Origin of the sequence: Paenibacillus sp. FSL R5-0473 (genome assembly GCF_038004565.1) — a bacterium.
Lineage (GTDB): Bacteria > Bacillota > Bacilli > Paenibacillales > Paenibacillaceae > Paenibacillus > Paenibacillus amylolyticus.
Window position 1 is genome coordinate 2,768,230 of record NZ_JBBORL010000001.1, and the last position, 57,671, is coordinate 2,825,900.

Annotated in this window: 47 protein-coding genes (2 of these 47 only partly in view); 4 read left to right on the forward strand and 43 right to left on the reverse strand. The window is 45.8% G+C overall.

Going from position 1 to position 57,671, the window contains the following annotated elements; genetic code table 11:
* A protein-coding gene (locus MKY28_RS12030; protein ID WP_076249946.1) for a DHA2 family efflux MFS transporter permease subunit crosses the window boundary here: on the forward strand, positions 1–1,057 show its 3' portion. The gene continues 383 nt to the left of window position 1, outside the view; only the last 1,057 of its 1,440 coding nucleotides appear in the window; its start codon lies off the left edge, out of view; the stop codon is at positions 1,055–1,057.
* Between the two features lie 98 nt (positions 1,058–1,155).
* Here MKY28_RS12030 and MKY28_RS12035 read toward each other — a convergent pair whose 3' ends face one another.
* The 3 genes from MKY28_RS12035 to MKY28_RS12045 all read right to left on the reverse strand — a co-directional run bounded on the left by MKY28_RS12035 (position 1,156) and on the right by MKY28_RS12045 (position 4,032).
* Entirely contained in the window at positions 1,156–2,391 is a 1,236-nt protein-coding gene (locus tag MKY28_RS12035; RefSeq protein ID WP_076249415.1) for a cytochrome P450, read from the reverse strand.
* 214 nt (positions 2,392–2,605) lie between these two features.
* Positions 2,606–2,893 carry a hypothetical protein gene (locus MKY28_RS12040; RefSeq protein WP_076249416.1) on the reverse strand — a complete coding sequence of 96 codons (288 nt, stop codon included), beginning with the start codon at positions 2,891–2,893 and terminating at the stop codon, positions 2,606–2,608.
* The gene (locus MKY28_RS12045; RefSeq protein ID WP_076249417.1) at positions 2,890–4,032 is read right to left on the reverse strand and encodes an NAD(P)/FAD-dependent oxidoreductase; all 1,143 of its coding nucleotides are present in this window, start codon (positions 4,030–4,032) and stop codon (positions 2,890–2,892) included. The genes MKY28_RS12040 and MKY28_RS12045 overlap by 4 nt, the downstream gene beginning before the upstream one ends.
* Positions 4,033–4,327: 295 nt before the next feature.
* Here MKY28_RS12045 and MKY28_RS12050 point away from each other — a divergent pair, with 295 nt between their 5' ends.
* A complete protein-coding gene (locus MKY28_RS12050; protein ID WP_076249418.1) occupies positions 4,328–5,143 on the forward strand; it encodes an AraC family transcriptional regulator in 816 nt (271 codons plus the stop codon).
* On the opposite strand, the gene MKY28_RS12055 is transcribed toward MKY28_RS12050, so the two are convergent.
* The 33 genes from MKY28_RS12055 to MKY28_RS12215 all read right to left on the reverse strand — a co-directional run bounded on the left by MKY28_RS12055 (position 5,140) and on the right by MKY28_RS12215 (position 48,091).
* Complete coding sequence (locus tag MKY28_RS12055) at positions 5,140–5,781, reverse strand: HAD family hydrolase (RefSeq protein ID WP_076249419.1); 642 nt, start codon at positions 5,779–5,781, stop codon at positions 5,140–5,142. The two genes, MKY28_RS12050 and MKY28_RS12055, sit on opposite strands and share 4 nt — an antisense overlap.
* Before the next feature lie 39 nt (positions 5,782–5,820).
* A complete protein-coding gene (locus MKY28_RS12060) occupies positions 5,821–6,414 on the reverse strand; it encodes a DUF1349 domain-containing protein (protein WP_340936057.1) in 594 nt (197 codons plus the stop codon).
* Between the two features lie 94 nt (positions 6,415–6,508).
* Positions 6,509–7,753 carry an MFS transporter gene (locus MKY28_RS12065; protein ID WP_051449724.1) on the reverse strand — a complete coding sequence of 415 codons (1,245 nt, stop codon included), beginning with the start codon at positions 7,751–7,753 and terminating at the stop codon, positions 6,509–6,511.
* A gap of 92 nt (positions 7,754–7,845) precedes the next feature.
* On the reverse strand, positions 7,846–8,877 hold the full coding sequence (locus tag MKY28_RS12070) for a zinc-dependent alcohol dehydrogenase (protein ID WP_036608226.1): 1,032 nt from the start codon (positions 8,875–8,877) through the stop codon (positions 7,846–7,848).
* 42 nt (positions 8,878–8,919) lie between these two features.
* On the reverse strand, positions 8,920–10,227 hold the full coding sequence (locus MKY28_RS12075) for an aminotransferase class III-fold pyridoxal phosphate-dependent enzyme (RefSeq protein WP_076249420.1): 1,308 nt from the start codon (positions 10,225–10,227) through the stop codon (positions 8,920–8,922).
* Between the two features lie 37 nt (positions 10,228–10,264).
* Complete coding sequence (locus MKY28_RS12080) at positions 10,265–11,419, reverse strand: glycosyltransferase family 2 protein (protein ID WP_076249421.1); 1,155 nt, start codon at positions 11,417–11,419, stop codon at positions 10,265–10,267.
* Positions 11,420–11,772: 353 nt separating this feature from the next.
* The gene (locus tag MKY28_RS12085) at positions 11,773–12,339 is read right to left on the reverse strand and encodes a TetR/AcrR family transcriptional regulator (protein ID WP_036608234.1); all 567 of its coding nucleotides are present in this window, start codon (positions 12,337–12,339) and stop codon (positions 11,773–11,775) included.
* Between the two features lie 151 nt (positions 12,340–12,490).
* Positions 12,491–13,969 (reverse strand): Lsa family ABC-F type ribosomal protection protein, encoded by a 1,479-nt coding sequence (locus tag MKY28_RS12090; protein ID WP_340936058.1) that lies wholly within the window; start codon positions 13,967–13,969, stop codon positions 12,491–12,493.
* Positions 13,970–14,344: 375 nt separating this feature from the next.
* The gene (locus tag MKY28_RS12095) at positions 14,345–14,656 is read right to left on the reverse strand and encodes a GNAT family N-acetyltransferase (RefSeq protein WP_256719955.1); all 312 of its coding nucleotides are present in this window, start codon (positions 14,654–14,656) and stop codon (positions 14,345–14,347) included.
* A 275-nt stretch (positions 14,657–14,931) separates the two neighbouring features.
* Entirely contained in the window at positions 14,932–15,315 is a 384-nt protein-coding gene (locus tag MKY28_RS12100) for a hypothetical protein (RefSeq protein ID WP_036608246.1), read from the reverse strand.
* Positions 15,316–15,453: 138 nt separating this feature from the next.
* The gene (locus tag MKY28_RS12105) at positions 15,454–16,059 is read right to left on the reverse strand and encodes a pentapeptide repeat-containing protein (protein WP_047842838.1); all 606 of its coding nucleotides are present in this window, start codon (positions 16,057–16,059) and stop codon (positions 15,454–15,456) included.
* A 252-nt stretch (positions 16,060–16,311) separates the two neighbouring features.
* On the reverse strand, positions 16,312–16,920 hold the full coding sequence (locus MKY28_RS12110; RefSeq protein ID WP_076317975.1) for a GNAT family N-acetyltransferase: 609 nt from the start codon (positions 16,918–16,920) through the stop codon (positions 16,312–16,314).
* 32 nt (positions 16,921–16,952) lie between these two features.
* A complete protein-coding gene (locus MKY28_RS12115) occupies positions 16,953–17,315 on the reverse strand; it encodes an Asp23/Gls24 family envelope stress response protein (RefSeq protein WP_076317976.1) in 363 nt (120 codons plus the stop codon).
* A gap of 165 nt (positions 17,316–17,480) precedes the next feature.
* Entirely contained in the window at positions 17,481–17,957 is a 477-nt protein-coding gene (locus tag MKY28_RS12120) for a hypothetical protein (RefSeq protein WP_076317977.1), read from the reverse strand.
* Positions 17,954–19,972 (reverse strand): S9 family peptidase, encoded by a 2,019-nt coding sequence (locus MKY28_RS12125; protein ID WP_076317978.1) that lies wholly within the window; start codon positions 19,970–19,972, stop codon positions 17,954–17,956. The genes MKY28_RS12120 and MKY28_RS12125 overlap by 4 nt, the downstream gene beginning before the upstream one ends.
* Positions 19,973–19,993: 21 nt before the next feature.
* A complete protein-coding gene (locus MKY28_RS12130; RefSeq protein WP_017688653.1) occupies positions 19,994–20,923 on the reverse strand; it encodes an ABC transporter permease in 930 nt (309 codons plus the stop codon).
* Positions 20,924–20,939: 16 nt separating this feature from the next.
* Entirely contained in the window at positions 20,940–21,857 is a 918-nt protein-coding gene (locus tag MKY28_RS12135; RefSeq protein ID WP_017688654.1) for an ABC transporter permease, read from the reverse strand.
* A gap of 102 nt (positions 21,858–21,959) precedes the next feature.
* Positions 21,960–23,525 (reverse strand): ABC transporter substrate-binding protein, encoded by a 1,566-nt coding sequence (locus MKY28_RS12140; protein WP_036608267.1) that lies wholly within the window; start codon positions 23,523–23,525, stop codon positions 21,960–21,962.
* Entirely contained in the window at positions 23,522–24,733 is a 1,212-nt protein-coding gene (locus MKY28_RS12145; RefSeq protein ID WP_340936059.1) for a M20 metallopeptidase family protein, read from the reverse strand. Before MKY28_RS12145 ends, MKY28_RS12140 begins: the two co-directional genes overlap by 4 nt.
* Positions 24,730–25,482, reverse strand: a complete 753-nt coding sequence (locus MKY28_RS12150; RefSeq protein ID WP_036608273.1) for a FadR/GntR family transcriptional regulator — start codon at positions 25,480–25,482, stop codon at positions 24,730–24,732. Before MKY28_RS12150 ends, MKY28_RS12145 begins: the two co-directional genes overlap by 4 nt.
* Before the next feature lie 211 nt (positions 25,483–25,693).
* The gene (locus MKY28_RS12155) at positions 25,694–26,407 is read right to left on the reverse strand and encodes a glycosyltransferase family 2 protein (protein WP_340020278.1); all 714 of its coding nucleotides are present in this window, start codon (positions 26,405–26,407) and stop codon (positions 25,694–25,696) included.
* A 150-nt stretch (positions 26,408–26,557) separates the two neighbouring features.
* Positions 26,558–27,655: a Gfo/Idh/MocA family protein gene (locus MKY28_RS12160; protein ID WP_036670781.1), complete on the reverse strand. Its 1,098-nt coding sequence runs from the start codon at positions 27,653–27,655 to the stop codon at positions 26,558–26,560.
* 14 nt (positions 27,656–27,669) lie between these two features.
* A complete protein-coding gene (locus MKY28_RS12165; protein WP_235193807.1) occupies positions 27,670–28,593 on the reverse strand; it encodes a helix-turn-helix domain-containing protein in 924 nt (307 codons plus the stop codon).
* A 24-nt stretch (positions 28,594–28,617) separates the two neighbouring features.
* Positions 28,618–29,622 carry a Gfo/Idh/MocA family protein gene (locus MKY28_RS12170; RefSeq protein ID WP_340936060.1) on the reverse strand — a complete coding sequence of 335 codons (1,005 nt, stop codon included), beginning with the start codon at positions 29,620–29,622 and terminating at the stop codon, positions 28,618–28,620.
* A 244-nt stretch (positions 29,623–29,866) separates the two neighbouring features.
* Entirely contained in the window at positions 29,867–32,668 is a 2,802-nt protein-coding gene (locus tag MKY28_RS12175) for an alpha-mannosidase (protein ID WP_340936061.1), read from the reverse strand.
* 18 nt (positions 32,669–32,686) lie between these two features.
* Positions 32,687–33,511 (reverse strand): carbohydrate ABC transporter permease, encoded by an 825-nt coding sequence (locus MKY28_RS12180; protein WP_076211825.1) that lies wholly within the window; start codon positions 33,509–33,511, stop codon positions 32,687–32,689.
* Between the two features lie 22 nt (positions 33,512–33,533).
* Positions 33,534–34,400 carry a carbohydrate ABC transporter permease gene (locus MKY28_RS12185; protein WP_101314027.1) on the reverse strand — a complete coding sequence of 289 codons (867 nt, stop codon included), beginning with the start codon at positions 34,398–34,400 and terminating at the stop codon, positions 33,534–33,536.
* A 67-nt stretch (positions 34,401–34,467) separates the two neighbouring features.
* On the reverse strand, positions 34,468–35,847 hold the full coding sequence (locus MKY28_RS12190; protein ID WP_127545869.1) for an extracellular solute-binding protein: 1,380 nt from the start codon (positions 35,845–35,847) through the stop codon (positions 34,468–34,470).
* A gap of 78 nt (positions 35,848–35,925) precedes the next feature.
* Positions 35,926–37,227, reverse strand: a complete 1,302-nt coding sequence (locus tag MKY28_RS12195) for a glycoside hydrolase family 125 protein (RefSeq protein ID WP_076249437.1) — start codon at positions 37,225–37,227, stop codon at positions 35,926–35,928.
* 222 nt (positions 37,228–37,449) lie between these two features.
* Positions 37,450–38,622, reverse strand: coding sequence for a GntR family transcriptional regulator (locus MKY28_RS12200; protein ID WP_305955663.1), 1,173 nt, complete (start codon positions 38,620–38,622; stop codon positions 37,450–37,452).
* 255 nt (positions 38,623–38,877) lie between these two features.
* Complete coding sequence (locus tag MKY28_RS12205) at positions 38,878–44,130, reverse strand: S8 family peptidase (protein ID WP_036670772.1); 5,253 nt, start codon at positions 44,128–44,130, stop codon at positions 38,878–38,880.
* 687 nt (positions 44,131–44,817) lie between these two features.
* Positions 44,818–46,347 (reverse strand): exosporium glycoprotein BclB-related protein, encoded by a 1,530-nt coding sequence (locus MKY28_RS12210; RefSeq protein WP_340936062.1) that lies wholly within the window; start codon positions 46,345–46,347, stop codon positions 44,818–44,820.
* A gap of 283 nt (positions 46,348–46,630) precedes the next feature.
* The gene (locus MKY28_RS12215; protein ID WP_036608312.1) at positions 46,631–48,091 is read right to left on the reverse strand and encodes an alpha-L-fucosidase; all 1,461 of its coding nucleotides are present in this window, start codon (positions 48,089–48,091) and stop codon (positions 46,631–46,633) included.
* A gap of 122 nt (positions 48,092–48,213) precedes the next feature.
* Between MKY28_RS12215 and MKY28_RS12220 the strand changes: the two genes are divergently transcribed.
* Entirely contained in the window at positions 48,214–49,059 is an 846-nt protein-coding gene (locus MKY28_RS12220) for an AraC family transcriptional regulator (protein ID WP_076249440.1), read from the forward strand.
* A 28-nt stretch (positions 49,060–49,087) separates the two neighbouring features.
* Here MKY28_RS12220 and MKY28_RS12225 read toward each other — a convergent pair whose 3' ends face one another.
* Both MKY28_RS12225 and MKY28_RS12230 read right to left on the reverse strand, forming a co-directional pair.
* The gene (locus MKY28_RS12225; protein ID WP_076249441.1) at positions 49,088–50,173 is read right to left on the reverse strand and encodes a glycosyltransferase WbsX family protein; all 1,086 of its coding nucleotides are present in this window, start codon (positions 50,171–50,173) and stop codon (positions 49,088–49,090) included.
* A gap of 61 nt (positions 50,174–50,234) precedes the next feature.
* Positions 50,235–51,326 carry a hypothetical protein gene (locus MKY28_RS12230; protein ID WP_076249442.1) on the reverse strand — a complete coding sequence of 364 codons (1,092 nt, stop codon included), beginning with the start codon at positions 51,324–51,326 and terminating at the stop codon, positions 50,235–50,237.
* Positions 51,327–51,514: 188 nt separating this feature from the next.
* On the opposite strand from MKY28_RS12230, the gene MKY28_RS12235 reads away from it, so the two are divergent.
* Positions 51,515–51,922 (forward strand): hypothetical protein, encoded by a 408-nt coding sequence (locus tag MKY28_RS12235; RefSeq protein WP_235193806.1) that lies wholly within the window; start codon positions 51,515–51,517, stop codon positions 51,920–51,922.
* A gap of 113 nt (positions 51,923–52,035) precedes the next feature.
* On the opposite strand, the gene MKY28_RS12240 is transcribed toward MKY28_RS12235, so the two are convergent.
* From MKY28_RS12240 to MKY28_RS12260, 5 genes are all read right to left on the reverse strand, one after another.
* A complete protein-coding gene (locus MKY28_RS12240; protein ID WP_076249443.1) occupies positions 52,036–53,382 on the reverse strand; it encodes a glycoside hydrolase family 30 protein in 1,347 nt (448 codons plus the stop codon).
* 22 nt (positions 53,383–53,404) lie between these two features.
* A complete protein-coding gene (locus MKY28_RS12245) occupies positions 53,405–55,048 on the reverse strand; it encodes a sugar ABC transporter substrate-binding protein (RefSeq protein ID WP_340936063.1) in 1,644 nt (547 codons plus the stop codon).
* Positions 55,049–55,085: 37 nt separating this feature from the next.
* Positions 55,086–55,973: a carbohydrate ABC transporter permease gene (locus MKY28_RS12250; protein ID WP_017688674.1), complete on the reverse strand. Its 888-nt coding sequence runs from the start codon at positions 55,971–55,973 to the stop codon at positions 55,086–55,088.
* Between the two features lie 15 nt (positions 55,974–55,988).
* Positions 55,989–56,978 (reverse strand): ABC transporter permease, encoded by a 990-nt coding sequence (locus tag MKY28_RS12255; RefSeq protein WP_206099103.1) that lies wholly within the window; start codon positions 56,976–56,978, stop codon positions 55,989–55,991.
* Between the two features lie 118 nt (positions 56,979–57,096).
* Positions 57,097–57,671 carry the 3' portion of a LacI family DNA-binding transcriptional regulator gene (locus MKY28_RS12260; protein WP_076317996.1) on the reverse strand. Its footprint extends 448 nt past the window's final position, so only the last 575 of its 1,023 coding nucleotides appear in the window; its start codon lies beyond the right edge, outside the window — the gene reads right to left on this strand; it ends in the stop codon at positions 57,097–57,099.

Genomic DNA, 57,671 nt, shown 5'->3' on the forward strand with positions numbered 1-57,671 from the left:
CATCATTTTTGCCCCTGCAATCGGGCCTACCCTTGCCGGTTATATCCTCGAGAACTACTCTTGGCAAACGATGTTCTATGGCATGATTCCATTAACTCTTATTGTCATTGCTTTTGCGTTTGTATACCTGAAGAATGTATCCGAACGGGTCAACACAAAGTTCGACACAATCAGTGTGGTGCTGTCCACGATCGGATTTGGCGCATTGCTCTATGGTTTCAGCAGAGCAGGAAGTCTGGGATGGTCAAGTGCAGAAGTTCTTATCTGCATTGCGGCTGGGATTGTTTCTCTTGCCCTGTTTACATGGCGTCAGCTCGTGTCTGAAACTCCGCTGCTTGATCTGCGGGCTTTCAAGTACAATATGTTCTCCCTGACCACGGTCATCAGTATCGCGATTACAATGATCATGTATGCTGACATGATGTTGCTTCCCTTGTATCTCCAGAACGCACGTGGTTACACTGCACTGGAGTCCGGATTATTACTCCTTCCGGGTGCTCTTGTCATGGGCTTCCTGATGCCAGTAGCCGGAAAATTGTTTGACCGATTTGGAGCGAAATGGCTCGCCGTTATCGGGATGGTGATCACCATCGTGACAACAATTGGATTCATCGACTTAACGGATTCAACCAGTTATGGTTACCTGGTATTAATGTCTACCGGCCGCCGAATTGGTATGGCTCTGCTCATGATGCCGATTCAGACTGCGGGACTTAACCAACTGCCACCAAGACTTGGTGCACACGGTACAGCTATCTCCAACACCGTCAGACAAGTGGCTGGTGCTGTAGGCACTTCATTACTCGTAAGTGTCATGACCTCCCGTACAACAGCGCACGTACAGGATATGATGGCGACTGGTGCAGCCAATGGTCTCAGTCAAAAACAGCTTGCTACAGAATCCATGATCCAGGGTATCAATGATGCTTATGTTGTTATCATCGGTATCGCTGTTGTGGGATTGGTCCTTTCCTTCTTTATCAAACGCACCAAACAAGCCAAAGAGGAAGAAATCAAACAGGTGGTAAGACAAAAAGTTTCTATGAATTCAAATTAAGGTGTCCAGCCTCATACTTGCTTGCATAACAAAGCGGCAGATCAAGACGTTTACGTCTGATCTGCCGCTTTTTAGGTTGTGTCCCGTATGATTCCTTCTCACTCCGCAACGATCTTCACTGGCAGATGGGTCAATGACTGTCCCGGAGCTGAAGTGGCCAGATTATTCTCCAGATCAAAGGACTCCACTGGTTCAATCCGAGCAATCTTCTCCACAAATGCTGTCAAGGCAATGCTTAGTTCCATTCTTGCCAGCGGGGCCCCTAGACAAAAGTGTGGGCCATTACCAAAGGTAAGATGTCTTTTGTTATTACGACGATGAATATTCAGCTCAAAGGGGTCTTCAAACATCTGCTCATCCATATTGGCTGCACTCATCCAGGAGATGACAACATCTCCTTTTTTCAAATCCACTCCGAGCAGTTGATTATCCTGCTTTACTGTCCGATGCCGCTTGGCATTATGGAACCTATAACGAAGCATTTCTTCCACTGCGAGCGGAACCCATTCGGGGTTCTGCCTGAGTTGGCCATACAAGCTCGGGTCATCGTAGAGGAAGGAATAGAACGTATTTGAAACCATATGACTCGTTGTCTCTATACCGGCTCCAAGCAGAAGCATGGTCGTGCGAACAACCTCATCCTCCGTGAACTTCTCACCTTCAACATCAACATTTAACAGATCCGTAATGATATCCTCACCAGGATGAGTCCGTTTATGAACCACAATAGGATACAGGAATTGATAATACTCTTGCGCGGCAGTTTGTTTTTTCAGTTCACTCTCTTCAGCCGTCTTTGAATTGATGGGTTGAAACAAAATATCTACCCAGTTCTTGAAGCGATGGCTGTCTGTAAGAGGGATGCCGAGCAGATCGGCCATAACCATCGAAGGTAGTGGAGCGGCCAACGCTTGAACAATATCAATCGTCGTATTTGGCTCAATATCGGCTACCAGCTGCTCTGCAATGTTGCGAATTCGTGGCTCCCAGTTTTTCAGACTACGAGGTGTAAAAGCAGCCGATAACAACGAACGACTTTTTTGATGACGGGGAGGATCGATACTTGATATGTTTAATTTGTCTGGAGGTGTGCCTTCATTGTTCTTTGCTCCAACGGCAATCGTTGTCCGGGTTCCTTCGGCTGAAAAATACTCATGATTACTGAGGACCTGCTTCACATCATCGTATCTGAACACATTCCAGGTGTCTGTATCTTCGTGATAGTACACAGGATGCTCGGACAGCATTTTTCGAAACCAGTGAAGTGGGAAAAACTCTTCAGATCTCGACTGAAACCCCGTGATGTCCTCAACACGTATCACTTCTTTATACATTTGGAATCCACCTCTCAGCATAGTTTCGTGATTGGTTACATGGGTACCTGAATTGACAGTTCAGCACCTGATTCCATTTTATACCATACGTTCATTTATTGATATAAACCATTTGAACTAAATCAGAAAAACCCCTTAATATAAGGGGTTTTCGTTTTATACGTATCGTATATTATTTCTGTTGATGTCTCAAAGAGATAAGCCATAGAGCCGATCAATCGCCTAGTTTCGCTAATGCTTCCTGTAGTTGCTCCAGTTGTTCAGACAGGGTTTCAATCAAGTTCTTCGTTTGGCTTGCCTTCTCCATTAAGATTTGCTCTTCAGAACTGTCTTCGGATACATTCCTGATTGGTGATGACTTCAATTCCGACAATTCGCTTTTGTATGTTTCTTGTTTCTCCAAAGCTATGCGCAGTTTTTCTTTCGTCGTACCAATCTGATGCTCCAGATATACGATGTCGGACGAGTTCGCTCCATCGGATACACGTTGTGAATAAGTCATGACTCACCTCTTTCAATTTCATCCATTGCTTTGCCAACAGTGTAGGGCTCAATATCGATATCCAGTTCCATGCCTAGAGCTAGTTTCGCCAGTTGACTCCCGATAAAAGGACCCATGGTCAGTCCAGAGGCTCCAAGTCCATTCGCGGTAATCAGACCTTGCCAGCCTGGAACAGCCCCCATTACTGGCAGAAAGCCAGGTGTGAACGGACGGAACCCAACTCTTACCTCCTGGAATGTGCTATTGGCTAGCCCCGGCGCCAGTTCCAGACCTTTATTCAAAACTTCCTGCATGCCCCCTGCAGTTACTCTTGTATCATAACCCTCCACATCATTTTCATGAGTGGCACCAATCACGATCTTCTGTTGATCAAAGGCCAGCAGATATTGATCAGAAGGTGGCATGATCACAGGCCAGCGGCCTGTATCCTCCCCATCCGTGACATGTAGATGCATAATTTGTGCCTTTTGATAATGCACTTTAAAGTGTATGCCGAGTGGCTTCAGCAGTTCGTTAGCCCATGCACCTGCACAGACAACGACTTCATCTGCCAGGAAACTCTGATCATTAACACTCACACCAATGACCCGATCCGCTTCGAATTGAAGCGTGGCGTCTCCATGGATCACTTCCGCTCCATTCCGCTGTGCAGACCGGATCAATGCATCGCGCAGCGCTCTTCCATCTATACGTGCAGCACCACTGATATGTACCGATTGATAACGTTCATCCAGTAGAGGAAAACGATCATGGGTTTCTTTGGCATCAAGAGGTGTAATGTCCCCAATCTCCGGTGCATCTGCTTTGCGAAGATGTGCCCGCTCTCCCATCTTGTTGATTTTATCCTCGTCCGTATGAATACTAAGCGCGCCCACTTGAGCATAACCGGTTTCCGTTTCTCCTTCGCCTTCAAGCTCCGCTATGATGCCAGGATAGAACCGCGCACCTGCCTTGGCGAGCTGATACCAGTCCTGATTGCGACGCTGTGACAGCCATGGACAGATGATACCGGCAGCTGCATCCGTTGCCTGTCCTATATCTTTTCGATCTACGATGATTACCTCTGCGCCATGTTTGGCTAATTGATAGGCTGTTGATGCCCCCAGAATACCCGATCCGACTACGATGACTTTCTTCATGTTTGCATCCCTTTCCTTAATCACTCATTCGTTATAGCGTATACCGTTTCGCATTCTGTTGGCAAGGCAGGCGTACTTTTAGATCCATAAATAGAGGCTGATCAGACTACAGTTCATACTCATTCATCCAATAAAGAATTGTTGAAGCATTTGTATGAAAACGTTTTATATATTGCCCGTCATTCAATTAAAATTATTCCATTTATGTAATATAATTCTTTCTAGGTTTCTTTTAACGCTGTAACCACGCCACTTACGCACATGATCCTTTAACGAAAAGAGGAATAACACGACGATGCCGAAACCTAGTATGGGGAATCCGCTGGATACCGATATGCCGCTCATGATTACAGGGCAAAACCAGTTGACCGTTGATGAATTGATGAATTGGAGCGACCATTCGCGGGATTACAGCATTGTACAGTGCATCGGAGGAACAGGGCGAATCGCAGCAAAGAATCATGAATTTTCGATCAAAAAAGGGACCGCTCTCATTTTGTTCCCGGAGGTAACCTACCGTTACCACAATCTGAGTGATTCATTACGATTTGATTGTCTGTCTTTCAATGGCTATTTATTGCCACGGTTCTTGCATACCTTGCAGATCGGGGAGCTGCGCGCCTTCAAGCCGGATGGAATGCTTCATATCCTGTTGCGTGAAATTACGTTGGCGCTGCAGTCCCGGCACAAGGATCAGATCTGGCACGTATCCGCATTACTGTACATGCTTTTGGTCAGATTAACCATTGAAGGTGAACGCTATAGTGCTTACGAACGTTCTGATGCCCGATTAAGATTGGATGAACTCATTACTTTTATCAAACAAAATTATCATCAGGATATTTCTCTCCCCATGTTGGCTGAACAGATGGACGTTACCGAGCAGCACCTCAATCGGATATTCAAAAAAGAATTTCAAATGACTCCATTGGAATATCTGATGCGATATCGGTTGTTGAAAGCCAAGGAAATGCTCATCGAAAATAACGCTACGACCGCTCATGAAATAGCCAAAGCCGTTGGTTTCAACAGTGCCAGTTACTTTGGATCAGTGTTCAAAAAATACGAAGGGATCTCCCCTATCGAGCTACGCAAGCAGTATCTGGATTAAAGCGCCTCCATATCGATCTCGGCCAGCGAGGATAACCGCAGTTCATGCATGGCGAATTCCAGACCACGCGTTACCTCGTTAGGTACGATGATACACCGAATACCTGCTGCATTGGCTGCCTTCAAGCCATTAGGTGAGTCTTCGAACACAATCGCTTCGGAAGCCTCGATCCCAAGACTCTGGAGAGCAAGAAGGTACAGTTCAGGTTCCGGTTTCACTCGCTTCACATCCTCGGATGTATGAACGACTGTGAAATAATCGAAAATGCCTAATTTCTGCAAGTAACCATGCACCCAGTCCCGTGTAGAGCTGGAAGCAACCGCAAGCTGAATCCCCTTCTCCCTCGCAGACTGAAGCAATTCATACACCCCTGGAAGAATGGAAGCCTGTCCCAAATAGACTTCGTATTTCTGTTCAGAGAGCAGTTTGATATGATCATGATCTATCTTTTTTTGGAGCGCTTGCTCCAGATACAGAAATGGATGAAACTCCTCAAAGGATGTCCCCACATTTTTCGACCATAGCTCCAGACCAAGTTCAACTCCGTGCTCTTCATAAATATCCCGAAACGCATAATACCAAGGTGTCTCTGTATCGACAATGAGTCCATCAAAATCAAATATAAATGCTTTTACCATGAACCTGTTCTCCCTCCAGTGATCGGCCAGGGGAGCGGATTAGAAACGTGCGGTCAAGTCCGGATGAGTAACGTTCACGGATAAAAAATGACACGTACAGCCCGTTCCAGTCGGCGACTGAACAACTAATCCAGCTCGAAGTTCCCCTTGTATCGGCATGCCGAAATAACGAATTAGTTTCCACTCATCCCCATCGGGTGAATAAAAGAATGATATGCAGCCCTCTACTTTGCGTATACGCAGATAGGGATTAGGTACGGAGACTTCCACCGAATTACAATCATCGGATGAACCATCACGTGTCACCACCGACACGATGGTAGGCGCTTTTCCATCATACTCAAAACAAATTTTGCACCAGTTACGATCATCCGCCATCACCATCAGGCAACCGGAATCATATTGATTTTTCATATCTACGGTTAATTGGGTTGTGATTTCGAAATCGCCAGGCACAGGCATGGACAAGAAAGGAGCAGTTGCACGAATGTGCTTCCCCGCAGGGTCCTGGAAAAAGTCGGTGTCCGCCTTCGCTTCCACCAGCACACCTCCCTGATCGGTATAGGACCAGATATCGGGCTCGTTCATCCAGCTCCATTGCTTCCGTGCTTCTGTTGTCATTATGTTAGTCATTTGTTAGTAGCCTCCCAAGTTAAAATATGTTCTAGAGGTAGTTCTATTTTTTTCTGTACTACATATTCGCTCCAGATACAGTAAACCCCTTTTTCTACATATTTTTGTAAGGTTCCAGCACTTGGGAGTGCTTTTGCGGATCTGGCAGGAAGAACATGATGACCATGAGTACGACATATAGACCAAGAATGACACTGAACAATAGTGTTGGATTGTGATGGTAGAGCAGGCCCGTCAGGTATCCGGATGGAATGGCTGTAAGCGTCATGACGGTCTGCACGGCCGAGAACATATCGGCTTTCTCATGCGTACCCAATCGGTTCATCAGCAGGGAATCCCGGTACGTCTGCAAAATGAAGTTACCCGCAGCGAGCACGATTAGCGTGAGAAACAACATCCCTATATTCCCCACAGGGATCAACAGAAACAGAATGGCTCCGGCCGTGCTAAGCACAATGGAAAAACCAACATACTTTTCTTCCGAACGCCGTTTCAGTCGCGGAATGATGACCAGATAGAGCAGCATGACGGTTACCGCAGTCACTACTGGGATAAACGAAATGACACGGTCATCAAACTTTAACTGTTCCTTGAAGAAAATGACCTGAAAGAAATTCAGTTGCAAGATCAGATTGGATAACACCGTGATCAGAATGATCGGAAAAAGTCTTCGTTTGTAGAACGATTTGCCGAACAGGCGCAGACTTGAACCCAAGCTCTGAAGCACGCGGGTTTTACTATGCAATCCCATAAGTTCCTTGCCGACCTCGGTCTCATCCGTGTATCGGTTACGAATGAAAAACATGGCGGTCATGAGGATGCCTCCAACAAAGTAAATACTGGCGAGTGTAGGCACAATACCATAATCAGCAATGACCACCCCGGCAATAGGCGTGAGTACACCAGCCCCTGTAATAATCATGTTGAGAATGGCAAATACCTTGGATCGTTTGTGTTCCTCCACATCCTCTATGATCAGACAGTTAAAGGCAACCGTTACAAACTTGGATGTAGCATTCAGTAAATAAGCGATCAGGAACAGCCAGAAGTTCTGGGAGAAGGCCCAGATGAACATGGGAACACTCCAGGCAAGCAGATCAAAGATCAGTGTTGTTCGTTTCCGGCCCAGCTTATTCGTAATGGAACCCGCAAACAATTGAAAGATAAAGGCAAAATAAAGATTCACCGAATTGATTAAACCGATTTCTATGTCCGAAAGTCCGGCTTCCTTCATATATAAAGGAGCGTAAAAGAGAACGATCGTGCCTGGAATGGCCCATACCGGTTCGAGTAAAATGGAGTAGCGTGGATTCTTCGGCAAATCTTGAAGCAATTTCAATCGATATCCCTTCCTTCTGCGGTTTTCACCGCTGCGAATTCCAACTTCTCGCAGCGGCAAACCCGCTAATGTCTACATGCTTATCGTACCTCTTATAGGATAAGAGCTGTTTTGACCGAGTTCATCGGCAACTTCTCTCCAGTATGCATGTCATAACCAATCGTTCCATTAAAGGCCTGTTCATAATCACTCAGCAGTTCCTTGGCTGTCACCATCTGTTCCAGTTCCGGGATGCTTTGGGCAAATTTCAGTGCCGTACTGATCATCGAGTGATTAGCAACTGCACCGATGATACTAATACCATCATTAATCACGGCTGTTGATTTGAACGTCACCTCATAGCTGTCGTCATATCCCATAGGAATAATTTTGCCGCCTTTGGCAATCAGCTCAAACCCTACATGAAGTTGGTTACCAACCGCGTCCACTACAATATCAAACTTTTTGTTATTATTGATCTCGTATACTTTATCCAGTGTCAGATCCTGAGGATAGAACACATGATCCGCGATCCCTGAAGCGAACTCTTTGCGGTATGGATCAACTTCCGTGCCTACAGTAAGCCTTGCCAATCGTTTGCTAACAAGCTGACACAGGGAACCGATTGCACCAGAACCGAGGACCAGTACGGAGTCACTTGGCTTAGTCCCTGCTTTCATGAACGTCTGAAGTACACATCCCAGTGGTTCGATCATCATGGCCGTTTCCCAACTCATGGAATCCGGAATGGCATAGATATACTTTTCGTCCCCAACAAAATATTCAGCAAAGGTTCCGTGTGTCGTCATCCCTACTTGATAGTCATCAAAATTCTCGCAGTAGATGAACAGACCCTCACGGCAGTATGAGCAGGTACCGCAAGATTGCGTGGGATCAACCAATACCCGATCACCGATCTTGAAACCACGAACGTCGTCGCCCACCTCAACCACTGTGCCTACGCCTTCATGACCAATGATCGTTCCTTTATTCGCCGGCACTTTGCCTTTGACAATATTCAGATCTGTCCCGCAGATGCCGGAACCATAGATTTTAATTTTTACCTGGTTTGGCTTTTGAATGGTTGGCTCCTCAATCTCCTGGTAAGTCACCTGTTTGAGATCCTGATATACGAGTGCTTTCATTGAATAATTCCTCCTAGTCGATTGTCGATTATGATCTATGGATTAAGCTTCAAACGTTTTCGAAAGTTGCATCGCATGAAGATGTTCCTGCTTCTGAATCTCTTTCCAGTCTGACAGGATCTGTAACAGCGCTTCCTCGACCCACAGCAATTCTTCCCGTGTATGGGCATCAGAGAAAATAAAGTAACCCTTGGTGAAAATGCCGAAGTGAGCCATTCTCTTCACCATGAACTCGCGGAAAGGGTCTGTCTGGAAGTTATCTTCAGCCAGGGATTGAATGCAGAAGCTTGCATACGTCCCTCTCACTTCCAATTGATCCGTCAATCCGAGTAATACAAGTTCAGATTCCAGACGATCCATGATCCGGGTTGCCGGATCACGCCAAGTCGGCCATACTTTCGCATTTTTCATTAATCGTTCACAGGCAATGGCTGCTGCGAGCGCTGTCGTTTCACTGGAATGGGCATTACTGAATCTGACCTGTCCTGACAAAGACATCAAGTGCTCAGGCCCCATAACCGCTGCGAGCGGTAAACCGTTGGCCATACCTTTAGAGATACAGAGCAGATCAGGCCAGATGTCATATTCTCCTGCTGTAGCCTGCTTGCCCATTCGAATACCGGAAGTTACCTCATCGAATATGATAATGATGTCCAGAGACCGACATAGGTTTACGGCTTGCTCCAGCGCGTCCTTTTTCCACTCGTTGGGGCATAGAACAATACATGCGATATCCTCGGGAGACGCGGTAATCTGGGCCTCAATTCGCTCCGTAGTAGGCTTGTTAACCCAGATCGTTGAACGCTCGATATCCACCGGTATGCCACGTTCTTTCGTATGGCCACCATAATAACCGTAGGCAGACCAGTCGTGCCACCCATGATAAGCTGTCGCAATAACCTTGCTTTTGCCACTAGCGGCACGGGCCAGACGCACGGCCCCACTCACTGCATCGGCACCACTCTTGGTGAAGCGCAGCGATGGATAACGCCCCTCGAACCGCTCCAGAATCAACTCGGCACATTCAAGCTCGATGTCGGCAGGTAAAGAAAAGCTTGTCCCTTTTTTCAACTGGTGAATGACGGTTAATTGGACTTCATGTCTGGCATGGCCCCATGGCGCCGTACCCATGGCCATTTCGCAATCCAGCCATTCATTCCCGTCGATATCTGTAAATCGGGAGTTATAAGCCTCTGCACAACATACGGGTGTATGGCCCGGAAATAAACGTTCAGGTGCTTTGGCTAAAGTGCTGCATCCGCTCGGAATTACCTTCTCGACTTGTTCCAACCACTCCAGATTACGGGTAAACCGTACGGCACGATCGAGCGTGCTCTCTTTTTCTTTCACCTTAAGTACCTCCCTGTTTATTTTCGTTGTGAGTGTATTACCGAACTTTGGTTCCAGGCCAGCATCCATCGTATATGCGATCCATTGTGATCACATTGCCATACAGATCAATGATCAGATCCTTGGCTCGATGAGCATGTCTCATCTCAATCCAGTAGCGGTTCTCCAGCAAACGGGCGAAATTGTCCACCAAAAACAGTAACCGGTTCTCACTATGAATCAATTCCTTGCCCAGTACCTGTGGCAGCCAGATGGCCCCGTTGGAATTAAAGCGGTTTGAATAGTCCCGTACTTCGGCTACATTTGCAAATTCGGCTTCCTCCAGCTTGTTCCAGAATGTATCGGCATCACTTCGAACCTCGGCAAGGTCAATCCCGACAATCGGCAGATGCTGGTATTCCTCCTGGCTTTCCAGCTGTGCTTTCAGATGACTGAAAACGAATGGCCACACATCAGCCTCGATTTGACCGCCCCACTTTTTCCAGAATCGTGCCAGATTGTTCTTCCGGTTGAAGTTGCGGTGAATGCCGCTGCTGCGTTCCCAGTGATATGCTTGAATATTCGGATTAATGACTGTATCGTATCCGGCAGCTCGTGCCCGCATCTGATAATCAAAGTCCTCGTATCCGTTAAAGAACTTCTCATCGAGGTTGCCGATGGTCTCATACACCTCCCGCTTCATGCCAAACATGGCAAACACCACCAGTTGAACAGAGAAGGTTTCTTTTGGGATATCATCAGGTGATGCGTTCAGGAACAGGTGTCGGCCGATGGTGTCCGCAAAAGCAATGCCGCAATGCTGCACGCCTCCTGTTTGCGGATACAACAGAACGCCCCCAATCATGCCAATCGTAATATCGCTATCCAGTGTCTCTTTCATCATCGGTTGCCAGTTCGGTTGAAGAATGGTGTCAGAATCCAGGAAGAAAATGTACTCTCCCTTGGCTAGACTCAGTGCGCTATTAATCGACACGGCGCAACCGAGTGGAAAATCATGCTGAAGAATCTCGATGGTCACACCTTCTCTTACTTCTTGCTTCAGTTTATCCAGATGTTGAAAGACTGCTGAGCCGGAACCATCGTTGATGAAAATAATCTGAGTGGATGGGCTTACCGTCCGGAGTAGCGAATCTGTGAACAGGTTCAAAATGTTATAGTCCTGGTTGACTGGCACAATAATGGTGTAAAGCATGGAATCCCTCCTGATTTGGGTTGATGGAATGAGTACATAAGCTGATTCGAACTGCACAATTGCTGGTGTTTCTGTCCGGCCCCCTCACTTGAATATTTTGTCTTTATTTGGTAATGATTTGAATCTACTAGAAATTTATATCATTTTTTGTAAACTGGAAATCTTAAATTCTGAACTCTGTTAATATTTGAATATGTGAGAAAATCAAGTTTTTGTAGCTTGCGCACTGAGAAACGCTGTTGTGAACGCAAAAAAACACCCTCAAAGAGTCTGTGTATCTAACGATACATTCGACTTTTTTTGGGGTGTTCGCTTGATGGAAATCTATTGATTCTCGCTGAATTAACCTTTAGCTATCGCTGCTTAAATCCATGATAAAACGTATCCACCACAAGCGCGGGGGCTGCTTTTCTCGCGATATGACCACTTACAACCTGCTGCCACGTCAGGAACATGATGGAATACAGCACATCGACAATCCAGGTTTTATCGAGATCGGAGCGGAAATAACCTTTCTGTTGTAACAGACCGACCGCATGGAGTACCGGTTCTCTTAGTTTCAGATCTGCTCCCTCAATCTCGGGATTATAGTTAATGGTGGTGTCATGAGCCAGAAAATAAATTTTGTCGCCTAATGGAATCAGCGCCTCGATCAGCTCAGGTATGTACTTTTCACAGTGCTCCTCATCCAGTTGGATTTCTTTCATGGTCTCACTGACCACCTCGATTGCGCGTAATCCGAGATATACCATGAGCTGTTCGCGGCTTTCCACGTATCGATGTAACGTAGCGATCCCGATTTTTGCAGATTCTGCAATCTCATTCATGGATGCATTCGGTTTTTCAATCAGCAATTTGGTGGCCTCGTCCAAAATGGAATGAAGCCTGGTTTGTTTGATTGTTGTCATTTCCTTTTTCATTGGTATTACACCTCTTGGCGAATTAGTCTACAATTGATCTAGTCATCCATCAAATGATTGGATGAGATTATAAAATTATAGCATACTTCCTCACGAGTAATACTAAAAGCCGCCATTTGGCGGCTCTTAGCATGGTTATCTTTCACGTTACTTACAGTTCGATGATTCTCGTTGCAATATTTGCACAAAATTCACGATCATGCTCTACAAAAAGCAGGGTTGGCGAGTATTCCAGCAATAAGTCTTCGATCTGCATACGTGAAATGACATCTACAAAGTTGAGTGGTTCATCCCAAATATGCAGATGAGCTTTTTCACTAAGACTTTTAGCAATGAGCACTTTCTTTTTTTGACCTGCGCTAAACGTTGAGATATCTTTCTCCAATTGCAGTCTGGAAAAATCCAACTTTCGAAGTATCGATTTAAACAGGCTTTCATCAACCCCCTGCGCGGCCGCATACTCAGATAAATGCCCTCCGAGATCGGACGTGTCCTGCGACACATACGAGATTTTAAGCTGATGATCCTTACGGAAAAGACCTGTATAAGGGATATCTTCACCACAGATCAGTTTAAGAATGCTTGATTTGCCAGATCCATTTTTACCGTACAGGGCAATACGATCCCCTTTTTCAACCGTGATACTGACATTCTTACACACCGTATTGGAGCCGTATGATATCGACACATGTTCCATTTCAACAAGTTCCTGCTTGTGAAAATCCAGCTGATGAATCTGTAAACGTTCTGCACTCTCGATGTTCTTGAGAAGTTTGGATTTCTCTTGAATCGCAGATTGCTGCCTTTGTTCGATATTTTTGGAACGTTTCATCATTTTGGCAGCCTTGTGCCCAATATATCCTTTATCCACCTTGGAGCCGGAATTTCTCGTACCATTTTTGGTCTTTTCAACTTCATGCGACCATCCATCGGTCCGTTTGGCTGAATCGGATAAACGCTTGATATCCTTTATTAATTTCTCATTACTCGCAAGTTCAAACTGATCTTGCCTTCTTTTATTTTCCCACCAAGCGGAGAAATTGCCTTTCTGAATCTCGATGTTACTTTTATTGATGGAAAGGATATGGTCCACGCTGTGATCCAGAAACGCCCGATCGTGAGATACCAAAATAAATCCACTCTTGCTGCCAAGATAATTACTGACGATTTGTCTTGCATGAAGATCAAGATGATTGGTAGGTTCATCAATGAGCAGAAATCGATTATCCTTCAGGAACAAAGCAGCCAGCATCACCTTTGTTTGTTCTCCGTTGGATAACGTATCAAAAGGCCGATACAACACATCTTCTGACACTTTCAACAGGTTAAACTCGCGCACAACTTGCCAGTGTAGATATTCAGAATGAATCTCGCCGATGACATCAACGGTCATGGCTCCCTTATTTTCTACCTGGAAAGGAAAGTATTCAAAGCTAACATTCGCAGAGATATGTCCGCTGTATTCATATTTACCAAGCAACAGATTGAGGAAAGTCGTTTTGCCTCTGCCGTTCCTTCCGGTAAAACCCAATTTCCAATCGGAGTCCAACTGAAAACTAACATTTTCAAATATATTATCGTAACTGCCTTCATAAGCAAAGGTCAGGTTGGTAACGTTGATTAAAGACATGCATATCATCCTTTTTATGTGAAATATAAAAGTAAACTGACGGGATTTCACCATAGAACATGGCATGGATTCCCTCACTTTAATATTTGAACATAATCAGAATTTAGATTCGCTTATACAATAAAGAAACCTGGCGATAAACCACTCAGCGCCAAGTAGATCTATGCATAGGAGGACAAAGTGTCGGATTCTGATTAGTCATATTGTGAACCATGCCACTTTTCATGTTTGTTGACAGGTCCACATAAACATCCACAACCTCTAATTCCGTCATCACTCCATCACCCCTTTGAAAACTCACAATTTATTACAGAAAACTTAACATGGAATACGACATGGGTCAAGGCGCCCTTCTCCCATGTTAGCGCGTAAAGATTAATATAGATATCCTAAAAAATCGAGTTCTCCTTCTTCCCATGGAAGGGTTCCAACTTCTTTAATCATTAACCCCTCCACCTTTTGAGTCCCAACTCCAACTGTGGTTAAGGTTTCATGATCAATTTTCAACCATTTGCATGTGTTGCTTACCGTTTTGAATCCATTTTTGTTATACAATTCCTCATGATCCGCAAATAAAAGGACAAAATCAACACGCACTTTGGCCATCCTTTCTACTTCGGAAATTAACAATGAAGCGATTCCCTGAGAGCGAATAGCCGGAGAAACACACAAATCGATTATCCCCAACACTCTTATGGGTTTTCCATTTAAATTCTCATCCTGTAATCAAGTCCTACATGCCCAACTAATTGGTTATCAGGGGTAAATGCTAACACTCTGCCCTGTGGTATTTGCTTAAAAAACAATCTGTCTTTTGGATAAACTTCCGGAAAACTGGCAACAAGTAATTCTTGAAGTAGAGTTGACCATTCTTCACTTAGATCCACATCATATGTTTTAATTAATTTCAGAAAAAACCCTCCTAAACCAAGTGATTCTGTCCTTTACTTTCGTTATCTACCTTACGGAAGGTAGGCATCCTCTACCTCAACTTTTCGTTCATTCCCCATCGCAATGTATCTTACGTTAATGACATTTCCTTTCTGAAAATGGGGAATATGTGTGATTGGAATATAAGTCTCTACAATTGTTGGGAAGGTGCGGCCGTCAACTTGGGTTACAGTCAGATCCAATCGCACGCCAGGCCTTCCATCCCTACTGGATGATGTCTGTACAATATCATGAATTATTGCTTCTGTTGGAATTCCGTCCATCAGAATGCTCTTGCGAAGGTGATGTTTCTCTTTATTGTTACGTAACAGTTTAAATGCCATAATCGTAGTGATTGTGCCTGTTATAAGCCCAAAGACAATAATAGCAACAATAATAATTAATGTGACGGTCATGATAACCTCCTTTTAGTTGAAACTTATGTTAACTACTTCTTGTTTAGATCTCTTTTTCCTGCCTATTCTCTCTGAATCGGAAAACCTCAAAGTCAAAAAAGCCGCCTTAAGGGCGGCTTCATGCTGTGTATGTTCAACTCAATCTACTTTCGCACCATACGATCGTACAAACAGAACAGCTTGTTCGCGATCCAAACGTACGCCTTTGATATCCAGTGATTTCAGATCGATGCCTTCCAGGTTAGCCCCTCTAAGATCGGCTCCTTGCAACTTGGCTCTGCTTAATACAACTCGGGTAAGATCACTGTCTCTCAAATCCGCTTTGGTGAAATCCGTGTCCGTAAAGTCAGCCTCAAAGAAACGAATTCCTCGCAGATCCTGTTTCCCCAAACGTGTATGTCTCAGATTTGTGTAGGACCAATCGCCGTGACTCAGGGTAATGCCATCCATTTGCGCACCAGAGAAGTCTGAGCCTGTCATCTTGCAAGAGCTGAATTTGGAAGCAAAGAGATTTGCACCACCGAAGGTGCAGTTTTCAAAAGCCGATTCCGTATGAATCGAACCATTCATGGAAGCCCCTTTGAAGTCACACTCGATAAAACGACAGTTACTCGTTTCGATTTCTTCCATAGAAGCGTTCATAAATGTACACTGCTTGAAAACACAACTTATGAGTTCTCCATAGCGTAGATCACGTCCCTCAAAATGTACTGCTTCATATTCCTGATCCTTATATTGATACACTGGTTACACCCCACATTGTATATTTCTCCGTCTTTCTTCATTAAAAGAACTTTTTATACTATACCACACCCCTGTCAAGTACCTGCTTAAACACCCGCAAAAGTCAAGTTACTTTTTTTATGAGAAAAATCTGAAAACTAAAAAAGAGACGCATAAAGCGCCCCTCCAGCTCACACTTTTAACTGTTCCAATGTGGGCTTATATATATGAAACTCTCCAGTTAGCTGTTTGTTCTATTCCTATCAGAAAACATTACACCAGTTTTTTGGACATCCTGTACAGGGATAACGAAGGTTTATTGATTTCCCCTACTCTCTGGTATCCCAAACGCTCGTAGAGTTTAATAGCTAGCAGATTTTCCTTTTTAACCGTAAGTGAAGATTTGGACAGACCTTGTGTTATAGCTTGCTCCTCAGCAAAATGAATGAGCTGTGTCCCTACACCAAGACCTCTGCTTTCAGGCAAGGTAGCCAATGTTCCGATGTGGTACTCGTCGTTCTCCGCTTCTTTTAATGTCACCATGGAGTAGAACTCTTTCCAGTGTTGGAGATTATACTTAATCAGGCTCCATTTACGAAGTTCAAACAGTTTGGAGAACGTTGGCAAAGCAAGTTTGTTCATTATAGTGGTCGGATAACACATGATCATGCCCAGCGTTTGGTTACCCATTTTAGCTTCATAAGCGTACTGGTGACTGAATCGATTCTGATTCGAACGCCATAACTTGTTAAATGTTTTTTCTATAACGCCTTTATCCTTGGTACCTGCAAGCGAATAGGCCATATATTCAAGTGCCATCTGATTTAGTTGCCCGCCGACTACTGATTGTGGACTGGCTTTTGTTATGGAAATCTTATTCATCGCTGTCACTCCTCTAGGTAGCTGAAATTGGATTAAAGCTTGGCAGCAGGTTGGTTAAATGATAACCCCTCAACGATCACATTCACCGTATCAATGGTTAATCCGGTCAGCTGTTCCACATGCAATCTCACATTGTTTTGCAATTCCCTGCAGACTTCATGCACTTTGGTTCCATAACAAATGACAACCTTTACATTTATCTCCAGTCTTGATTCTACCTTGCGGATATCTATGCCATTTTGCAGACTTTTCCCGCTCCACTTTTTGGTGACCCCTTCTATAAGTCCTGTCGACATGGAGGAAATCTCACTGGTGGTATTCGCGATCTTGCCGACAATTTTGGAGATCACATCATCCGATATTTGAATTTTTCCCAAAACATTTTGAATGGACATCCCATGTCCTCCTTTTTATACCTGTATTTTTGATAGATAATAATATCATTTAATATAAATATAAATCATGCGGTGTCCGATTTCAACTTTTGAATTCAGTCGTCCTCATTTCTACCTGTACATAGCAAAAAAACCGCGATCGTCGCGGTTTCTTCTTGGTCCATATTAAGGGAACTTCAATTGAATACGGACAGGAATGCGGGAGGATATCCCACTCTCTTTGCTACCTTCTTCTGCTGCCTCTGTTTCTTCTGCTTGCACGATCCACTGCCTGCCAATTAACGATTGTAGCAGTTCAATCTCTTGTGCGGTCAGACGAATATGCTTCAGTGACAGTTCATCTTGAACGTAATCCCGATCCACCTTACGGTCAAACCGGAAATCGAGCAATCGTTTCAACCCGTTAATATGCAAAAACTTGAACTCATAACCTTGACGTATCGCCTTTTCCCAATCGTCTCCGATATCAGCTGCTGTCTGTAGTCTTTCATCAAAATCCATCGCGGATTCCTTAACCAGAGGCAACAAACGGGAATAGTCTCGACGTTGTAAACATTCAATAATCACTTCTTTTGGTTCCCCACTTGTCAGAACATTCTCTACAAGAAGCCCTACAGGAATGGACAGCTGAGTTCGATTCATTGCTCGCCCTCCTCATTCCCGAGGTACTGATTGAACCAGGCATTCACCTGTTCGAAGCTATCGATACGTAATGAAGGTTTACCGCTTTTCAGCAAACTGTGGTTGGAGCCCGGATAACGAATCAGTTTGGTCTTTTTGCCGTAACGTTTTAGCGTAGTATATAATTCCTCCGCTTGCGCAATCGGTGTCCGATAGTCCTGCTCTCCGTGCATGATCAGAAGTGGCGTCTCAATGTGATGTGCATGGGCAAGAGGTGAACGGGACCACAGGAATTCAGCGTTTTCGGCCGGATTACCACCGATGACTCCCTCAACATAAGAAATTCCGATATCGCTCGTTCCATACATGGACAACCAGTTGGAGATGCATCGCTGAGTTACAGCCGCCTTGAATCGGTGGGTATGCGCTACAATCCAGTTGGTCATCACTCCGCCATAACTGCCACCCGCTACACCCAGACGTGATGCATCAAGGAAATCGTATGTAGCCAGGGCATAATCAACAGCTTCCATCAGATCCCGGTAATCCCCTCCGGCAAAGTCACCACGGCAAGCTCTGGCAAACTCCTGACCGTATCCCATACTTCCGCGAGGATTGATCCACAGCACAGCATAACCTTGCGCAACGAGTGTCTGCATCTCATGACTATATGTTCCCGTATACATTGCGTGGGGTCCACCATGAATCTGCAAAATCAGTGGCAGTTTCCCATTGGTGTCACGTATTGCCGGTGTGGCTAACCAACCTTGAAGCGGCCATCCATCGGAAGACTTAAACTCTACACGTAGAGGCACATTAACAGCTAATTCAGCCAAGAATTCATCATTTCTGCGGGTGAGTCTGAACATTTCACCACTGTCGATATCCACGCGATATAACTCTCCAGGGTGTTCATCCGTCAACGCAGCGATAACCAGCGACGTACCATCTGACGTTAAGGTATACTGATACACATCCTTTTCACCAGCGCCCGTAACGGATTGACACGCCCCATCTTCTTGAATACGGTACACGTCCACATTCCCGTTATGTGTTCCGAGTACATATACACCGCGTTCCGGATGATGGGCATCCGAGATAGGAGAAGGTGACGCACCTGCCGACTTCATATCTCCAAGCGCCGCGTTACCAATCTGCATATCTAATTGAGGTGCGATTGGCCTGGGTATACCTCGATGAACGGGAACAGCGTATAAGCTGTTGTGGCTCCCGCTTCCATACTCACGATCACTGGCGATCAGAATCAGCTGCTGCCCGTCGGACGAATAGGAGAATTGGCTTATCGCCAGACTGGAATCCGTCACTTTGAACAGATCACTTTCTCCCAATCGAATGCTGTATACATCGGTAAAGTAAAGCAGATCCGCATCAAGTTCCTCGTCCTCTACTTGCTTCGAAATGAAAGAAAGCTGCTTGCTATCTGGCGACCATGCCGGAGCACTGATATTCCATAGCCCGGAAGTCACCTGTGTGATCTCCCCGCTTTTGATCTCATATACAAACAACTGGCTGTATTGACCATCCCACCAGCCAGCCCCTTCCGCCTTCGGCGTTGTACGCTCGAAGACTTTACCTCGCAGTAAAGGTACAGACTCCTGTTGGACGTCTGCTTTCTTCTGTTGGTCCTCCGGTTGTACTTTGCTGGTAAACGCAATGTACTGCCCGTTCGGCGACCAGATATAACTCAATATTTTACATGCGGGAGATATCAGCATAACCGGCTCTTTTTGATCTGAATGGAGCGTCCATAATCCTTTGCCCCCATCTACTGAGCGAATGAATGTGAGCTGTGTGCCATCCGGCGACCAAGCAGGTGAGGAATCCTTTGTTCCATCCGAAAGTGCAATATCTTCATCACCATCGAGGGAAATCCCTCGAATTTGCGTGTTATATTCGTTTTTATCCTGATCTATGGTCTGTTCCACATAAGCCACTTGTCCGTTAGAACTGATCACCGGGTGACTTATCCAACGATAATGACGCAGATCCTCCGGCATAATTGGTCTTTGGTTCATATTGATGGCTCCCTTCTCCGTTTATTTATGGGTTGTCTCCGTACGTGGATCAAGCACATCACGCAGCCAATCTCCAAGGAAAATAACACCGAGTACGGTAAATGTAATGGCTAGTCCCGGGAATGTAGCGACCCACCAGCTTGTAGCAACGTATTGTCTGCCATCACTGAGCATCCCTCCCCAGGACACATCGGGTGGTTTGATACCCAGACCCAGGAAGCTGAGTGAAGCTTCCATAATAATTGTCGTGCCGACATTCATACCGCAGATGACGATAAAGGATGAAAGGATATTCGGCAGAATGTGTTTCAGAATCAATCTTCCATTCTTCGCGCCAATCGATCTGGCCGCATGAACAAAATCACGCTCTTTGATACTAAGAACCTCACTTCTTACCACACGGGTGAATGGAACCCAGTTCGTCACCCCGATGACAAAGATCAACGTTGTAATACCCGGGCCAACAATTGCCATCACAACAAGCATGAACAGAATAGTCGGAATCGCCATGAATGCATCACCTACACGCATGATTACGGCATCCACCCATTTCCCATAGAATCCGGATACCAGCCCCAGAATGGCGCCAATGATTCCTGACACAATTACGGCACCCATACCCACGATTAAGGAAACCCGGGCACCATATACAATGCGGCTCCACATGTCTCTACCCAGATTATCGGTACCCAGCCAGTATTCGGCCGTTCCGCCCTCAAGCCATGCTGGTGGTTTAAGTCGGTTAAGCGGATTAACCGCTGCCGGATCATGACTCGTCAATAGAGGTGCACCTATGGCAATTAACACAACCAACAATACAAGCACAGCACCAAACATTCCGGTCTTGCTGATGATCAGTTGTTGCCAGATATAACGAAATCCCGTTGGTGCACGCCCATTGTCTTGTTCCTGTTCTGTACCCGGAATTGGCATTTCATTGCTGCCTGTCATATGATTGCACCTCCTTTTAGTCGTATTTGATGCGCGGATCGAGTAGCCTGTAAGCTACATCCGTCAAGATGTTGATTACCACAACGATAAAGGCAATGACAAACACCGCTGCCTGTACAATCGCCATATCATGTGTGTTGACTGCAACGACCAGCAATTGACCCAGTCCAGGCCAGGAGAACACCGTTTCCGTAATCAAAGTGCCCCCTATCAGACTTGTAAACTGTAAACTCATAATTGTCACGACCGGTATCAATCCGTTCCGAAACGCATGTTTCACAATGACAACCATTCGGCCAAGCCCCTTGCTGCGAGCTGTTCGAATATAGTCCTGGTTGAGAATCTCCAGCATGCTGGAGCGAATCAGTCGGGTCATCTGCGCAGCCAGTCCAACGCCAAGCGTGAATGCAGGCAAGATCAGATGTGACAATCCTCCGCGACCGGATACCGGCAATACGCCCAGCATGACGGAGAACAAGAGGATAAGCATAATCCCCATCCAGAAGTTTGGCATCGCCTTACCAATGACGGATATTCCTGAAATAATGAGATCGGTAAACGTATTGCGTTTGACAGCTGAAATGACTCCAAGTGGCACAGCCATAAGTACAGCAAAAAACATGGCGGCTACAGCCAGTTCAAAGCTGGCAGGCAATCTCTCCAGCACAAGCTCTAGTGCAGGCTGATTGTAGCGAAAAGACTGACCAAAGTCTCCCTGTATCGCACTGCCCAGAAACTTCACGTATTGCGTATATAAAGGCTGGTCCAAACCAAGTGCCTGCGTCAAGACAGCACGATCTTCAGCGGTAGCCGTTTCAGGCAACATTAACGCAACCGGATCACCGGTGACTCGAACCAAAATGAACACAATTAATGAAACAATGAACAGCACCGGAATGATCTGCAGTAGTGACTTAAGTACGTATTTGCCCATTCCTTGTTCACCTCCCTTTTAAAAAAGAACGGCAGGAACATGGTTATCCAGTCCCTGCCGTTCACGGCCTATCTTTTCAATGACCGGTTGTTATACCCGATGTTACTGTGCAACAGGTGTAATCTCGTCAGCATAGAACATCTCGTCACTGCGCGGCGCGAAGTTCACTTTAGCATTTGTTCCGTAGACACCCTCCATTTGGTACAGATATACGGCTGGGCGTTCTTCAGAGAAGATCTGTTGTACTTGCTGATACTCTTTCTCACGAGATGCAGGGTCCATGTTCACCAATGCCGATTGAAGCAGTTTTTCTACTTCAGGATTGTTGTAATCCGACTCACCTTTTGCTTCTTCCAACATATAACGATTGTAGTTATTCGAAGCATCAAACAAGGAGTTACCAATACCAATCATAAAGATTTCTTTGAATGATTTTGAACTGTAACGTTCACTGAATGCACTTGCTTCCAGGACATCCAGGTTGATTTTGAATCCGGCTTGTTCCAGCATCGCTGCAACAACTTCAGCCTGTTCTTTGTACTGTGCGGAAACGGAGATGGTCATCTCGGCTTCACCTTCCGCATAGCCAGCTTCTTGCAGCAACTGTTTGGCTTTTTCTTGATCATAAAGTGACGTTTTGTACAATGAAGGATCAGCACCGAAGTTGCCTGGTGTTACGGATGTGCGGGTTACGATACCTGCTCCGCCGGCAATGCTGTCCACGATTCCTTGTTTGTCGATAGCCAGGTCAATCGCTTCACGTACTTTCGGATCAGCCGTGATGCTGCCTTCTGTCTGACGGAAAATCAACTGAAGTACACGTTGGATTGGCGCTTTGACAATCTTTTTATCTGCTTCGCCTTCAATCCGGGCAATGTCAGTGGACGGAATGGAAGACGCCACATCTACACCACCAGCAAGCAATTCGGATACACGTGTGGAGGCTTCAGGAATAACGCGGAATACCACTTCATTCCATTTTGGTTCACCGTCGAAGTAGTTCTCGTTTTTCACCAGTTCCACACGATCATCTTTGGTCCATTTACTGAACTTATAAGGGCCTGTGCCTACCGGTTGTTTCAGGAAAGCATCGAATCCTTTATCCGCAATATATTTTGCTGGCAGAATGCCTGCTCCCATTTTGGACAGACGATTCAGGAGCAACGGATCTGGACCATCCGTGATGATGTCTACGGTATAGTCATCCACCACTTTAACTTCTACGATATTTTTGAAATAACTGTTTTGTTTCAGTGTCTCGTCCTTGGCTACACGCTCCAGCGTGTATTTCACATCTGCTGAAGTGAATGGATCGCCATTGTGGAAGGTAACACCTTCACGCAGCTTAAATCTCCACGTTGTATCATCGACTTGATCCCATGATGTCGCAAGTCCCGCAACTTTTTTCTGTTCACTGTCATTTTTGATCAGATAATCAAAAACGTTGACCAGAACCGCCTCACTGGAAGTGTTGTTGTTGTTGTGCGGATCGAAACTCTCAATATCGGTTGCCGCAGCAACGGTCAGTGTTGTACTTGCGCTTCCACTGCCCGTTCCTTCTGTTGCGGAACCATCATTCGTGCTTGTCGATTTTCCTCCGCAAGCGCTGAGTACCATTACAACTGCCAGTAACGTGATCCACAAGCCTGTCCATTGTCTTTTTTTCATTGTGATTGCTCCCCCTCAGAAGTTGTATTCCGTGCCAAAAATTCAAGTGCTACTGCAGACAACATGCCCACACCATAAGGCATCGCTGTCTCATCGAGATCAAACATGGGATGGTGAAGTGGATAACGAGTACGTTCCTCATCATTCCCAGATCCTAGTCTGAAAAACACACCCGGAATCTGTTCACAATAAAACGCGAAATCCTCGCCCCCTGTGGAGGGTTTGATATAAGTCCATCCCTTCTCCGCATTAACCTGATCACAGGTCTCTGTTAGCAGGTCAACCATGCCGAGATCATTGACAACAACAGGGTATCCATCGCCGTACACGACTTCGCATCCTGCTCCAAAAGAATCGCAGACCCCTTTAACTACCTGCTCGATCAAAGCTGGCATCCGTTCACGAATGGCAGGTGATAGTGTACGAACCGTACCGATCATCTCCACTTCGGGGGCGATGGCTGTTCCCATATAACCTCCAGTAATTTTGCCAATCGTGACCACAGCCGGTTCAAGTGGATCGACCATGCGACTGACGATATTTTGCAATGCGGTGATGACCTGAGCAGATACCGCGATTGCATCAATACCCTCATGCGGACGAGCTGCGTGGCCTCCCTTGCCAAACACGTTGATAATCAAGGGATCAGCTGATGCAAATGCCACGCCTTGACTCACACCCAAGGTTCCCGTGTTCTGTCCAGGTGTCATGTGTAATCCTGCGATGGCATCAACCTTTGGATTCTCCAGAACACCGTCCTGGATCATGGCTCTTGCACCTGCAAGTCCCTCTTCTGCTGGCTGGAAAATGAATTTAATATTGCCTGATTTCGGTCTTCCAAGGCCAGTAAGCAGTTGGGCGGCTCCCATCAGGATAGAGGTGTGAGCGTCATGTCCACACAGATGCGCTTTGCCTTCCACTTGCGAGCGGTATTCCACCGCTTTTTGATCCTGGATTGGCAGAGCATCCATGTCTGCGCGCAAGGCAAAGGTTGGTCCATCGCTCTCTCCGCGAAGCAGGCCTGTAACCCCGGTCTGTCCGACATTGCGTGTAACTTCCAACCCCAGGCTTTCCAGATGCTCAGCTACGATAGCGGATGTGCGATGCTCCTCATAACCGATCTCCGGTTGCTGATGTAAATCTCTGCGCCAAGCGCTTAACTGGGCTTGTAGTGGCTGAGCCAGCTGTATTAGTTCTGAACGATTCATTCGCTGTCATTCCCTTCATTTTTGTCCGATTCAGAAACCAAACGGGCATAGATTGCATCCGCCGAGAATTCGATATGCCTTTTCATCGTCTCCTTAGACTTGATGCTATCATGGGCTTTCAATGCTTCAAGAATCTCCATATGTACACCGTGGTTGACGGTACGGATCCGGTCATCATAAGGCATCAAGTCGAGCGCCGGATTAATTTTCGTCCGAATCTGTCTGACGGCTCTCTCGCAGTATGGATTCCCCGAAGCCTTGGCGATGGTCAGATGAAATTTCACATCCAGCGCCCTGAACCATTCCCTTGTGCAGTCTGGCTCTATACTTTGTTCCATGTAACCCTCAAGCAGCTCCAGTTCGCCTGCGGTGATCCGCTCAGCAGCGAGAAAAGCTCCCTCTGGCTCGATGATGGTTCGAAATTCAAACACCTTCAGCATCTGTGACCAATCCCGTTTAATTTCTTCTCTGGTCCGTTTATGCGAATTGGCTGTCAGAGGCAGTACAAATGTTCCGCCTTTGGCACCCACCCTTTTCTCTATCAAGCCTTTCTCTTCCAATGAAGAGAGTGCCTCGCGAACGGTAATCCGGCTTACGTTAAAAATCTCTGCCAGATCTCGCTCGGCTGGAAGCTGTTCTTCACTCATTAATTCTTTCAGAATAATGGCTTCTTCCAGTTGTTCCCTAATGAATTCACTAACCTTTTTGGTGGATACTTTCTCAAAACGAAATGAAAACGTACTGGACATCTAAACACTCCGATCTGTATATGGTCTAGACCTTATACCATTAATATAATTCCGACTAAACTTATATGCAATACTTTTTTTCAAGTAAATTCATATTTTTTTCTGACCACCTCCAAATTGAAGCATTTTGGCACAAAAAAGACGCATCTACACGCAGCAGATGCATCTTCGCTTTCGATATTTGACGACACACGGGCACTACGATTACAGACTATAACTTTTTATTAGCATAGGGTCTGAAATCCTCTGTAACCGCAAGTTTTTTGCTTCCCTCCAGGTAAAAGCTGTCATCCGCTCTCCAGGTATGACTCTTTTTGTTCTGTCTGCGGTGATAGACATAATTATAAGGAGAGGTCGCGTACGCTTTGAATCCTCTTTTCCTGCATTGTCTGAGAAAGGTTACATCTTCCCCTATGGAACGGTCCGTGAAGCGGACTTTTTTCAAGATCTCTCTTTTGAATAAAATAGTGCCCCCTTGAACAAATTCAACCGGTTTATTTTTTTCAGCCGGAGATCTGACCAACAATGTCTTGGATGCGCCCAAATAGACCAGGCACGAATGTTTACCCACAATATCACTTTTGGTCCGTCTAAGTTCTCTCACCTGCTCTGTTAAATAATACGGCGAATAGTAGTCATCATCATCAAATTTGGCAATCAGCGAAAAGCGTGCCCTTGTCATGCCAGCGTTCAGGCTTTGTCCTAGGGAAATGCTCTCCGGAACTTGATATACATGAACATTGGCAAGATTCCGAACCCGGTTTTGGTATAATGCCAGATTCATACTGTCATGATTCAGGACAATGATCAGCTCTTTGCTTTTATAAAGCTGCCGATTGTAATTTTGCAGGATGTTTTCAAAAAATTGTGGCCGATTGGTACATACAACAATGGAAACACCATGACCCGTTTTGTGTTTAGTCAAGACACACCCTCTTTTCAGCTCATTTTTCTCTCATCATATGTGCCGAAATAGATTCTGGTATGGACCAATAGCTAGTATCCAAAACACCAAAAACCCTCTGTCCTCAATAACGGGACAAAGGGTTCTGTAATCTATTATTTTATGTCTGTTCTATGCTTCGTTACCGTTATTCAAGTACACAGCCTTGCCTGTGCGAGCAGATTCATAGAGTGCTTCCAGGATTTGAGATACAACCAGCGCTTGTTTCGGTGTAACGACTGGCTCCTGATCGTTCTCAATCGCTTCAATCCACTTTCTCATCTCAACATCCGGTGCGCTCTCGCTCTTACCATCGTAGAAAGCTACCCCGCCTGCACTCAGTTCAATCTCATTGGTGTATAGACGGCTGAATTTCTCACCATTGATGCGCAGTCCGTTCTTCATATCCGCACCCGCTTCGCTACCGCTCAAGCTACATTTCGCCTCATCCACATCCAGTGAGTTCAGTGCCCAACTGGATTCCAGCATGATCGTTGCCCCATTCTCCATCACAATCATGCCAAAGGCCGAGTCTTCTACGGAGAATTGTTTTGGGTCCCACGGGCCCCAGGCATTGGCCGCATTTTCACGTTGTGAAAGCTCATGATAGGTCGTACCCAGCACAACTTTTGGTTGATAGTTATCCATCATCCAGAGCGTCAGATCAAGTGCGTGCGTACCAATGTCAATCAGCGGGCCGCCACCTTGTTTCTCCTCATCCAGGAAAACACCCCATGTTGGTACTGCTCTACGTCTAATCGCATGTGCTTTGGCAAAATAAATATTACCCAGGTCACCTGCTTCGCACACCTTCTTCAAATACTGACTGTCTTCTCTGAAACGGTTGTTGTATCCGATGGTAAGTTTTTTGCCGGTACGTTCTGCCGCTTCCAGCATGAGCTGTGCTTCAGCAGATGTCTTCGCCATTGGCTTTTCACACATCACGTGTTTGCCTGCCTCCAGAGCAGCAATTGAAATCTCGGCATGAGAAATATTCGGTGTAAGCACATGCACAATATCCAAAGACTCATCCTTGAGCAATTCCTGATAATCCGTGTAGACTTCGGCTTCAGTAGTGCCATATTTCTGTTTGGCTTCATCCGCACGTTCCTGAACGATATCACAGAAAGCCACCAGTTCAACATTATCCAGTTTACTCAGACTCGGCAGATGTTTACCATTCGCGATTCCACCACAGCCAATAATTCCGATACGATATACTTTACTCATATATATATTCACCCTCACTTAAGTATTGGTTGTTTCATTTTACGAAAAGCCGACGGGGTCATCCCCAGACGTTTGCGAAATACAGCATGCAAATAGTTGGCATTATTGAATCCTGAAGCAAGTGCGATCTGTTCAATGGATACGTTACTTTCCTCCAGATTGCGGCACACGGCGCGCAGACGAATATCCTCCAGTACACGGCTGAACGGCATCTCCGGCTGTACTTGGTAGAAGATTCGCTGCAATTGTCTGCTGCTAATATGAAGTTTCTCAGCTACATGCTCCAGCGTGACCACCGAAGGGTGATTCGCCTCCATATACTGTAGTGCATACTCATAGCGATATACCGACATATCCCGCACAGGGGCTTCCGGTCGATTCCCCCCGGTGTCGTATGCTCGCACGGTTTTGAGTAATATGCTGATAACCAGTTGCTTGATCGACGTATAATAACCTAACAATTTTAGATCACATGCCTCGTAGGCTTCCAAAAAACAATGCATTGCACGATGATAATCATTCACCGGAGTAAGCGGAAGCGTTCTCAGCTTTTCAATCGTTTCCTCGGATTCTGCTGCTTCCCAGGGATCGACATGTTCCCTTGGCTTGTGAACGATATCTACATGAAGACATAGTTCATCCATGTCCTCTTTGGCATCAGCCTCCTGATAATGAACGACACCCGGTCCAGTCAAATACAGCATACCTTCCGAGAGTGCATGTGTCTGATCATCCAGAATAACTTTACCTTTACCTCTCGGGATAAAATGAAACTCAAACTCCGCATGATTATGGAAATCCACAACTCGGCCCGCTGGAAAAGAAGTCAGATGAAATCGCATCACGCGAATCTCATAATGTCCCCAAACCATTAGAATATCCAGTCTCTCCAGGAGATCCTGCCGTTCAAGCATTTTCTCATAAGGATACAGGCTCAAGATTGCACACCTCCTTAAGTAAACCTAACCCTTCAACTCTTTCAGAGTAATTCTGCGCCCTTCTTTGGCAGAGAGATTCGCTGCTTCCATCAAACGGGTCAGCTCCATAGCGATCTGCACGTTTTCAGTTGCATCCGTATCATTCTGTATATGTGCAACCCATTGATTGAATGCGCTTTCTCTTTGGTCTACCAAAGGAAGTTCAGTCCAGTCATCATATTGTCCCTGTGCTGCTTTCGTGCGAATCAATAACTTTTCTTCGGGTGTTCCGTACAGAAGCGTACCTTCCGTACCATGAACCTCAATCGTAAACGGAGAATGGCTATTCACAAAACCGGCTTCAACAACGCCGACTGCTCCAGAATCCGTAAACAAGGTTGCAACTGCATTATCTTCCACTTCTTTGCCTGTAATATATCCAAAGTTCGCATTAACCCCTGTTACTTCCTGACCCAGAAACAGTTTGGCGAGATACATTGGATGACAGCCCAGATCAATCAGCGCACCGCCCTGACAATCCTTCAGATCATAGAAGTGTTCAGGCAACCAGTTGGAAATCGCTCCATCATGTGATAAACGCGCTCTAACATAAGTTACTTTGCCAAGTAATCCTTGGTTAAGTACATCCTGAATCGTTAACGTATACCCTGCATTCAGTCGTGGTAAGGATACTGTCATTTTGACCTTGTTCGCCTTTACCTCATTAAGGATTCTGTTAGATTCCGCCTGTGTTGATGCAATAACCTTCTCCGTGAAGATGTGTTTACCTGCTTTTGCAGCTGCGGTGATCACTTCTTCATGGCTGCGGGTTGGCGCATCTACAATAACGGCGTCGATGTCATCCTTGGCCAACATATCTTCGAGTGAAGCATAGAATGGTACGTTTAAACGTTCAGCCGCTTCCTGACCACGCTTGGCATCTTCATCCCATACAGCGGCGATGACTGTATCCTCATGTTCCTGTGCTTGCTTGATGTAATCCCATGCGTGAACATGCCACAAACTAATTTTTCCAATTCGAATGGTCAATGTGTCTTACCTCCATACTATATAATATTCTGACATTTATCTATAAGTTATCACAGACTTAATCTATTTTTAATAGAAACTCGCGACAATAAATGTATAAAATCACGACATGAATGTTATTAGACATTTATACACTTGCCCATATTTCTGATATATTTTACATAACCAGGTCGCATAACAAAAACCTCCTGCCCACGCTACCGTGAACAGAAGGTTTTTATAGTTATGATATTCAAAAATCAACTCACCGTAACGCATACCCTTGTGTAACAATCTTGTACCCGGATACCGTCTGGCTATGCCCCTCCAATGTGTCCTTAACCCGTTCCAGCACATCGCTCTCATAAGCGGAGGCAGTTTCGAATCCAGTTTGCACGTTCAACTCAACGGGTTCGGAGTTTAGATTATACCAGCGAGCAATCAAATCTCCAGTTTCCTCTGCGATCTTCAATGTGGAGAAGGCTAGTGACGAACCTTGTGCATTCCATGCCAGCCATTGCTTCGACAGAGGCAGTTCAACCTTTTTCCCATCAGTTCCGGCATGACTTTCTCGCTCAAATGTATACGCAAGTGCCCCTTGCTGTACAGTCGTCCACAGAATCGGATACACGTATGCGGATGCACATGCACCTGACTGTGCAGCATCGCCCGCAAATGGAATAATCGCATATTCCACACTCTGAGGTCCCAGACATTGGGCTTCCGGTGTTTCAAACACACCCCAATCTCCCAGTTCCGAAGAGGCACGCAGCAGCGTAACTGCAATCGTACTGCCCTCTTCATGCTGTAAAATCTCGTATTCATTCAGCCCTTTGTTTGCAATCATCAAGCCATGATCACCATCGGTCACATGTACAAACGCTTGCTGATGCTGTGCATTACTTGGATTCACCCATTCCTTTGCCGGTGTATTGGAACGTTTGGCAATTTCAAAGATGGAATCTGCATAATGCTCCTCTGTCACCAGTCCGGATGGAAATAATGCACGCAGTCGATGATCCTTGGCCTGATTGTTAAAGTCAGATTTTACCTTGACCATATTACTGCCCGCTTCCAACGTATACGTTGTCGTAATCACCAAGGGAACAGTGTTCTCGACTCGCTGTGCCTTCCGTTCTGTAAAAGGAACCATTTGGCGCTTCTCCAGCTCGAACAGTTCATCTGCTCCAGCAGGAATATCCCAGCGTAATACACTTTGCATAACTGCCCGATACGGAGAATGCTCCACAATCCGCAGGTCTGCCTTCAGATGCTCCGTGTTCAGCGTTGTCTCTCCCTCCGGTTGACGGTAGACATATTCATTGCCGATATCACCGGTATTCTCATATGAATTTAATCCCCTGTATACAGCACCGGAGACCTTATCTTCAATCGTTGCCGTACCATTCTCTTCAACCGTCACTCGCAATTGACCGTTCTCCATCATCATTCCCTGCACTTGGATGAGTTCGCTCGTATCGGGCACTTCAACAATCTCAACATTCTCTGCTTGCTTCTCTACTGGAATGAGAGCATAAGTCTTATATCCCAGCGAAGGTACATCCACCGCTTGGAAAGTCACTCTTACTTTACGAGCCATATAAGGCTGTCGGAAGCGATCCTTCGGAAGTTCATAGCCGAAATGCGCACCCAGATCCTTGATTTCTGCCGAATACGTGCGTCCATCTGAATCGACCAGCTGATACACTGGCAGTGCATCCTCTTCCAACTTTTGCGCAAGGGCTTGAGGGTGAGGACCTTCCGGGAAAAATGCTTTGTCCACAATCAGATCCATCTCAATGATTCCATTTCGATTCCATCCACTCGTGTTGAACACAGTGAACAGCACTGTTTCCTCTCCCCAAGCCTCAGCAGGTTGCACACGAATGGACTCAGCAATCGCCTGCGCACTCTGGGAAACCAATTTCTCTGCAAGTTGTCTGCTCTTGGCAAAGCGGGTCACCATCTCACGGTGAACCTCATCCACACTGCATCCGCAGATGCTATCATGTGGGTGGTTCTGCATCAGCATCTTCCATGCATGTGTCAACAGATGATGCGGATAATCTTTTACCCCGGCTATATGGGCCATGGCGGCCAGTGGTTCGGCTACTTTTTCAAGCAACGTCTGCCCCTGCTGGTTCAACTGTTTCAGATAAACCCGTGCGGATGCCGTATTCACCAGTGTTCCCCAACCATCCGTGTGCTGACTGCGAAGCTCGCCTTCGATGGTCGCCAGATGCTCAGGCACGTCCTTCGTAACCGCCTCAATGTAATCGTCAAAATTGGAGTGAATAAATTCAACATCAGGATACAATGCAGCCGCCGTGCGTAAAGCCTCTGGCAGATCCGTCTGGATCGGCTGATGATCACAACCATTCATGAACAGCAGATGTGAAGTCGAGGCAAACTTCTCGGCATCCTCCAGATTTTTATCCCAATATACTTGGGCTTTCTCCGGATCAACCGGAACTTCCATCCCATTACAGTACCAATTCGCGAACAAAATGCCGAGCACTTCCGAACCATCCGGCGAACGCCAGATCATCTCGGAATAGGGAGATTCGTAACTGTCGGCATCAACCACCGCATTATTGAATCCCGTAGGCTTCACCCCTCGCCCGAAGATCGCGTTATGAATATCCGCCTGTTGCAGAATCTGCGGTGCCTGTCCCATATTTCCGAACGAGTCTGGGAAGTATCCCGTCTTGGATATCACACCGAAAGGTCGAGCATCACGATGACCGATGAGCAGATTACGTAAGTTGGCCTCACTGCTGGTCAGAAACTCATCCTGTAACACATACCATGGACCAAAATGGATGCGTCCTTCACGAATATAACGGTCGAGCCTCTCCTGTTGTTCGGGCCGAACCTGCAAATAATCTTCACGAATAATCGTCTGCCCATCCAGATGGAAATAGCGATATTCCGGGTCCTGATCGAGCGTATCCAGCAGTTTATCCATCAGCTCAATGAGCAGTACATGATGGTGTTCATAAGGCATATACCATTCGCGGTCCCAATGGGTATGCGAGATGAGATGTGCCATCTTTTTGGTTGTCATGTTACGTACCTCCTGTCATTAACCTTTGGTTGCCCCGCCCATGCTGAAGCCCTTGGACATGTAACGCTGGGAGAAAATATATAGCACAACCGAAGGCATTGTATAAAGTAGTGAAAATGCAGCCAATCTGCCGTATTCAACCATACCGTGGCTGCCAAAGAACTGATAAATCGTGACTGATGCCGGAAGTTTCTCCGGTGTCTGGAGCAGGATGTATGGCACAAAGAAGTTGCCCCAACTTCCTGAAAACGTAAATATCGCTATCGTTGCAATACCTGGCAACATCAGCGGAGCCACGATTCGTCTCAATCCGTTCCATACGGACGCTCCGTCAATCCATGCCGATTCTTCCAGATCAATGGGCACCGAATCCATGAAATTTTTCATCATCCAGATGCCGTAAGGAAGTGAGGATGCGGTCAGGAACAACATCGTGGCGATGATGCTATTTTGCATTTTGAAGAACAGAAACATCTGAAATACCGGAACCATCACGGCAGTAATCGGTAGAGCTGTCATGAACAGAATGGATAACAAGAAGCTTTTTTTGAATCTCATTTCATAACGGGATAAAGGATAAGCAGCAAGGACAGATACCAGAACAACCAGTATCGCTTGTCCTCCCGACAGAATCAGGCCTACACCGAATGAACGAAGATTGCTCGAATCCCCGAGTACATCCTTGAAATTTTGAATGGTCCAGGTACTGGGCATTTTGATACCCTGTTGCGCGTTCGGGTCAAATGAAGCCAGAATGATCCAGAGCAGCGGCAATAAAAAACAGAGCCCTAGAAAAACTAGAATCCCGTACTGGATTTTGCGTTGAAGCCCATGTTTGACCATAGGGATCGAACCTCCTTCATGGTTACACTTTCACTTTCATGGATCGCATGTAGAACAGGCTGGCGACAATACCGATGAACAACAGAACCAGAGATATGGCTGTGCCGTATCCAAACTGATAGTTCACAAAGGCCTGATTGTACATGAAGATCGGCAAGGTTTGTGTCGAAGTACCCGGGCCACCACCGGTCATCGTATAGATCAGCGTGAACACACCCAGTGTCTGTAGAGTAACCAACATCATGTTGGTCACAATGGACCCTTTTACCATTGGAATCGTAATGTGTCTGACAATCTGGAACCCGGTGGCGCTGTCAATAATCGCAGCTTCTTCAACTTCCTTCGGGATATCATCCAGTGCCGACTGATAGACCATCATCGAAAAGGCTGTGCCGTGCCAGATATTTGCGATAATTACACTCACCATAGGGAAACTGAACAACCAGGAGACTGGATTCGCCCCAAACCAGCCGAGGATCTGATTCAATGAACCATTGTCACTGAAAAAGGCGACCATACAGAATGCCACAACAATCTCGGGTGTCACCCAACCGGCAATGACGATGATGCCGATGACCCGACGGAACGTCACATTTTTCTCCTTCATTAGAAGAGCCAGAATGAATCCAAGCAATACCTGACCAATCACTGCGGAGAAGATGAGAAAGACCAGCGTACGCCAGACACTAATCCGGAAGTCCGGATCATGGAACATATTAATGAAATTCTGGAATCCGACAAACTCCAAACTCTTGGCTGCCGCCCCAGTCAGAGCCATATTCGTAAAGGCAAAACAGATCGTCAGAATGATGGGAACAATGAAAAACACAAGTAATAACAGTACGGAAGGCATGAGAAACAGAAATGAACCTGGTGCTTTCCTTTTCATAAGTCACTCTCCATTCGAACCGGAAAAAGGGGAGATTATGCCTCCCCCTCCGAATATATCGATATCCTTATTTCTCTTCGATGCTGTCCGCGCCAAGGGAACGGGATACGTTGTCCTTCAATTGTGTAACTCCCTCTTCCGGCGTCAGCTTGCCAGAGGCAATACTCTCAACAATGCTTTGCAATTGTGCGGATACCGCTGCATATTGATCGTTCGCTGGACGGAAGTGAGCCACATTCAAGAGTTCCTGTGCTTCTTTGGTATATGGACGATCCGTATAACCTTCAACTTCTGTGGAATCATTACGTGGGCTGAGGCTGCCTTCCGCTACTACGCGTGCAGTCGCATTTTCCTTATTCATCAGAAACTCGATAAATTTCCAAGCTTCTTCCTTGTTCTTCGCTTGTGCAGGAACAGACCAAGCCCATCCTCCAGACATCGTAGTTGCTCCAGGTTCTTCCCCATTTTGTGTTGGGAATGGTGCAAAACCTATTTTTTCTTCAACGTTGGCTATTGGAGCAGCACCGTTCTCGGCCCATGTCGAACCTGCCCAGCTACCATCTACAGCCATCGCCAGTTTGTCTTGCGGGAACTGTTGCTGGAATGCAATACTGCCAGCTTGTCCATTCAGGGCAACCTGCATGGTTGGACCTGTTTTATCCGTGTTAAACACTTGATCTATGAATTTGAAGGAATCCAGCAGCCCCGGGCTGTTCACGACCCATTTCTTGCTGGTGTCGTTATACAGCGTGTCCGCCGTACCATAGAGCAGCATTTCCAGTGTTTGCATGGTGACACCTTCACCGTTTGCTTTGCCCACGATCATATTAAGTGGTGTCACACCCGGCAGTTTTTGCTTGATCGTACGTGCTGCTTCGAGTACTTCTGCCCAGCTTGCAGGTTTGAACGGAACTTCAAGTCCCGCCTGTTGAAACAGTTCCTTGTTGTACCAGATTCCGCGTGTATCCGAGGTAGCCGGAACGCCGTACACTTTGCCGTCTTCTCCGGTAACCCCTGCCTTCAGGTTGTCGATGATGTGTTCTTCCCAATCGGGCCATCCCTGAACCTGTGTATCCAGCGGCTCCAGATATCCCGCAGCAGCATCGGATTTGATGATGGATGTATCTTCAGCAATGACATCCGGTGCCGTATCCGGGGATTTCATTTGCAGAACCATTTTGGACGTATAATCGCCTTCACTTGCCAGTACAGGCGCAATGTTGATTTTGATATCCGGGTTTTCTTTCTCGAATTGATCCACCAAGCCTGATTGGAAGAATTTCGTAAGTGTATCTTCAGATCCTGAAGAACGGAACGATACAGTTACTTCCTTCTTGCCATCACTGGTTGTGCCTGTGCTTGAGCTTCCGCCCGAACAGGCTGTAGTAAGAATGAGCAAGGATGTCATAACTGCTGCTACCGGCATTTTCAATGATATTTTTCTCATGATTCGCTCTCCTCTTGTCGGAATTTAACGAACTCCGAACGTTATGATGTACTCGCAGGTTATCTCTTGCTTCCCTATCTATTTCTGTACGCGGAATCCGCAATAATCCATAATCAGTTCACTAAAGAGCATGTTGGACCATGAAAACCATGGACGTGTATATTCATGTGGATTGTTGGCCGAAAAACCTTCATGGGTCAGTCCGGTATCCGCATCCGTCTTATGGATGAGCTGAAGCAATCGTAGTTTTTCATTGCGATCCTCTGTAGTCAGCCCCTGCATCGATAAAGCGATATGCCAGATGTACCCTTCCGGTGTATGCGGACTACCGATTCCCGCTGCTGCTGTTCCCTCATAAAAATACGGGTTGTGCGAGGAAAGAATGAAACGGCGTGTATTCTGATACACCTCGTCGTTCTCCTCCACATATCCGAGATAAGGTAAAGACAGCAGGCTCGGCACATTGGCATCATCCATCAGATTGTGATTGCCTTTCCCATCCGTTTCGTATGCATATATGGTTCCATATTCCGGATGTTCAACGGTGCCATAATCCTGAATACCTTTGTTGATCTGTTCCTCCAACTGCTGAGCAGTCGCTGCCAGCGTTTCATTCTCGAACACCACTTCAGCAATTTCCTGTAGATATCGAAGCGCCACAACGGCGAACATATTGGATGGAATCAGATAACCATATTCACAGCGATCGTCGCTGGGACGGAATCCCGACCAGGTCATGCCTGTATAGACTGTTTCAGTACCTCGTCCCTCTCGGGTGAGCGTATCGGTTTCGGGAGCATCCAGACGTTGGAATGTGTAGGGTGATTTCGTCTCATGATGCTGTTCCACTTGCCATAACTGCATGATGATCTGGGATGCTTTACGGAACGTATCATTGAATTGAGTTGTTCTTCCCGTGTTCTTCCACAAGAGATAACTGAGCTGAATCGGATAAGCCAGTGAGTCGATCTCATACTTCCGTTCCCAGATCCAATCATTCATCTGCGTCAGGTCTTCCTGATGTCCTTTTCCACTCTCCGTCTCATTAAAAGCGTTTGCATACGGGTCCAGGAGAATATATTTCAGTTGACGTTCAACCAGTCCAGCGATCATGTCAGCGATATCTTCATCCTCTGAAGCGAGAAGCAGATAAGGTCTGACCTGAGCGGCAGAATCACGTAACCACATGGCAGGGATATCTCCCGTAATCACAAAAGTTGTTCCATCTTCTTTGCGCTGAATTGTGGTTGCCATCGTATTGGTAAAACAATTTTTAAACATTTGGTTGAGTTCCGGATGGTCCGGCATACGTTTGTTAACCTGATCAATCATGTCGTATATCGAGGGAGAAATTTCTTGATCATCTCTGGGTGTCAGCATGTTGTCCTCCTATTTAATCCAGTTTGTTAACCGCTTTCATCATCCTAAAACGAATATAATGTTATGTCAATATATTTATTTGTATATTAGCATGTTATTTTAATTTGAAGACACCAAATAATATACCATTTAAAGCAATTCTCCCCATTTTATCCGCACCAAAAAGAGGCCTCGTTTATACGAAGCCCCTGATTGAACACAATGAATATTAAGTTGTTATAATTAACCCTTTTGTTTCACCATACTCGTTGACTTCCCCTTCACCAATCGGGCAGGCAAAACAACCCTGTTCACTGTCATTTCGTTGTTCTGCATACTTTGAAGCACCATCTCGAATGCCTGTTTTCCCATATCAAACTGGCTTTGTCTCATATGGGTTACACGGCTTCCTTCGGCAGCGTTTGGACTGTCAAAGCAAATGATGGACATATCTTCCGGGATTCTCAGACCAAGCCGATCCGCTGCCTGTTCTGCAAGTAAAGCAATATGATACTCCGCAGCAAAGAGTGCAGTAATCTGGGGGTATTTCTGTAAATGTTCCACCAATGTCTCCACATCACGGACCTCGACTTGAGGATCAAACACACTTGGCAGTGTCGAAAGAAAAGATTCTAACCACAGTTCCCTGTTCACCAGAACTCCTTGATCATTGTGAGCCTCAATAATGCCTTCAATTCGTTCTTCAATGGGTGTAGTGTTCGCCGGAGGCTGCGTCAGAAAAGCGATGTGTCGGTGACCGAGATCGAACAAATAATTCATCCCTTCTCGCGCCGCGCCTACATTATCCGTACTGACAGATGAAGCTGGAATGCCTTTCAAGTACCGGTCAATCAGGACAAACGGGAATTTGTTAACGACCAGTTTTAAAATCTCATCGCTGAAATATTCACCCTGTGCCGGGAAAATAATCAATCCATCCACACCCAGTTCCAGCAGTTCCTGAATGCTCTGTTCCTCCTGCTCGGGAATCCCGAAGGAACGTCTAAGTACGAGAAAACAATCATGCTCTCGCGAAGCTTCTTCCATACCATATAACAGTTCTGTACCATACATATCACTGAAATTAGTAATGACCAGACCAATGAGCAGCTTCTTCTCTGGATCTTTAACCGAAGCAAGCGGAGCAGGTCTGTTAGATCTTTCTTGTAACATTTCTGCTGTGTCGGCTACAAAAGAACCCCGTCCCGGCTGACGAACAATTAATTGTTCACTCGCCAGCATCTCAAGTGCTTTTTTAGTTGTAATCCGGCTCACTCCGAATTCATCACATAATTCCTTTTCCGAAGGAACACGCTCACCCACTTGATATTGATGAAGCTGTATCCGTTCACGCAAGGATTCAAAGATCTGTTCATACATCGGCTTGGATGCCGAATCTTTCCCCAATACAAGCACCTCCATAAATACCCATACTTCTCATGTTCTACATCCTAATATATCATGTTATATCATTAATGTGAAGAAAGGAGACAACTCACCTGCTGTCATATGAGAGCAAAAGAAAAAGCATCCCGATGGATGCTTCATTAATCTTAGGCGTCAGTTATGAATCGAGACAACAAAAAGCCGACAAGCCCTGATACCTCGGCTTATCGGCTTCTTGCTTAGATGGTCAAAACGCAGTTATCATCCAAGTCATACTTTGCATAATTAAGGTTGCAGACCCTCAGCGGACGGTGGACTCACTTCCGTTCCATTCTCTTCAGGGCTCGAATCTGGTTCTGGAACGGATTGTTCTTGTGCTGCGCTGACGAACAATCGTCCAGCTGCTTCCGCCTCTACTTTGTTGCCTGCTGCATCCTGAGCGCGAATCACAATGACTCCACCATCCAGAACAAGGGATGAAGGTGTTGTGTACGTACCCGTATAACGACCAGGTTCAGTCTCCACCAATGGAATCTCTCCTGCCCCTTGGGCATTCAGATTCAAAGGTAACTGAATACGGAAAGATGCTTGCAGACCAGGTTTACTATCAAATGAAACGGTAACACTCTCCCCTGATGTGATTCGAACATCTTCAGCCGGAGTAATATTCGTAAGTTCTGGCAACGCCGTTTCCACATAGACGGTGCGGGTTACGGTTGTTTTGTTACCAGCGATATCGGTTGCTGTAATGGTTATTGTGTTCTCGCCTTCATTGACCAATACACGGTGACTGAAACTTCTGTCTTTACCCACTTGTACGGTTTGTCCGTTAACGGTTACCTTATCGAGGAATTGTTCCACGACATTACCCGTTACGTGAACCACTTCTGCATTGATGCGATCCCCTTGAGCTGGCGTGAGAATCGTCAATTGTGGTTTGGTCTGATCCAGAATAATGACTACGGGGAGTGAACGGTCCGTTGTTTTACCGTCTACCACTGCCTCCGCAGTAATCGCATTAATGCCAGAACGGAGCTTCACACCGTATGAGAACTTCCCATTTGCCACCGTTGTGGTGCCAGCCAGATCCTTGCCGTTGTAGATCTTGATCTGAGCTCCAGATGCCGGAGACGTTCCCGACACAGTGAAGGTCGATTGATTCGTATACGTGTTTGCAGGTACTGTGAGCACAGGTGCATTTACCGGATATCTCACGACTGCACGAATCATGTAATTGCCTTCTTCTACCGGTGAAGTACTCCATGCTCCGCTTACACGCTGCCAGCTTCGACCTGCATTTGGACCATCCTCATCGGTAGCGAGTCCCGGAGCGCTAGTTCCAGCTAAACTCTGTACATACACGATATAGAAATCACCCGTTACAATGACCGGTTCTGGGAATTCAACGGTTGTCCATTGATCGTTACGAAGTGCAGTACCGTCAAATGGTCCAGCCAGTTGCCGTCCCGGAGCTCCGCCCGCACCCGATGCATCATATACGGCATATTGGAACGCTGTGCCTCCAGGTACAGGCCATTCGGTGTTCCAGAATCGGAACGATGCACCTGTCAGTTGAGCGGTCTCCAGCTCTGGTGTCATTCGAACTGCCCAAGCGTTATCCGCAGCATTAAAAGCTCGTGCGTTCTCTGCTGTTCCATCATCATAAGCAATTTCCCCAGGGAAACCGATGAATGGTTTTAAGGCAACATTTGCCTCAGCCGTACCATTACCAGGGACTGTCACAGTAACGGTTTTACTGTAATAATCTGCAGCCCGGATGGATAGGGTATAACTTCCTTCCAATACCTGAATATCGAAGCTGCCATCTGAACCTGTGCGAACTTCACCTACATTCGCATCTTCCACCACGAGAACGGAAGCATCAGCCAGTGGTTGTCCTGTCCGCTCATCCGTTACTACACCTTCAATCTGCCCATGCGGAATTGCTTCCAGATTAAAGTTGGCTTTGGCTCCATTGCCATCTGTAATCGTCACCTGCTGAGTTCGAGGATAATATCCATATGCTTCAGCTTTTAACGTGTAATCACCTGCTACGTGTGTGAAGTTATACTTGCCTGTAGCTGGATCTGTCTTCACCGAACGTCCGGTTTCCAGTACGGTAACCGTTGCACTTGCAGGCAGGCTTTGTGGATTAACCGAACCTGTTCCTGGTTTTTCAACTTCAGGTTGTTGCTGTTTCGTTTTGTTAAATTCCGCTTTGTCTGTCCGCGAAATTTTGTACCATGGATTATCATAGGACGGTTTTGGTTTGTCATTGTTAAGCACAACCGCACTGTCCTCCGTTACCGTCTCTGCAGCAACTCCCAGTACACGGAAATCATCAATGAACCAGCCTGTCTTCACAACACTGTTATCTGAGGTCAGGCGGAACCGGAATTGAACTTCATTACCGGTAAGTGCATCCAGATCATAAAATACAGGTGTCCATTGTTTACCGTTGGTACTATGTGAGAATTTGTCCAGTTCTGACCATGTGGTTCCACCATCCTTGGTGACTTCCACATACCCGTAATCGTATCCACTCTCAATCTCGTACCAATGATTAAACGTAAGTGTTCCTTCGGACACATCCGTCAAATCAATGACCGGAGATACGAGTGAATAGTTGGAGCCACTCTCGTACGTATTGTCGAGATCAGTCGCCCAGACATTCGGTGGAGAAACCGCGCTGGCAGGTCCCGTTACCGGAATACCGCGTTCCCACTCATCTTTGGTTCCTGAATGAGTCCAGCCATTATCATCACTGCCATCGAAATGATCGATGTAGATATCCTGAGGCACCTCTACTGTAATGGAGACCTCATTCGATTTGTCGCTTTCATTGCCACTATAATCAAGTGCGGCAACGGTATAATAATACGTCGAATCTGTCACCGTAGCCGTATCTGTAAACGTTGTTCCTGTTGCAGTTCCAATGGATTCATAACCTGCACCTGCGGTTGTGGAGCGATATACGATATAGGATTCGAGATCCTCATCGCTCGGACCCGTCCAGCTCAAGGCTACATTACCAAGAATATCGGCCGTCGCAGACAATCCGGCAGGAGCACCCGGAGCAATCTCATCCAGTTCTTCTACAGCGAAATCATCAATGTACCAGCCAGCCTTTTGCAATGAATTATCGCTCGTCAGATTGAATTTGATGAACACCTGCTGTCCCGCGTATTCGCGAAGATCCACATATTGTGTCTTCCAATTGCCACCTGTACCCGTGAAGGTTAACAGTTCTTGGAACACATAATCGCTATCCTCGGAAGCGATGTATACCTTGCCGAAGTCGATGTTATTCTCCAAGTCATACCAGTGCTTGAAGGATAACAATGCCCCTTCCGGACTCTCGGTGAGATCAATTGGCGGCGCAAGCAGATATGCATTGCTATTCGCCACATAAGTTCCTTGCAGATTGGTTGCAATCACCTTGTCACCGGAGTAGGCACTTCCAGGACCACTGCTTGGTGCTCCCCATACCCAGGTACTTCCGGTTCCGCCAGTCGTGAATCCAAGCTGATCTTCTTCAAAATCCTGAAGGTATCCTGGCTGAACACCATTGGACACAGCCACTTTGTATACCTGACTTTCGAATCCGTTGTTACCGTAGTCGTTCACACGGATATAATACTCCACACCTTGCGGTTCAATAAGAAAAGCAGGGATTGTCGCTGTATACGTCCCATCTTTGTTATCTCCAGCAATCCGGTTCATCGGTAGATAAACGTACTGGTTGGTGCCTGTCGTTTTGGCAAAAGCCTCGACGGAGACTACTGCGACGTTATCTGTCACATGAGCCGTTAGTGGTATATCAATGCCTGTAAAGGCAGAATTAACAGGGGTATGTGCCAGTACTGGCTCTTCCAGATCATCTCCGGCCGTAACCACTCTGCCGGATACCGTGCCAATTCCTTCGAGTACAGACCCCACAGCATCAAGGGCATTAATAATGCCGTGACCGTAGCCGTTATTAGGAGATGTCGGATACTGACTATCCGTTCTCGGCGTGGCTGTATCTGTAATGATCTGCTCCAGCTGATCCACCGTAAGGGAATGATTGGCCTGAAGCAGCAGTGCAGCAAGTGCAGTTGTATGTGGGCCTGCCATGGATGTTCCGTTCCAGCCTCCCTCATATACTCCGCCCGGAACTGATGAACGGATATTCACACCAGGTGCAGATACTTCCGGTTTGATCTCACCATACGGGGATGGGCCCAGCAGGGAGAACGAAGCCAGATTTCCGTTGATATCGGTTGCTCCTGTAGCAAAACTTTCAGGATAGTTGGCTGGGTTAGCAACAGAACCAGGTCCGCCCGGGTTACCCAGTCTCACATTTCCTGCGGAGAATTCCGGGAAAATCTGAGCATCACGCCAAGCTTGGACCATAGGACGGAACCATTCATCCAATCCTGCGCCTCCGCCCCACGAGTTGTTAACAACATCCGGTGCAAGTTCAGGATGCAGATTGCCTTCCGCATCCACCGGAGCGATCAACCATTGTCCGCCATCCAGAATAATGGCATCTGTTGTTTCCGGATTGAATATCCGTACACCAATCCACTTCGCACCGGGAGCAACCCCGATCTGGTTGGTACCATCTGCTTCGGAGCCAACCATCGTACCCATCGTGTGCGTACCATGCCCGTCTCCGTCCGCAGGGAGGGAAGCATTACTGTGCGGATCATACCAGCTCAGTTCGGGATCAACGATATTGCCCGAAGCATCCAGTCCCCGCCATTTGCTGCGAAGCGCCGGGTGGGTATAATCCACACCGCTGTCCAGATTGGCAACAACAATCCCTGTTCCATCGATGCCCCGATCCCACACGGCAGGCGCATTGATGTAATCCAGGTTCCATTCCACGTTCTCTGTCGCAAGCTTGTCCTTTGCAGCAGGCTCTTTGTCTTTGTCTTTGACACCGACTGAAGAGTCTTTAGCTGGCGTTTGGACAGCATCTTTGCCTGGTGCCGCATTCGCCGGTTCTTTACTCACTTCGGCTTTCTGTAAGTATCTCGTCTCATTCGGTAGAATCTTCTCCACCTCAGGCAGCAGCGCAATCTGTTCCATGACTTCTTTGGTACTCGTTACTGCCAGTGAATTTACGATAAAATAGCTTTTATATTCTTTGACCTTACCCAGGTCAACTTCCTTTTCCAGATAAGTTTCCAATGGATATTGTGTACGCGAGGCCGTTTCTCGCAGAGAGCTGACAACCGAATTACGAACGGACAGCTTTGTGGCTGAAGCCGTTTGTTTGGCGATGGTCGCCTTTTCAAGGGCCTGTTTGGAGACTGCTGCTGTATCCACCTGTTCCTTCATTTTCACCAGATAGGTCACATATTCACTACCATCAAATTCTTTGGTCAGCTTGGCGTTTACTTTGGACTCCGTAACTTTGGCAAGTCCAGATTTCATATCCAATTTGGATGATGTGGAGTTTTCAGCTGAAACCGGATGAATGATCGAAAATGCAAGGAGAAGCGAGAGCCCCATGGAGATGGGCTTGCGTAACCGATTAATCTTTATCAAACTTTTCCACTCCTTTTACCCGGTTTTTTAATTTAGTCTGGTACATATGCCCTTCTCTGCAGAATGAAACGGTAAATTACCTTTATTGCGTACGAAATAGATACCCTGGATTTCACATAAAGCCTCACCTCCTTTACAGGTCTGGTTAGGGAACAATATGAGTCAGAAGAGATAACAGATCAGTCTATGATTTTTTACTTGGAAGTTTAGGAGATTGAATGAATCAGATTAAACCATGTGAGTGAATAGTTTGGGTGTTTGAATAATGCAATGAGAGTGAATGTCTATAAGCATTCATGTGGAAGGGTAATCTGGAGCGTTAGCAGAACGCTTGCTAAGGAGTGGTGGATATGACTTTCGATCGTGATTCGAGTGAGTGCTTAAACATTTTAATTACATATAATAGTCGATTAGGAATTTAATTGGATTTTATTGGTATAGTATAAAGTCATTATTCGATATACACAAGCACTATATTGAAAAATATAGAAAATAAGTCTATTTAATGCTTTTATGTGTCTGATGTCGCTTACGTATTTCAGCTTATTTTTCGTATTTATGCATTATTTTGATGAATAATAGTTTGTAGTAGTTCTATATAACCAAGACCTGACACTCAAAATTTCAAATCAAGAAAAAGAACGACATGAGAACTCTCATGTCGTTCATCTCAAAATTTATATCTCATCATGTAATGTTCACGCCGCCACTTGCATACCCGACAACCGTATTCACAAGTGTGAGTCCGGCTGCCGTTGCCGAGAACACCAGCAGCAGACGTGTCTGTGCAGTCACAGGTATAGTTAATCCGGTTGTTATGCCATTGGAGATACTACCCAATGCAATAATACCGGTGAGTGGAGGTGCCAGTGTAACAACCGCCCCCGGAACCGCAGTAAATGCATTATCAGGAGTAGGTGAACTGAATAATTGCGCAGTGATGGTCACCGTTGAACCAACTAAGGCCAAGGCTGCTGTGGTACTGAAATAGGCAGCAATCGAAGTTATAACGCCATCCCGTGGGACAGAGAATGCAAAGTTAATGAGTGGTCCGACAATCGTTCCCGTTAAATCAATCGTGCCACCCAGAATGCTGACTCCTGTTGCAGAGCTGCCGAAACCGATAAGGCTTGTCGTTCCCACCAGTCCACCAAGAATCGTTGTTAATATGGCAGGCCCGCCAGAAGCAAACGGTATGATGGCGCCAGAACCCGTAGCCCCAGTAACACCGGTGCTGCCAGTTACTCCCGCAATCCCAGTTGCGCCGGTAGCCCCGGTTACCCCTGCAATTCCCGCTGCACCCGTATCTCCTGTCACACCCGTTGCCCCGGTAGCCCCTGTGACTCCCGCAAGTCCAGCTGCCCCGGTAGCCCCGGTGACTCCGGTGGCTCCTGCTACGCCAGGATCACCTGTTGCTCCTGTAACGCCCGCTGCCCCAACAGCTCCTGTACTCCCCGTTACACCTGTCGCTCCTGTTGCGCCACCTGCTGGGCCTGCCGCACCCGTTGCTCCAGTAACACCTGTCGCACCTGCTGGTCCCTGGGCACCAGCAGCTCCCGGTGTACCAGCTGGACCTACACCACCCTGAGAACCAGCAGCGCCAGCCGGGCCTTGTGGACCAGGTACGCCCTGAGGACCCGCTGGTCCTGCAGGTCCTGCCGGACCTTGACTGCCTATGTTTCTAAGCCCTGTTGTGATTGCCAATTCGGTCGCCCGGATCAAAATGACCAGTTGATCTTTCTCAGCCGAATCGATATTCCCCTGTAAAATGACAGATAGGAGCACATCCAGCAATTGCTGCAAATTGGTTCCCACACTGATCGGAGAAAATGGAACGGCCTCTGCAGATACAATGGTAAGCTCCAAGATCGCTTCGAGATCTGCCTTGGTTCCCTTTTTCAAATCCGAGCAATGAACCAGAGCCAGTAATTTACGCAGTACCTCAATCAGAAGTGAAACATTGTGAGGCGTGGGATTGGCAAAAACCTGTACAATTGCTCCCTTCAACTCACCAATTAATTTGAGAAGGAATTCGGCTTCTTTGTCAAAACACTTAGGATGGTGGTTATTGTGATGATGATTGTGATGATGATTGTGGTGGTTATGATGGTGCTCGTGATGGTGTTCTTTGTGCTGCTCTTGGGGATGGTCACAGTCCTCAGCTTTTTTTTTCTTAAATCCGCTCCAACCATATCTGATGCGTTTCTTTGGTTTCATCTTTTTTGCAGATCCTCCTTAGTGAGTCTCAATCAATCCATTACAGGCGAACATCACTGGTTTGATGATATCAGTATATTAGCAAGCAAGAATTTCGTGATTATTATATAAGTAAATTTCCGAATTACAGTTTTCAGCTTGGAGGAACCTCCATTATCATGGAGAGGATTTTGCATGGAAGTCAGCCCTATGTATAGCCCAACCAAAAGAGCGCTATCCGATGAGTACAATACTCCTGGATGCGCCCTTTTTATATTTACAGTATTTAATTTATCTTTGCTGATTAGTCCAATTTAATTTTGAAAACAATAGGCGCATTACTTTTCACAGTTGTCGTTGTGATTGTCAGTGCGTCCGCTGTTCTCTCCCATTTCGGTTGTTCCTCGTAACCAAGTACCTGAATATCTTGAATGACCCCTTGAAAATGATGAGAATTTTCCTTCAGGGATTTAATCTGCACCACCCCGTTATCTGGATAGGCAAGAACCGTGGCATACAGACTGCTTTCTTTTAACGTAAACCGTATATCTTCACTCGTAAATATCTTCGTATCCCCATCCGTGAATTGCCCTTCCTTCACCTCTGTCGGACCCTCGCCAAACGTACGCCAGAATGACGTGTCATAGATCGCTTCCCCATTCACTTCCAGCCACTTGCCAATGCTCAGCAAAATCTCACGATCTTCTTCCGGTATGCTGCCGTCTGCTTTGGGCCCAATGTTCAGCAGTAAATTTCCGTTTTTGCTTACAATATCGACGAGATCCCGAATGATCTCTTCAGCCGTTTTATAGTTATTATTTTCCGTATAACACCATGAGTTTTTAGCGACAGCTGTATCCGTTTGCCAAAAATAGGGCTTGAGCTCAGCGAACTGTCCCCGCTCCACATCCGGAACGGCACTCCCAAACATGTAGGCCTCATGTTTATAATTGATAGCTACAGGCACGCCCCACTCTTCGCCTTTGTTATAATAATAGGCAGCAAATTTTTTAAGATAGGGTTTGAACGCAACCGTTTGAATCCACCAATCAAAATAAAAGACCTTTGGCTGGTATTGATCGACCAGTTCACAGCAGCGAATCAACCAGTCCTCCAGATACTCCTCGGTTGGAGGTGAGTCATACAAGTCGAAGTGATCCTTGGGTTCAGGCATGGCAGGCCAATAGAAATCCCCACGCTCCAGGGGTTCCTTAATATCTGAATCAAACTCCTTCCCGTGAGACATGAAGAACCAGTGCTCGGCGCGGTGAGACGACACGCATAAGGTCAGCCCCTGCTTCTCGTATGCAACCTTCATTTCACCCAGAAGATCCCGTTTGGGGCCCATTTCATATGTGTTATAGTGAGAGATAGAGCTTTTGTACATCTGAAAACCATCATGGTGCTCAGCCACAGGCATAACATATCTGGCTCCAGCCTGTTTGAATAACGTTGCCCATTCGTCTGCATCGAACTTCTCTGCACGAAACATTGGAATGAAGTCTTTATATCCAAAGTCCTTATGAGGTCCATACACCTCAAGGTGATGTTCATAAGCTTTGGTGCCTTGTATGTACATATTTCGCGAATACCATTCGCTATCATAGGCCGGTACAGAATATAGCCCCCAGTGAATGAATATGCCGAATTTCGCTTTTGGGTACCATTCTGGAACTTGGAAGGTGCTAAGCGAACTCCAATTGTCCTTGAATTTACCGCTCTCAATCGTTGCTTCAATATGTTGCAAATATTCGTTTTTGTCCATGAGATGTTCTCATCCCTTCTGTTATTGTCTGTAGTTGTATTGTAGTGCTACGGCTGAAAGATAGACATGCAGAACACTAACTTTTAGATGGACAATAATAACCTTGTATGGAGATGAAAAGTATGAATCATCAAACTTTGCTTACGAACTACCTGTCCAATCTCCAAGTCGAATTATTCATGGTCAATTACAATCGGTGCGATACGGATTGGCGGGATCTGGATTACACGCCCGATTACAGCAAGTTTTATTTCATATGCGAAGGTGAAGGTTGGCTCAAAATTGGGGATGAGGAGTATTACCCTGCACCTAATCAACTTATTTTAATGCCAGAGGGGATCCAACAGTCCTACTCTGCCATTAATGACCGTCCTTTTCTCAAATATTGGTGTCACTTTAGCGCAAAGGTTGGGGGAATCAATCTGTTCCAAATTCTGAAATTCCCACACATCTGTACGATAGATCAACCTGAGTTGATTCAAGCAATCTTCAGCAGTATCCTTACATATGCAAAATCCGATGAAGTCTATGGCCATATGATGGCCAAGAGCAAACTAACCGAGCTACTGTCCCACTATATAATGAATCTGGATCTGGATCAGATCTCTTTTATTAACGTGCCTGTCATGGAGAAACTGTCCACCATTCTGGCTTATATTGATTCCAACATCGAAGAGAATATTTCGGTTCAGGATCTGGCCCAGATCGCCTACATGCATCCGAATTATTTCATTCGATTCTTCAAGCAGCAGATCGGTGTTCCTCCGATCCTCTATATTACTGGCAAAAAAATCGATAAGGCCAAGGAGTTGCTGGCCTGCACCCCGAACACAATAACCACCATCGCCGAGCATCTCGGTTTCAGTGATTTGTATTATTTCTCCAGACAGTTCAAAAAGCATACAGGGTTAACTCCAACGGAGTACCGCAAACAACAAACGGGACTTACAACGAAACATGGTCTATAAATAAACTCAAAGCAAAGAGAGAGTTCCCTCATTCGGAACTCCCTCCTATAGACTTGTTTCTGTTCGATTCATGCTGAGTTACTTTCTTGAGTTCTCTCAAATAAGCATAACCATAGTTTTGATCCGGCTCAAGATATGCCCCTTCCGCCCACTCATTCCAGGCATTAACAAAAAGATATTCACTTTTGTACAGCGTCCTCGCTCGTTCCATCTGTCTGGACAGATACAGCCCAAACTTCTCTGGGGTGGCCCCGAGCGTACTCTGTCCGTCAACACCTCTCCGCGGTGTATTATCCCAATTGACAAAAGCACCTGGATAAACAATTTCTCCGTTACGGTGTGGTGTTCGTTCGAGAATGGAGGACCATACCTTGTCGTAATTCACAGCAATATGCTGCTGTCCCTTGATATTCATTTCGATCCAGATTCCATTCATATGTCCATGTGCAAACGTATAATGCGGTTCAAATTCCATACTCGCATCAAAGATCTGACCATTAAATGTAGGGAATCCACCAATGGTCTGCACAAAATGAATCCCTTTCAGGCCATGCTTCAAAGCCAATTCACGCCAAAACTGAATCATTTCCTCACATTGCGGAATACTGGCTGGTCGATAGATCAGAAATAATGGCTTATCTTCCACTCGAATATATCGTTTGTCCTTAAATACTTTTACCAGATAATTAAAATGTTCTTCCCAATCCTCTCGATCCCCATAGTTCTGGGCCATGAGAACATCGGATTCTTGCCCATCCCATTTTCTTGTCCATGTCTCATTGGCCCAGGACAAGCAAAAAGGAAAATCAGGCTCCCCACTTTCCAAAATTTCATTCACTGGTTTTTCCAGCAAACGCTTGCCTTTGAACCAATAATGATAATAACAAAATCCATAAATGCCATGTTGTTTAGCCGTTTCCGCTTGCCAATTTCGTACATCTGGATCGGAAAGATCATAATATTTCCCCTGAAACGGCTGCTTAGGCTGATGATGACCCGAATATAAAGGCGTGGCTTTTCTTACATTGGTCCATTCAGTAAAACCGTCCCCCCACCATCGGTCGTTCTCCTCAATCCGGTGAAATTGGGGCAGATGCAGAGCAATTACCTTCAATCAGAACTCCTCCAATGCAGCAACTTGATGCAGCCTACGCTCCTGTGATTTTTGGGATGATTTATATGAAAATGATATCCAGCAGTCGCAATGTTTTTTGTAGATGGGATTGATTATATTTCATGTATGCCAGAGCATGGCTAGCGGCCAGTCTCCTTGCATCAACACTCTGCCAGTAATGTTCAAACTTCAGAGTGAGTTCTTCACAAGAGTTGTATTGTTGAAAGTTACTAAGGTCAATCCCGTTGCTCTGATTCACAGATGGTCCTATGAGCTGAAACGTCCCACATGCGGCAATTTCCATCACGTTTTTGATTGATTCGCCACGATGAATAACCAGTTTACTTCCGTTATATAACATCTGACGAGCTTCATTCGTATGAACAGGCTTGAAATCCCCGATCTGTGCCCAACCCTTTCCATCTACCCGAACCTTTTTGTTATCCAAAAGACCCGATTTGGCAACAGCGTTGACGATGCCATCCGATTCTGCATCCCCGATGATATAAACATCCGATTCGTACTCCGAGGGAACAGCTTGCGGACAGAATATATGTGGATCAGGTGGCATGAACAGTTCATGACTACCAGTGCTTCCCATATGATGCTGATCATCGCTTATTTGGGTTGAATGTTGTGTAAACACGTGATCAAAAATCGGTAGAATAGTTTCGCTTTGATTCACTTGTTGATCGGCAGACAACCAGATGGCCTTTTTCACGGTGGATGTCCTTAATGCTGTAATATTCTCATCCGGCAAGTTTTCTCGGCTTCCGATAACCATAATCAGGTCAACATCATAGGAAGACAAACAGGCTGACACGGTTTCGATATATTTAATCTCATTCACATTTCTCACGAGATGTTTCAGACTCTGTTCAATCAGGACACAATGTGATGACATTTCTCGGTCATTACAAGGAGTGATAAGAAGCACATTTAACTCCTTATAGATCACTTTTGGTACTTCTCGGGTAGGTATGCTTCCCACCTGCATCATTTTCAGCCATTGCTGATTCAGTTCCAATTGCTGTACTTCCATATGTTTACGCATGGATTTGAGTTTCCTGTTCAGAACCACATTCATCTGTCTCAGGAATAACCGGTTCGCATCATGAACTGAACGTTTCTTTTTCGTGGACTTAACCTGCATTTTTGACTTCTTTTGGATAGCAAACCCTCCCGTTCCATACGAAAACATTCTCTGCCTACAATATGCATGACATAGTGTTTCGCTAACTCTTTTTTTGCAAAAGGGGCTTTATCCCAAGTATATAATGTGTGGCCACCCGGATCATTCCAGATCTTGTCCTCATAGAATATATGAATACTGTATAGGAGATGATATCTTTGCCAACTTTTGATAGCATCCTTGTCACCGGTAATCAGACCATTAACCAAGATCTGCAAGTTAATGGTAATCAAACCGTTGGTGTCGATCTAAACGTCAATGGCAGTCAGACCATAACAGGCAGCCTTCAAATCAACGCCAGCTCCTCGATTGTCAACCATTTGGGTGTAGGCGGAGTGATTGAAGCTGGAGATAGCGTTAAGGCCGCTACACAATTAATGGCACTTAATCAACCTACTCTTCCAGTCTCCCTCCCCGTTTTGCAACAATTCAGATATTACAATCCTGGTGTTGCAGGTCAACCCGGTCTGGTCTTAACAGGGACAGCTGGCAACCAATATATACTGTTCGTTGATGAGAGTAGTGGGACACCCCATCTCGCTATTCAGCCCGTATAATATAACCCTGAATAGATGAATTTCACCAAAAGAAGCGATATCCGAGTACATTCCGGATATCGCTTCTTTTGGTTTCTTTTCTGATGAAGCCTGGTTATAACTCCATCCATTTATTAATCTGTGATCAATACGGACATGACACTCTTGCTTTCCAGCTGGAACTTCATCAATACATCGTCGCGTAGCTTAACCTGTATGTTACCCGTCTTCTCCCCATCATTGAAGAGGACTAGAGCTACGGAACCATCGGCATTTTTAAAAGCCACAGAACAAATTCCATCATAACTGGATGTTGATTCGATCCGAACAGCCTTCGGACGGATCACAGCACTAAAATGAGCCAGAGCATAATAATCAAGTGTATACGTAAGTTCCTTTGTTTGCTGATTCACCTGTACGATGCCACGGCACGTACTTTGTCCAAAGCCAGGGACCGTAGGACCGTTGTTCTCATCAAGTGCCATATTCCAGAGTACAAATGACTTGCTGTAATTACGAAGAATGTGGATTCCCGTTCGCATCACATTCGAGAAGGCTTGCTCAAATGGCGGAATCCACTCCCCGCCTGAGCCTTCAGTGAAATGCACTTCTTTACCTGCAAAAGCTTCATAAACCTTCGTTTGAGCGGAAGCATCGCCCCCGTACCAGTGCCAGGCCACGCCGTCCACTTCATCTCCCGCTTGTTCAAGTACAGTCAGGGGATAGTCCGGTTGATCCCAGTTGTGATCGTAACAGAGAATCTTGGTTTGAATATTGTTTTGCACAAAGGCTGGTTTGAGATGGTTTTTGATAAAATCTGCTTGTGCTTCGGCTGGCATCAACATACCGGGATAGTGCCTTGGTTCATAAAGCGCCTCATTCTGTGGTGTGATGGCATGGATCGGTAATCCATGCTTGCCATACGCTTGAATGTATTTCACGAAATATTCAGCATAAACGGGATACCATTCAACCTTCAACTGTCCGGTAATCATCGATCCGCTCGTTTTCATCCATCCCGGTGCACTCCATGGTGAAGCAAACAGTTTCATTTCAGGATTCAATGCCAACGCCTTTTGCGTTAAAGGAATAACATCCTCTTCATCATGTGAAATACTAAATTGGGTTAATTCCGGGTCCGTCTGCTGTTCGGGCATATCGTTATAACTGTATACCGTTCTCGCATAGTCCGAAGCGCCCATCGGATTACGGATGACTGACAGCCCGATCCCTTTCTCCGGATGGAATAGTCGGGTCATGACCTCATCCCGTTGTTCCTCATTCAAGATTTGGTTGATCAAATAGGCAGATGAATCGGTAAAAGAAGCACCAAATCCGTCCATCTCCTGATACGTTAGCTGATCATCCAGATGGATGGTCGTTGTCTCCTTATCAGCATCCAGTGGTTTCAATTGATCTTGGGTTAGAGATACAAATAAATCTTCTTCACCCGTAGATTTGTACATTTTAAATGTAGTCATAAGATTCTCCTTCATATTTCTATTATTGAATGCCTAGTTTCTCTTTGTTCAATTTCATCTTTTCACTGCGTACCTTCACAATCTCTTCCCAACGATTCTCACCTAAAAATGACTTGTAAGAAGCCAGTGCATTGTCATACGAGGCATCATCCTTGGAACGTACCATACTGACCAGTGTTGTATTCCACTTCGTATTGATTGCTGACAACGCACGAGCTTCAGGTGTACCTTGATCCGGGCTAATATTCTCCAGAATAAAGTGTGGTTTCAGCTTGCCTTTGCCCCACTCCTGCATCTGTTTAATCGCTTCAGGAAAAGCATCTGCACTGAGTGCTTTGTGGCGGTCATGACCGAAGAACATAAACTCACCCATTCGATAATCCTTTTTAAATTGATCCGCATTATGCAGTTGCATGTCTTTCACTGCTGGCAGTAATTCTACACTACCGTCGGCTTTGGTTTGGAAGGTCTCCCCTTCGATCCCGTAATTCATAAGCGTCTGTCCTTCTTCACTCAATAAGTACGTAAAGATTTGAATTGCCTTGGCCGGGTCTTTACAGTCCTTGGAAATAAAGTTGATCATCCAGCCTGTAATACCGGACTGATTCAAGGTTGGCTCATTGCCCTTGGTACTCTGTGGCCCATCAATGGCGACGTATTCTTTGCCTTCATTGGCGCTCATATAAATTTGCAGGTTTCCTCCCTGTTGAGGTGTGCCATCCAGCAACATCGTTGCATATTTTCCCGATTTCACTTTCTCTTCAAAAGCCGTACCATCATCGGCAAAACTGTCATCACTGATATTGCCGTCTCTATACACGGTGTTCAATGTTTTCAACCACGTGAGGTAATCTTCATCCAGGTTACGATCATAGAATTCTCCATTCTCGTTCTCAAGCGGAACACCAATGAAGTCTTGCAACGTATCTCCGAGTGAACCCGTTCCTTCACCAATGGAGTTGAATCCAAACGGGATCAGCGCAGGGAACTCTTGCTTAATTCGTTTCATCACACTCTGGAATTCTTCTGGCGTTCCAATGACCGGACTACCCAAAGCTTCGTACACATCTTTACGAATGATAAATGCGGTTTTGGCAGGAATGTTACCGCTATCATAATCCTCTTGCGTATTGGAATAGTTCGGGTAACCGTAGGTTTTACCATCCGCCAATTGGAACCAGTTCAATGTATCGGCAGCCGCAACTTTATTGAAGTAAGGATCATATTTTTCCGCCAGATCGTTCAGCGGCATCGCCCAAGTTGCAGCTTTTTGTACCACAGGAGAATTGGAGTCAAATACCGTCAGCAAGTCAGGCATATCTCCACCGGCGAAAAAGGTGTTTAACTTGGTATCATCACCCGTGATAAATTTAATATTGATGTTCAGATCCTCTTTGATTTTCTTGGTAACAATGTCCTTGCCAAAATCGGTGTTCCACCAGTCCGCATTGACGTACCATGTCAGGTCGGTAGCCTCTTCCTTTTTATCCAACTGCCAAGCTGGCTTTTCCGGGTCGACCGTATAACGATCTTCAATGGATACCCAGTTCCCTTCACTAGAGCCACCCGATCCACCACTGCAACCTGTAATCATAAGTACGGCTGTGAGCAGTGTTGCGAGCAATCTAATCCCTTTTTTGCCTGATGTCTTGTTCAACTTCAACATATTTTTGTTCCTCCTCAAAATGGGGTATTGGTTGCTCCTATTCCTTGACTGCTCCGAGCATCATTCCCGAGATAAAGTATCTCTGAACGATGGGATAGATCAGCACAATAGGGAGTGTTGTAATGACAATGGTGGCTAACTGCACGCCTTTGGTCGTTGTTTCAATAACAGCTGAACCCCCGACATTTTGCATGGATTGTGTCTGTGACTGTACGATAATCTCGTACAACATCATCTGGAGTGGATACAGTGACTGATCGGTAATGTATAACTTGGTTGTCATGAAGTCGTTCCATTGCCCCACCCCATTAAATAGCGCAATCGTAGCCATGGCAGGCATGGAGAGTGGAATGAAGATTTTCAGGAAAATATGCCAATCGCCTGCGCCGTCAATCTTGGCCGATTCTTCCAGAGAATCCGGGACATTCCGGAAGAAATTCATCAGAATCACGACATCATAGAAGCTGAATAACGCCGGGATAATGTACACCCAGAAGCTGTTAAGCAGGCCAAGTGATTTGATTAACAGATACGTCGGGATCATGCCACCGGAGAAGAACATTGTAATAACACCCATGGCAACGTATAATTTACGGCCTCTTATGTACTTTTTGCTCAGACCGTAACCAACCATGGCACAAAAGAACACATGTGTAACAACGCCAATCGTTGTTTTGGACACCGATATGAAGAAGGCCTGCCAGATGCCCTGATCATTGAATACAGCTCTGTAATTCTCCAGCGAGAATTCCGGTGACCAGAAGATGAACCCACCTTCCGCCAACGCTTTGCCTGAGCTAAAGGAAGAGATGATGACATTCCAGAGCGGAACCAGAATAACGATCGTACAGATGATTAACAAAATCATATTTAAGGTATCAAAGATCCGACTATCGAGATCTTCTTTTGCCACCTTTCCATTCACGCGGGATGCCTCCTTCTACAACACAGATTGATTATCGTTTAATTTGCTTGTGATTTTGTTTGCCGTGACGAGCAGAATGACAGAGATGATGGAGACACCCAAGCCAACGGCCGTTGCATATGAAAAGTCGCCCTGAGACATCCCCATACGATAGACGTACGAATTGATGACTTCTGCTTTGTCGCGGTTCTGGGAGTTCATGAGAACCAGTGTCTGATCCAGATTGGACCCTAATAAACCGCTTACAGTTAGAATCAGATTTAGGCTGATAATGGATCTCATATTAGGCAATGTGATATTCCAGATCTGTCTAAGACGGCTTGCACCATCAATTTTGGCCGCTTCATAATACGTAGGATCAATCTTTGCCATGATCGCCAGATACAGAATCGTTCCCCAACCTGCTTCTTTCCAAATATCCGATAACGTAGCAATCCACCAATACTTGCCTGCATCCAGCAAGATGTTCTGCGGTTGCGAGATCACTCCCAGGCTAAGTAACAACTGATTAAATAAGCCCGTTGTCGAAAACCAGGTGATCAGCATTCCCCCAAGTACGATCCAAGACAAAAAGTGAGGCAAATATGAAACCGTTTGCACAAACTTCTTGAAGCGTCCGCTGTTTAACTCGTAGATCATGATCGCGAGAATGATCGGAATGACAAACCCGATACCTAATTTCAAAAAACTGATCCCCAGCGTATTCACGACCGCATCCCAGAAGTATTTGTCTGACAAAATGATTCTGAAATTATCCAGACCTACCCAAGGAGCGGTAGCGAGCGTATCAATGACCGTGTAATTTTTGAAGGCAATCGTCAAACCGTAAATCGGAATATAACAGAAAATAATCATAAAGATAATGCCAGGGATAATCATCGATTGAATCTCCCACTGTCTCCGATAATCGACTATGAATTCTTTAATCCGTTGTCCGATGGGTTTCTTCCCATTGGGACTGATCGCATTTTTACCGGTTGAAGTCTCTACGGCTAATTTATCCACGTTTTTTACTCCCCTCCATCATGTATACATGTTTATAAAAACGTTTTTATTTTTGGACATAAAAAACCCCTTTGTTTTTATTTATGTAAAAAAAGACCGGAGAAGAAGCTGAGTCAACTTATGTACGGTAGTCTTTCCGGTCGATCTTCACATGGCTTGAACCTCTCACCACCAGCTCACCCGTCAATTTCTGTGCAGCCCCTTGTTCTTTCTCCTTGATCATACCCACCAGTTGATTGATTGCCAGGATACCCTGTCTTGCAATTTGATTTCTTACCGTTGTAAGCGGTGGAGAAAAATACTGTGCGATATCAATATCGTCAAAACCCACGACACTAACATCTTGAGGCACTTCAAAGCCCTCAGACTTCAACGCATGCATACAGCCAATTGCACTCAAGTCATTCCCTGCAAGAAATGCATCAGGTCGCTTGCCGGGGTGCAAATGAAGAAAAGATTTTATCGCACTATACGTGCTCTCCTCCTCAAAATACCCTTGTATAATGTAATCTTCATCGATTGGAAGCTGGTATTCATGCAAGGCAGCCAAATAGCCGTCTCTACGCTGCACACTGTCAAACATCGTGTCCACACCCGAAATATAAGCAATTTTCTTGTGCCCCAGCCCAATTAAATACTTGGTAGCTTCATAAGCCGCCACGTACGAGTCAAAAATGACACTTCCCATCGTAT

What these genes read in the sequence shown, in the direction of transcription:
- MKY28_RS12130 (WP_017688653.1), bottom strand. Translation starts at nt 20,923, where the DNA reads ATGACAGGCAGCAATGAAATGCCAATTCCGGGTACAGAACAGGAACAA.
- MKY28_RS12240 (WP_076249443.1), bottom strand. Translation starts at nt 53,382, where the DNA reads ATGACTACATTTAAAATGTACAAATCTACGGGTGAAGAAGATTTATTT.
- MKY28_RS12245 (WP_340936063.1), bottom strand. Translation starts at nt 55,048, where the DNA reads ATGTTGAAGTTGAACAAGACATCAGGCAAAAAAGGGATTAGATTGCTC.
- MKY28_RS12085 (WP_036608234.1), bottom strand. Translation starts at nt 12,339, where the DNA reads ATGAAAAAGGAAATGACAACAATCAAACAAACCAGGCTTCATTCCATT.
- MKY28_RS12035 (WP_076249415.1), bottom strand. Translation starts at nt 2,391, where the DNA reads ATGTATAAAGAAGTGATACGTGTTGAGGACATCACGGGGTTTCAGTCG.
- MKY28_RS12140 (WP_036608267.1), bottom strand. Translation starts at nt 23,525, where the DNA reads ATGAAAAAAAGACAATGGACAGGCTTGTGGATCACGTTACTGGCAGTT.
- MKY28_RS12230 (WP_076249442.1), bottom strand. Translation starts at nt 51,326, where the DNA reads ATGCAGGTTAAGTCCACGAAAAAGAAACGTTCAGTTCATGATGCGAAC.
- MKY28_RS12080 (WP_076249421.1), bottom strand. Translation starts at nt 11,419, where the DNA reads ATGCTTTACACCATTATTGTGCCAGTCAACCAGGACTATAACATTTTG.
- MKY28_RS12055 (WP_076249419.1), bottom strand. Translation starts at nt 5,781, where the DNA reads ATGGTAAAAGCATTTATATTTGATTTTGATGGACTCATTGTCGATACA.
- MKY28_RS12045 (WP_076249417.1), bottom strand. Translation starts at nt 4,032, where the DNA reads ATGAAGAAAGTCATCGTAGTCGGATCGGGTATTCTGGGGGCATCAACA.
- MKY28_RS12160 (WP_036670781.1), bottom strand. Translation starts at nt 27,655, where the DNA reads ATGAGTAAAGTATATCGTATCGGAATTATTGGCTGTGGTGGAATCGCG.
- MKY28_RS12070 (WP_036608226.1), bottom strand. Translation starts at nt 8,877, where the DNA reads ATGAAAGCACTCGTATATCAGGATCTCAAACAGGTGACTTACCAGGAG.
- MKY28_RS12185 (WP_101314027.1), bottom strand. Translation starts at nt 34,400, where the DNA reads ATGAAAAGGAAAGCACCAGGTTCATTTCTGTTTCTCATGCCTTCCGTA.
- MKY28_RS12195 (WP_076249437.1), bottom strand. Translation starts at nt 37,227, where the DNA reads ATGCTGACACCCAGAGATGATCAAGAAATTTCTCCCTCGATATACGAC.
- MKY28_RS12060 (WP_340936057.1), bottom strand. Translation starts at nt 6,414, where the DNA reads ATGACTAACATAATGACAACAGAAGCACGGAAGCAATGGAGCTGGATG.
- MKY28_RS12190 (WP_127545869.1), bottom strand. Translation starts at nt 35,847, where the DNA reads ATGAGAAAAATATCATTGAAAATGCCGGTAGCAGCAGTTATGACATCC.
- MKY28_RS12175 (WP_340936061.1), bottom strand. Translation starts at nt 32,668, where the DNA reads ATGACAACCAAAAAGATGGCACATCTCATCTCGCATACCCATTGGGAC.
- MKY28_RS12145 (WP_340936059.1), bottom strand. Translation starts at nt 24,733, where the DNA reads ATGAATCGTTCAGAACTAATACAGCTGGCTCAGCCACTACAAGCCCAG.
- MKY28_RS12125 (WP_076317978.1), bottom strand. Translation starts at nt 19,972, where the DNA reads ATGAACCAAAGACCAATTATGCCGGAGGATCTGCGTCATTATCGTTGG.
- MKY28_RS12100 (WP_036608246.1), bottom strand. Translation starts at nt 15,315, where the DNA reads ATGACCGTCACATTAATTATTATTGTTGCTATTATTGTCTTTGGGCTT.
- MKY28_RS12215 (WP_036608312.1), bottom strand. Translation starts at nt 48,091, where the DNA reads ATGGACAAAAACGAATATTTGCAACATATTGAAGCAACGATTGAGAGC.
- MKY28_RS12220 (WP_076249440.1), top strand. Translation starts at nt 48,214, where the DNA reads ATGAATCATCAAACTTTGCTTACGAACTACCTGTCCAATCTCCAAGTC.
- MKY28_RS12180 (WP_076211825.1), bottom strand. Translation starts at nt 33,511, where the DNA reads ATGGTCAAACATGGGCTTCAACGCAAAATCCAGTACGGGATTCTAGTT.
- MKY28_RS12235 (WP_235193806.1), top strand. Translation starts at nt 51,515, where the DNA reads ATGATATCTTTGCCAACTTTTGATAGCATCCTTGTCACCGGTAATCAG.
- MKY28_RS12210 (WP_340936062.1), bottom strand. Translation starts at nt 46,347, where the DNA reads ATGAAACCAAAGAAACGCATCAGATATGGTTGGAGCGGATTTAAGAAA.
- MKY28_RS12150 (WP_036608273.1), bottom strand. Translation starts at nt 25,482, where the DNA reads ATGTCCAGTACGTTTTCATTTCGTTTTGAGAAAGTATCCACCAAAAAG.
- MKY28_RS12040 (WP_076249416.1), bottom strand. Translation starts at nt 2,893, where the DNA reads ATGACTTATTCACAACGTGTATCCGATGGAGCGAACTCGTCCGACATC.
- MKY28_RS12090 (WP_340936058.1), bottom strand. Translation starts at nt 13,969, where the DNA reads ATGTCTTTAATCAACGTTACCAACCTGACCTTTGCTTATGAAGGCAGT.
- MKY28_RS12120 (WP_076317977.1), bottom strand. Translation starts at nt 17,957, where the DNA reads ATGAATCGAACTCAGCTGTCCATTCCTGTAGGGCTTCTTGTAGAGAAT.
- MKY28_RS12135 (WP_017688654.1), bottom strand. Translation starts at nt 21,857, where the DNA reads ATGGGCAAATACGTACTTAAGTCACTACTGCAGATCATTCCGGTGCTG.
- MKY28_RS12050 (WP_076249418.1), top strand. Translation starts at nt 4,328, where the DNA reads ATGCCGAAACCTAGTATGGGGAATCCGCTGGATACCGATATGCCGCTC.
- MKY28_RS12110 (WP_076317975.1), bottom strand. Translation starts at nt 16,920, where the DNA reads ATGAATAAGATTTCCATAACAAAAGCCAGTCCACAATCAGTAGTCGGC.
- MKY28_RS12115 (WP_076317976.1), bottom strand. Translation starts at nt 17,315, where the DNA reads ATGTCCATTCAAAATGTTTTGGGAAAAATTCAAATATCGGATGATGTG.